This window comes from Streptomyces sp. NPDC058620, assembly GCF_042717135.1.
Classification (GTDB): domain Bacteria; phylum Actinomycetota; class Actinomycetes; order Streptomycetales; family Streptomycetaceae; genus Streptomyces.
Genome location: NZ_JBHXQO010000037.1, coordinates 1 through 54,765, shown reverse-complemented (window position 1 = coordinate 54,765; position 54,765 = coordinate 1). Strand labels below are relative to the sequence as shown.

Sequence of the window (54,765 nt, the reverse complement as noted above, 5' to 3'; positions counted from 1 at the left end):
CGGCTTCTCCACCTTCGCGGTGTCGGCCATCAGGAGCGTGAATTCCTTGACCGCGTCGCCGAGCTTGTCGATCTGGAACGTAGGGTCCTGGGCGGCCTGGGCGAGCACGCCCATCATGTCCGGTCCGGTGAAGCCCAGTTGGTCGAAGAACTCTCCGTACTCGCTGATCATCGCCGGGATCTCCTCGCGGAGCTTCGGGGGGAGCTTCTGCGCGGCGGCGGTCAGCAGATCGAACGCCTCCAGGCCGTCCTTGGCCATGCCGGTCTTGATGAGCGTTCCCACGGCCTGGGTGGACTCGCCGACGTCGAACTCGAATGTGTCGGCCAGGGCCAGGGCGGACCGGGTCATCTGGTCGAGCTCGGCATCGGTGGCCTTGCCCAGACCGCCGATGTTCTGGGTGACAGCGCCCAGGGCGTCGCTGACGGTGCCGATGGAGTCGCCGAAACCGGCGCTGAACACCTCGCCCGCGACACCGCCGGCCCGCTCGGCCTCGGCCTCGGTGAGCCCGAGCTGATTGGCCAGTTTCGTGTTGGCCGCGCTGGCGTCCATGGCGTTGGCCAGGCCCATCGCGAACAGGCCGCCGATCGCGGCACCGGCCGCCGCGGCCTGGATACCGCCGAGGGAGGATTCGACCTCGTCGGCGGCGCCCTGCGCTCCGCCGGTGAGATCATCTGTGTTGATGCCGATCTCGACCATGAGCTCTTCGAGCGTCACCCGTTGCCCCCTTCTGTGAGGTCAGTGCCGCGCAGCCGCCGGTTCATGGCCTTGACCGTGGTGAGCATCTGCGTCCAGTCCGATGCCTCGGCCGCGCCCTGGTCCCACTTCGGGATGAAGTCCTTGGGCTCTTTCGCCGACTGGCCCTTGCCGCGGGCAGTGTTCGCCACGGTCGCGGTGAGAATCGCGAACTGGACGTCCTGACGCTCGGGGCCCAGGGGGCCGTTGATCTGCTCGTAAGCCATCCACTCCGTGAGCTCGGCCGAGTCCATGTCGGCGAGCATGTGACGGACCGAGCGAGCCCCGAGATGGGTCGCTAGTCGGAAGTAGAAGCGCCGCTCGGGGCGGCGTCGGAGTTTCCCGCCGCGTCCTCCACGGCCGTTTCCCCGAGCCCGGACAGGCGCTTGGCAATGTCGCCGAGCTTGTCGAGTACGGCCCCGTTCTTCGCGCCGAGCTCGGCGACTTCCTTGTCCGTGTAGAGCCGCTGGAACTCCTCGTCCACCAGGCACTTCGCGACGAGCTTGGCCAGCTGGTCGTTGAGGTTGACCCGCTGCGGCTTGCCGTTCGTGCCAAGGACGACCAGGGAGGACTGGTAGGCGTTGCGGTCGGTGCCGGACATGCCGAGGATACGGACGGTTCCGTGCCATTCCGGCACGGGCACGTCCTCATACGCCCGGTCGTCGGCGGCGTTGATCTGGTCCTTGCTGAGCAGTGCCATGGTGTCTCCGTTCAGGAAATGGTCGGCTTGCCGGAGACCTTGAAGGTCAGGCTGGCGGTGAGCTTGTCGTCATAGGGCGCCGACTTGGAGAAGCCGGTCATGACCGCGGCGAACGCGAACGTGGTCGTGTCGGCGTCGGGGAACACCAGCTGGTAGTTCCGCGGGTCCTTGTCCGCGAAGTCCGCTTCGAGGGTGTCGTGGGCGGCCGGGTCGTAGTTCACATCGATCGTGACCTCGCCCGGGTCGACCAGACCGCCGACGAACTCCATGTACTGATCGGGGGAGTCGTGCGCAGTGGTGTCGATCGTGTTGCGGGTGCGGCCCGCGTCCTCGACGTTCGTGACGTTGGCGACGGCGGTGAACACCTCGCCGGGGGTGGTGCCGTCTCCGCGCTTGAGCTGGGTACCGAACGCGTCGATACCGGCCATGGCTGCCTCCTGGGCATGGACAAGGCCCCGGCCGGCAGGCACGGGGCGAAGGGTCAGGGCTGTTCGGTGATCACCCGGTACCGCAGCACGAGGTGGCGGATGTTGCCGGGCGGCTCGGGGTCGGTCAGGGTCTGCCCGAACTCGTACCGGGTCGCGATGTGCTCCAGGCCAGGGACCGCGAGGGGCTGATGGTCGAGCAGCGCGGAGATGCGGGCGCCGATACGCAGCACCCGGGCGTAGCCGCGGTACTGGTCCCACACGTGCAGCGTGATCACGGTCTGCCGGCCGAAGCCGCCGTGCCGGTTGTCCGGGGTCTCGATCGCCTCGCCGAGGACGACGAACGGGTAGGGGACGCGTTCCGGGGTGTAGTCGTAGAGGCCCTCGATCAGCGCGTCCAGCGCACTGTCACCGGTCAGGACCGCGTGGAGGGCGCCCTGCACGGGGAGCATCGGGGACGAGGCGGTGGTCACGACAGTGCCCTCCTCACCTCGGCCCGGATTCGGTCGCCGATCTTCGTTCGCTCTGCCTCGATCGCGGGCCCGAGCGCGGGGCGGGCGGGAATCCGGCGGGTACCGAACTCGTGCAGGATCGCGTACAGGTCATCGCGGTCCCACCACCCGATCTCGGCCCGCAGCTCGTTGTTGCGGAACCTCGCCTTGACGCTGCGCTGGAGATTGGTGGTGTCCACGCGCACTGCCTGGGCGGTGTCGGAACGCACCGCCTCGGCCGACTCCTTCAGCGCCCGGAACGCGGCGCCCCGAATCTCGGGGGTGAGCTCGTCGAGGCGGTCGCGTAGCGCTTCCAGGCCCCGGATGTTGACTGTCACCCCGCTGTTGCGGGTCCTCGCCGGACGGCCGCCGCTGCGGCGGCGTCGGGCGGCCATGTCAGCGGCTCTTCCGGAGATCGCGGCGGATGGCGGCGAGCTCGGCAGCCACCGCCAGCAGCGCCCACGCAGACGCGGCGGCCGGGTCGTTGCCGCCGTTCTGGGCAAGCAGCTGCTCGGCGTTCTGTCTGCACTCCAACGAGTCGGCAGGCAGCGCTGCCCGCGCGCTGCCGTCGGACGTCACTGGCCGAGCTCCAGTACCGCGACCGTGACGGCGGTGACGGAGTTGTACGTGATTGCCGCCCGGCCGGACGTGCCACGGAATACCGGGGCGAGTGGCAGCACTGCTGACTTGCCCGCGGCCACGACGATCGCGACCTCGGGGATCGGCAGCCCGGACACGGTGCCGGGCGTCGCGACGGTGACCGTGTGGGAGGCGGCGTCTGCGTTCCTCACGAACAGGAACCGCCCCGGGCCGCACGGGGCGGTGTCGCCGAGCGCCGTAGCGGGGACCGCGAGCGCGGCCATGTCGGGCAGACCGCCGTTGACAGGGACAGGGATCACTGCGAGCAGGGCCATGTCAGCCACCTTCTTTCTGGATCAGCTCGCACGGAGCCTTGGAGTACACGGGGGTGGACGGCTGCACCACGGCCAGGACCCGAAAGGTCTGCGCCTGTCCGAGCGCGTCCATGCCGCGCAGCTCGTCGCCGCGGCGCACATCGGCGCGCGGCAGGAGGAACACGGTGTGGTCGTGCTTGGACTGGGCCTGCTGGGCGAGCAGCCGGTCGGCGTTGGACGGCTGGTCGACCTTGGCCCGGACGGTGCCGGGCAGCTGGACGTAGGTGGTCTCCTGCCCGCCGTATCCGTCGTCGGTGGTGCTGGGCCGCCAGACCACCAGGCGCCGGTTCAGGAACCGGCCCGGGCCCCTCACCGCGACCTCAGCAGCGATGCCCCGCCACCGAAGCGAGCGGCCAGGCGCTCGCGCAGATAGTCGGGCAGCTCCATCTCGGTGATCAGCCCGTTGCCGCCGTAGGTCACGGCGTAGTCGCCAATCCGCTCCGAGGTGATGTTCCCGGCCGCCAGCCCGGTGCCGTCGTCCTGCGCCCGGTAGGACACGAGGGCGGCGGTCACCATCCGGCACACGAGGTCGACGATGTCGGCCGGCACTTCGGGCAGGCCGTGCGTGTACGTCACTTCGATGTCGGACGGGCCGCCGTCCGAGGTCCAGCCGCCGAACCTCCACAGCCGGTCCGAGCGCAGCCGCCAGTCGGCGACCTCGACCCCGTCGCGGGTGACCGAGGCGACGGCGGTGACGGGCGGACCGGGCAGCCGCAGCCGTTGGTCCGCCTCGCCCTCCACCGTCACCGTCGATGTCGTCTCGGAGATCGGGGCGCCGGCCGCCTCGCGGACCGCGGCCGAGGCCACGGCGAGGTAGCGCTGGGCGATGGGTGTCTCGTCGGTTTCGAGGGTCAGGCCGAGGGCGACCAGGTCGGCCACCGTCGCCAGGGGTTCCAGTGCCACGGTGGCCTCCCGTCAGCCGGCCATCTCGATGAGATCGGCCTTCGTGTACGAGGACGCGTCCTCGATGGTCATGTGCTTGAGCCCGGCGACGTAGGCCACCCACTCGGGCTTCGGCGCGCTCTCCGCCGGTCGGCGGGGATCGCTGCTGGGCGCCGTGGCCTCGGGCTGCTCGTCCGGGTCAGACCTGAGCTCGGTCCGCGGCTGCGGTCCGTCCGCGTCCGGGTCGCTGTCCGGCTTCGACACCTTCTCCGTGCGCGGCTTCGGCCCCGGGGCGGACGCGTCGGCGGGCTTGGAGACCTTCTCCTTCCGAGGCCGGGGGCCCGCCGTGGACGCGGGTGCCTCGTCGTCCTCGCGCCGCCACTCGCGGGAGTTCAGCCTGGCCTCGATGTCCCGGGCGGAGAACGGGCGGCCCACCGTCAGCAGGACCGGGGCGCCGCCGGAACCAATCAGGCGAACTTCGTCGCCGTTCTTCATCTCCCCGGACATCAGATGATCACGTCCGCCGCGGCGAGGCCCTTGGCCCGAACGACCTTCGCCCCGTACAGGTGAAGGCCCTTCACGATGTCCGCGAAGCCCTTCTCCTTGCGAGCCGCCTCGGTCTTGTTGATCTGCTCGGCGTAGCTGACCGCACCGTTGTACCCGGCGATGACCAGCTTGCCCGCACCGGCGCCTGGGCCGTTGGGAGCATTGTTCGACTTGCGCAGGGAGAACCCGGCGGCCGAGCCGATGATGCCGTTCGCGCGGGTCGCCGCAGCGGCGGGGTCGCCAGCGGACACGAACCGCGGGTCCTTCTGGAGCAGGCCGTGGAACTTCGGGGTGACGACCGCCCAGCGGCTGCCGTCGGGGACGTCGTCCTCGTCGAGGACGACACCCAGGTCGACCAGGAGGTCGTAGGCGTCGCCCGGGTCGGCCAGGGTCTGCTCGGCGATGAGGTTCCCCGCGTCGACACCGGCGGCCATGAGCCCGGCAATGTAGGTGTCGGACACGTCGCGGAGCTTGTATCCGGCCTTGCGGGCCTGCTCGGACAGAACCTTGCCGCCGTTCTTGGCCTGCCGCTTCTCCACATCGTCGACCTCGAACGCGAAGTACTTCGACTGGTTGATGACCAGGGTGGAGTCGACGTCGTCGACGTCCTCGATGGTGATGTCGGTGTGCGGGGTGTAGGTGCCGATGGTCGGCTCCGCCAGGGACACGATGTGGACGGTGTCTCCGGCCGCGCCGATGTCGCCCTCGTAGTCGCGGTTCACGACGCCGGGGGCGCCGTAGACGTGCGACTTCTCCAGCGTGACCAGCAGTTCCGAGGACCACACCTCGGGGATGAATGCCGCAATGGCCATGGTGTTCTCCTTGTGGGGCCGGGGTCAGCCGGCGTTGCTGAGCATGTCGTCGAGCTGGCCGTCTTCCTTGGCCTTGACGATCTGCGCAGGGGTCATGGACTTCAGGTCTGCTCGCGTGAGCTGCTTCGGCCGGCCCGCCTTGCGCGCTGCTCCGCCGTCGCCCGTGCCCTGGAACCGCTTGGCCGTTGCGGCCGCCAGATAGGGCCGTTCCTTCAGGAGGTTCTCGATCGCGTCCGCGACCTCGTCCTCGTCGACCTGGCCGTCCTCGTCGACCTCGAACTGATCGAGGTCGATGTGGACCAGGGCGTCCTTGGGGTTGATGAGCTTGCCCGTCGCGGCGGCCTTGAGCTCCGAGCGCAGAATCCGAGAGTTGGCCTTGGAGAGCGCCTCTGATTCCGCCTGCCGGCGGACCTTCTCGCTCTCGTCGGTGCCGTCCTTCTCGGCGAGCTGCTGCTCCAGAGTGCGGCGCTTGTCGCGCTCGGCCTTGAGCTTGCCCTTCATGGCGTCCAGGGCCCGCTTGCCCTTGTCGCCGAGGTCGGCGGCACCGTCCGGGTCCTGCTCGTCATCCGGCTCGTCGTCGTCGGGCTCGTCGTCCGGCTTCTCCTCGCCCGCGTCGCCAGGCGGGGTCTCGTCCTCGCCGCCGTCGGCGTACAGGAAAGGCGAGAACGGGTCCGCCGGGTAGGGATGGGTCCAGCCGGGCGCGTGCGAGCGGGCATGCCGGGGCAGGGTGCTGCGGTTCATGGGGACTCCCGTTGCGGGTGTGAGCCCGGGCGTTGCGCGCGGGCGGGTCAGAAGATGTACGCGTGCTGCCGCAGCAGCCGGACCGCATGCGCGCGGTTGTCGGCGAGGCGGAAGATTTCCTCGGGCATCAGGCGCGGCGTCCTGCTCACCCGGTAGCGCTGCCCGTCAGCCTTGCCGAGGTTCTGCAGGCGCTTCCCGGCGATGCCCCGGGCGGTAGTGCCCTCGGTCGTGGCAAGCACCTTGCGGCCGAACACGGTGGCCGTCTCCATGCCCCGCCTCGCGTTGACGAGCAGCCCCAGATCGGCGCCCTCGGCGAGCGCCTTCGCCCCGGCTTCGCCGAACGTCTTCCTGCGCTGCGCATCCGACATGGAGTCGACCAGCTTGCGCGGGTCCTGCGCGGTGGGCCGGTGGTCGCGGGTGACGGGCTCCATCCCGCACTGGCAGCGCGGGTGACGCAGGAACCCCGTGGACGTGCCGTACTCCTTACCGGCCAGGACCAGGCAGCGAGAGCAGGCCCCGGACTCGGTCACCCGGATGTACGCGGTGACCGACGGGCGGGTGACCATGCCGACCTGGTCGGCGGCCCGGCCGGCGTCGGCGACGGCGGTGCGGGCCACGATGTCGAGCAGGGCGCTGCCGCGGGCCATGGCCTGGGCGACCGGGGCCCCGGCGGTGACCATCCGGAACGCGGCCCACATCGGGCCGGCCAGCACGTCGGCCAGGGGCAGGCCCTCGCCGGACACCCCGGCCAGCATCGCCGGGTTCAGCTGGTCGGCGTCCGGCCGGTCCGGGTCCTCGTCGCCGAGCAGCCGCGTCAGCCACGACTCGGTCGATTCGGCAGCCGCGAGCTGGGCGCCGGACACGATGACCAGGAGGCGGGCCAAGAGAGGCAGCCAGGAACCACGGATGTCCTGCGGGTCCGTCTGCCGCCACAGCCGTACAGCAGCCCGCCCAGCAGCCTGGGAGAGCCGCTCCCTGGCCGCCTGGTGGGCCAGCGCGAGAGGTGACGGGCTCATGCCGCAGGCTCCTCTACCGGCCCGTCAGGTGTGTCCTCCTGCCCGGGCGGGGCCGGTGCGGGGGTACGCCCGTCGACCATCATGCGGGTGATCTCCGAGACCGGGTCTGCCTCCATCTCCCGAGCCCGCATCGCGAGCATGTCCGACACCTCGGTCGGGGTGAGCCCGTACTTCGAGGCCAGCCACTCCAGCGGGAATCCGATGCCCTTCAGCTTCACCAGCGCGTCCGCCAGCTGCGCGTGGCTGCGTGATTCGGCGTCCGCCCACAGGACCCGGCCCGAGCGCAGAGCATCGGCCTTGCGGTCGTCGCCCTGGGCCAGGGCGATGAGGCGAGCGGCCTCACGGATACCCTGCCCGTACCAGAGCTGTTTCTCCTCGACCCGCTTCACCAGCCCGGTCTCGGCGGCGAGCAGCGCATCCGCGCTGAGGTTCGCCATCTTCCCGATCAGGTAGTGCTGCGGGGTGCGGGTCTGGGCAGCGAGGTGGCCCACTGCCACCTCAATCAGGCCGGTGTACATCCCGAGGTTGGCGGCCTGCCACTCAGCGATCTTCGCGTCCTTGCCGCTGAACATCATCACGCGGTCCACGGCGAACTTCTCGATATCGACGGGCTTCTCGCCGACGACGACACCCTCGCTGTTCAGCACAGGCAGCTTCGGCGCGTCGGCGCCGAGAATGACCCGCTGCGGGAAGGACGCGTAGTCCGAGGCGGTGAACAGCTGCGCCCACAGCAGGTTGATGGCGTCCTGCATGGAGATCACGCCCGCCACGTCCGACATCGGCTCACCGACCAGGGACGGCTTGTTCGGCAACTCCACCATCGGCACCACACCCATGGGGTTGGGTTGCGGGTTCGGCTCCTCGTCGAGCTCCCGCGGCCGCCACCGCTTCAGCTCCTCGTCGACCTCCGTCATGGCCGGCGACTTGGCGTCCTCGCCGTACATCACCGGGCGGGAGAACTTCCACACCTCATCGGGCAGGTACAGCGTCGCGAAGTCCTCGCCGCCGTCCTGCCACCGCTTCAGCGCGGCCCGGCGGTGCCGCCTCGATCCAGGCTCATAGGCGAGGATGCACTGGGAGGCGTCCTCGAACGTGACGACCGGCATGTCCGGGTCGTCGGGGTCCCCCCACACCAGCACGAAGCACCGGGCGCCGTTCACCGCGCCGAGGAACCCCAACTGCGAGTCGGCGTCGAGGCCGTTGACCTGCCACACCTTCCACAGATCCTTGTCCGCCTCCGTCTCCCCGGCGGCCTGGATGCCGTTCACGGTCAGCCGCTCCACCGGAGAGTCAGCCACCACCTGGACCCAGTTGTCACAGAAGTCCCGGTAGCGGTCCCCGTGGTACTTCGAGAACGCGTCCGAGGCGTACTTCAGCCGCCCGCGCCCCCGGTAGTAGGCGTTGTGCCGGTCGATGTCCGTGCGCCGGTTGATGAGCTCCTGTTCCAGCACGGTCACCAGCTGGAGAGCACGCTCCATCGTTGCCATCGCTCTCCTCTCACGCGCCGTAGTAGTAGGACTGCTGCCGCACGGCCAGCCCGGCCTTGATGACGTCGCCGAGCGCCTCATGGGCGAGGATGCTCGGGATCGTGGCGTCGATCTTCTGCGTGGGACTGGCCTTCTTCAGCACATAGCGCTCCATCGGCCGTGCTGCCGCGCGGGTGTTCTCGATGTGGGACTGCGTGATCTCGCACCCGTCATGCCGGAAGGTGCCGTCCCTCTTGATGACGTCGGTCTTCAGCCGCTCGCACGCTGAGTGCATCTGCACGATCCGCCGGGTGTGCCAGCGGATCACCCGCTCCTCCCCGAACTCGTCGACCCAGTCGTCGATCTCTGTCTCCCAGTACGGCGGGTCCGCGTACAGCCGCACCACGTCGTACCGGCGGAACAACTGGCCCATGGCCGCGCGCACCTCGGCGCGCGGGACCTGGCCGCCGGTGTCGGCCGGGTTCCAGATCGTCGGAGCGTCGTCCGGCCCGTACAGCGGGGTGAACTGGTAACCGTCCATCGTCTCGGCGCGGATCGCTGTCCAGTCGTCCGAGTCGGAGCCGTCGAAACCGAGCACGATCCGGGTCATCGGACGCACCCGCTGCGGGCTGGCTTTACGCGCCCACTTCGCGCCGTCCAGCCAGGAAGCCGACCCCGCCACGCACCGGTTGCCGAAGAAGCGTTCCGCCTGCGCGGGGTCCTTCTCCATGATCTCGGCGGCCTCGGCCTCGATCGCGTCCAGGTCCACGTGCGACGACCCGGCGTAGACCACGGTGTGAATCTTCCGGCGGTCCCGCTTGTTCGCATAGGACAGCGTCTTCGGCGCCTGCGGGTGGTAGCGGAAGATGTCCCGGGCCTTCGCCTCCGACGTCGACTGCGCGACGCTGTTCTCCGAGGGGTCCCACCCGTTTGTCGTCTCCATCGACCGGCCGCCCATGCCGGCCGCACCGCGGCGCTGGGTCTCGGCGACCCGGCGCAACTTGTTCGCCGTGTTGTACAGGCCGGTCTCGTCCTGCATCGCGAAGATGATCGGGTTGCCGAGCCTGCTGAGCGCCGACGAGGTGACCACGTCGATGCGCCCGTCGTCCCCGACCCGGGTGAACTCCTCGCCCGACTGCATCACTTCGGCGAGCGGGCCGCGCTTCACCATCTGCCGCAGCGGCCGGTACACGTTCGCGACCTGGTCCTCGGACGTGGCGGTCAACTGGATCAGAGGTGTCGGCCACGGAACGCCCATCGGGTCACCGGGCACGTAGTCCTTCCACCACCCGCACCCGCACCCGTGATCAGAACACCGGTATCGCTCCCCGCCCTTGGCCCAGCCGTTGAAGACGGCCGGGCCAGCCGCCTCGGCCAGGACGATCGCCGCCGACCACGGCCCCTTGCCCGTCTTCTGCGGGGCCACAACCTGCGACCGCCGGTACTGGAACGCGGGCGCCAGCTGCCCGACGGTGGCCGTCGGCTTCACTCGGTAGTGGTTGACCGTGCACCACAGCTGCCACGGGTACAGCTCCATGTCCTCACCGGCGCGGAATCCATCCGGGACTGGGCAGTGAGCTTCGATCCAGTCCGGCACGATCCACATCGTGGGGAAGTCGACGACGAACTCGGCCCCGGCATCAGGCGCCTTCGCCACTGGGCACGACCCTCAACCGGTCTCGCGCCGACGGGCGCCGGGCAGGTGCCGCGGCAGTCGGCGCGGCGGCAGTCGGCTCCTCGATCGCCGGGGCGATCTTCCACCGATTCCGGTTCATGCCCGCCACGCTCAGCCCCAGCGAATCCAGGTAGCTGCGGACCATCTTCTTCACGTCCACGCGCGCGTCCGCCCGCTCGGCCTCGGCCAGCGTCCGCACGAACAGCGCGACTTCAAGGGCCTGGTCCATGTCCTCCCACACCGTGGCCTGCGGCTTCTTCCACAGGTCGTCCCACAGGTCCAGCTCACGTTCAGCCGGTGTCGTCAGCGGCCACTCCGGCGGGTCACCGGCCCGGCCCTCGGCCGGCAGCGTCCGCCACCCGCCCTTGTCCATGGACGCCGCGCTCTTCAGCGACCGCGGGTCCGGCGGCGGCCCGGACACGGCGCGTGCTCCACCACGGGGCATGTTGATCACTCCTCCACCGCTGCGTTGCGCAGCAACGAGAGCCGTCACCTTGCGTGACAGCGGGGACCCTATGAACCCGACGGACCTCCGAGCGCCCTCCCCCGCGTCTGGTCCCCCCTGAGCCGCCGGGGGTACCCCCCTGGGTCGGGTCGCTCAGCGTGACGAGGGCAGGTCAGTGTCCGAAGGTCTCGCGTGCCGTCTTCCGGCTGTGATGCCGCTTCGACATGGCCTGCCAGTTCGTGGGGTCGAAGCCGCGGGGTCCGAGCGGGCCGAGTCCGTCGATGTGGTCGACCTCGGTTGCCAGGTCGCGTTGCAGGGGCAGCAGGGGCGAGCACTCGTCGCACTCGCAGTACGGATGGTCTTGCAGGTAGCGCGCGCTGGCGTTGCGCCAGTCACGTCCTCGTCCTGCGTTGCGGTAGGCGGGGCGGGCCTGGGTGGCCTTGGCCTGGCAGGGGGGACATCGGCCCTGGGGGGTAAGGGTCGGGCAACCTGGCGTCGGACAGACCTGCAGGGCTCGCCTGGGCATGGCTCCCTCCTGCGCTTCAGTCGATGGGGATGCGGACCACGGTGGTGGCCGGACCGTCGCCGTACCGGATCTTGTGGCCGTCGTGGGTGCTCAGGTAGAGGGTGGCGGTGAGTTCGTTCACGCTGAGCGTGATCTCCCTGACGTCGCCAGGGTCGAGGCCGAGCGTGCGGCAGATGTCCCGCAGCGTGCCGCGCGGGAGCTTTGACGGGACCGGCGGGAGTTGGACGGCGATGGGCTGGCTGTCGGCCACGGTGTCCTCCGGGCATGACGAAGGCCCCGTCCATGGGGCGGGGCCTGGTGTCGGCGGTAGGGGCGCCCGTTGCGGGGATTACCGGCCACGGGCGCCACTTCAGCTACTGGGCGGGGACGGTCCACTCCAGCGGCTCGTCCATCGACTCGGGGGCGTAGACGATGCGGGCGGGCCGCTGGTCACTTGGAACGGGAAAGGGGATCTTCCCGCGCACGCACCGGTCAACCTTCACCATCACGTCGTTCGGGAACTCGGGCTTGGGCAGGTCGCCGCCGCCCAGGCCGGTGGCCTTGATGCGGGTCCCGTCTTCGTAGTCGAGGGACCAGGGGAACTGGCTGACGCTGATCGTCTCGCCCTTGACATTGCAGACCTTGACCTCGGCGGTGGCCCAGACGTCGCCGCCTAGCTCGTCGCTGGGAGGTTGCGGCCCTTTTACGGGCTGTGCGTAGGCGATGACGGTGGCGCTGAAGGTGACGTTGTTGGGAGCGTCGTTGATGTCGGCGGTGTCGCCCACGTCGAAGGTGGTCTGCTGCTTGGGTTCGGGGGTCGGGCTGACCGTGGTGGGCGTCGGGTCGGGCTTGGCGTCGCTCTTGGTGACGCTGGCCGGCTCGGGCTCGCTGCTGCACCCGGTGAGGGCGAGCAGCCCGGCCGTGACGAGTGCGGCAGTGATGGTGCGGGTGCGCATGGTCCCCCCTGGGACGTGGTGGTGAGGGGGACATCATCCCGGCATATGCCCTGCCTTGTATGGGCGTTCCGTGATCTGATCACACAATGGAGAAGCGATGGGGTGACGAGTGGCGGCCTGGCACGCGTGTGCGGATGCACGACAGCCAGAGCCCGACTAGGGAGATACGGGATGGCGTGATCAAGGACCGTTCGTGGGGGCGTGATCGGGGAAAGCCGATCTGGTACTTCGAGGTGCTGTTCGATGGGGACACCGAGACGCGCGTGTACACGCCTGGGGTTATGCACAGCGCTGTAGAGGCGGCCCAGAAGGCAGACGGCTAGTTGTTCAGCAGACGACGAAGGCCCCGACCGGGTGGCTGTGGTCGGGGCCTTCGGCACGCTTGTACGTATGTCTGGACATGCGTGTGGTGCTCAAATCGTGGCGCACGAATTGCCGCACGTCAAGCGGCGGTTGTGGCGCGTTGTCCGGGGCGGGTGGGCTTGGCCGCGGTTCGGGCTGCTTCGACGTCGGCGAGGCGGTAGACGGGGCGCTTGGGGGTGCCGCCGCAGGGGGCGAGGATTCCGCGCCGTCGCCAGTCGCGGATGGTGGCCGGCTGGACGCCGCAGTTGAGTGCGGCGAGCTTGGTGGTGAGCAGGCCGCGGGGCGGCAGCAGGTACTCCATGAGCCCATTGTGGCGCGCGGGGGCGCTGGAAACTTTGCGGAGACGCGCAAGGTTTCCAGGGTGGACCTGGTCCGCACAATCTGCGTACCAGCCTCGCGCGCGTGGAGGCCCCAGGAAGGCTCTCCGTACCGGCGAACGAAGAGCCCCCTGCCCCTCGCGCGCGTGGAGGCCCCGGTCGTCGTGGTGACGGCCGGGGCCAGCGGGTGTAGCTACACCGTCAGGCCCAGCTCTCGGGCCAGCCGTCGCGGGTGAGGAACTTGTCGGCGGGGAGCTCCAGCCCGGCGAGCACCTCGGGCGAGGCTCCGGCGATGGCCCGGACGTACTCGACGTCGCCGGTGCAGAGCGTCACCTGGTTGCCGTTCTCGTCGGTCGCCAGGATGAGGCCGTAGCCGTCGGGGACGGCGTTCAGGTTGAGCTTGCGGCAGAGGCGCCGGTAGTTACCGGAGCCGCCGAGATCGGCCGGGGTGGCGAACGCGGTTTCGCGGGGAGTCAGCATCTCGTCATCCTCTCGTCAGTGGCTGTGCGCGGGGAAGTGTCCGCCGCACTGGGGGCAGTACGGGAGCTCCGGCTGCTCGAAGCGGAGCGCTTTGAGGAGTGCTCGGATCATCAGAGGGCCTTCTCTCGGACGGGCTCTTCGGCGGAAGAGGGGCCGCTCTCCGGCCGCTCTTCGGGGGTAGAGCGTGTGGTCTCACCTGCGTCTTCACCGGTAGAGAGGGGGCTCTTCTCCTGAGAGGGGAGGGGAGTGGTCAGGTCGGCGAGGCGGACCCCTGAGAGGCCCTTGGCCTTACCGATGGTGAAGGTGCGGGTGACGGTGATGCCGAGGGTGTTCAGGGCCCCTCGCAGGGCGGCGTCGTCGTACTTCTCCATGCCGGGCAGTTCCCTCATGCGGGGGTACAGCTCGGCAAAGTGGACGCCGGGGCGGTCGCCGATGACCTCGATGAGCCACTGGACGATCGCATCGCGGGGGGTCTTCGGGGCAGCCGCGGGGACGTCCTGCGCTGCTTCGCTGGGGGGCTTGTCGGGGGCGCCGACCATGTAGGCGGCCAGAACCCAGCCGAGGGCGGCTGCGGCGGTGGCGTAGGTCGTGTAGTCGGAGACGAAGAGGACGTAGGCGCCGCCGAGGAGGAGCCCGACCCGCTTGAGAGGGGCCCGCTTGTCGAGTTCGGGTTCCGGTACGGCCGCGGGCTTCTTCTGGTCGATCTTGGAGTCGGCGGCCTGGTCGGCCTTGGCCTTCTGCTGGCCCTTGGCGGGCTGGGGCTTCTCGGCTAGCGGTTCGGGCGGGGCGGGGGTGCGGTACTTCGGGGAGGTGACCCAGCCGGTGATCCGGTCGTAGAGGATGACCGTGCCGTCGCCGAGGGGCTGGATGAGGGGCTTGACGTTCATCGGCCGACACCGGTCTGGGTGACGGATTCGCCGACGCTGTTGCCGACGTTCTGCACGGTGCTGAACATGTCGGCGACGATCCCGCCGGCGCTTCCGGCGAGGAGGGCGACGGCGAGGGCGGTGATGATGATGGCGGACTTCTCGGCGTCCTTGTAGACGTTGTTCCGCCACTTCACGACGATGATCGTGCACATGATGATGCCGATCACGAGGGCACCGAGTGCGCCGCCGTTGACGTCGAGGGCGGGGGCCTGCTCGGGGGCGGCGGCCATGGTGTGGCGGGTAGCGGTGTCGATCGCGGCGGTCAGGCTGGTACGCATCAGGGTGCCTTTCAGAGGCCGAGAAGCTTGGCGATGGTGGTGGCGGACGCGGCGTAGATCGCCCAGACGGCCAGCCGGTCACTTCGGAAGAGGGCGGCGGGGACGCGCACGAGGATGTAGGCGGTCAGCCCCCAGCCGAAGGCGTAGGCGATCACGACCGGTTCCCGTCGACGATGTGGCGGCGGAGGTCGGTGGCGTCGCGGCGGGAGAGCCCGTACTCCTCGCGGAGGCGCTCGATGGTCACCGGCCGGTTGGTCTCGGTGACCACCTGCCGGTTGAGCTGACGGGCTTGTTTCCGCAGCTCGGACGGGCTGATGGTGACCGGGACGGTGACCACCTGCCGGGGCTCTGCGGCGGCCAGGCTGCCGGTCAGGGCGGAGGACTGGCGGTGGTCAGCGATGGGGCCGAGGGCAGACCGGTCGAGGGCCTTCCAACTGGTCTCGATCGCGGGCCGGGTGACCACCTGCTCGGGCTCCTCGGCGACCCGTTCGATGGTCACCTCGGTGGTCACCTCGGCGGCGGTGGTGAGTGCCGTGCGGCACATGACGGGCAGCATCCGGGCGTCGGCGGGTACCACCTCGGGGCGGCGTCGGGTGACCACCGGATCGCCGTACACCTTGGCGACCTTCGCTGCGGCCAGCTCGGCGTGAAGGTTCCGCTCAGTGGCCGGCTCCGGCTCGGCAACCACGGTCGTCTTGACCGTGGTCGGTGCTTCGCTGAGCCGGTGGACGCGCCACAGGACGAGCGGCGCGATCGCGGACACGGCGACTACCAGCGGCCATTTCACGGGCAGGGTGCCGGAGCTCACGAGGTGCGAGGCGGCGTTCACGAGGATCAGGGCGAGCACGGCCGCGGTGACGTCCCGCTTCGCCCGCAGCGCCTTCACCGCGTAGATGTCGAGGGCGGCCGGCACCCCAGCAGCGACGTACTTGCCGAAGCCGCAGGCGCGGGCCAGGTCGTACTCCGCCGAGGCAAGCACGACGAGGACGGCGATCAGCGCGCCCCAGAGCAGCGGGTCCTTCTTCATTTGGCACCTGCCCGCATGGTCGACAGCTGGCGGGCGTAGACGCGGATGGTGCGGGCGTGCTCGACAAGGGCGGCGGCGACCTTGTCCAGGTCGGTCGGGCTGAACTCGTGCCACTCGTCCAGCTCGATCCCGACGTTCATCTGACTGTCGGTCTCGCTGAACGGGCGCCACACGAAGAACACGGGCAGGGCCGAGATCAGGCCGTGGCACGGGGTGGGAACGATGAGCGGGGTCTTGGCGCTGTGGTGCTCGATGTCCTCGCGGTAGCCCTCGAAGTCGTGGGGGGCGATGCACCAGGCGGGTTCGGGGATGGTGACGTGGCCGTGGTCGGCGGTCTCGACGGTGACGGTGCGCGGTGCGGTCATCGGCCGGCCTCCTTGTCGAGGGCGGCGACGAGCTCGCGGAGGCGGGTCTCCAGCTGGACGGCGGCGCGCAGCATCGCCTTGTCGTCGTGGATGTTCGCGATGGCCTGCTCGGCGAGGGAGGCGCGGGCGAGATCGAGCGCCATGTCGAGGGGCGAGGCCCAGGCGTCGCTGTCGTCGGCGGGGTCGTGGAGCGGCGCGTATGCGGTGGTGTCGGCGCTCATCAGACCGTCACCCCCTGCGCGATGAGGCGGAGGGCGGTGGCGTACTCGCCTCGGGTCTGGTCGCGGCGAACGGGCGGCGTCGCGGCGAGCAGGTCCTGCTCGGCTGCGAACGCGGCCTCGGTGGGGCCGTGCAGCTGCTCGGCAACGACGAGGGCCTGGGCGAGCCGGATGGCGTCCAGCATCACGGCGTCGGGTCGGAGGCTGGCGAGCTTGTCGGCGAGGTGGCCGAGGAGGGTGCGGGTGTCGTCGCTGAGGACGAGGGGCGTCGTCACTGGGCGCCGCCGGTGGGGCGGATGCTGCCGGTGACGCCTGCCTCGGTGGCCCGCACGGTGGTGGTGCGGCCGTCGTGGCGGCGGATGGTGCCGACGGCGATCAGACGCCTGTCGGGCTGGGTGATGCTCTGAGCTGCGGGCATGGCAAACTCGGCCATAGCCGTCCTCCTGGTCTGTTCAGGGGTGGCGGTTAGGCCCTTGGCCGGGATTGCCGTCCCGGCCTTGGGCCGTCTTCAGTTGTGGGGGGTAGCTACATCTGCTTCTGCTTCAGGGCGTTGATGGCCCTGCTGATGCCGGCCCGGGTGACCCCGAGTTCTCGTGCCACGGCTGCTTGGCTGCCGAGTTCGGTCTCGCCGTCGATCAGGGCTTGGGCCCGTTCGTCGGTGGCTTCTCGGTATGCCTGCTGTGCGGCGTCTTGCTTGCGGACGGCTTCGTCATGGCGCTCTCTCCACGTAGTCACGTCCCTCCTAGTACCGGATGCGGTGCCTGTTCCACAACTGTAGCCAGGGGTGGCGACAGTTGTCAAGGGGGGTGGCGACAGCGTGTCAGGCGGCATCGCGCGCCGCCGCGCCCTCATCGATCCACGTCTTCAGCTGAGCCCACGTGGCAGGCGGCCAATTCATCCCGCACCACCCGCAGTGAACGACCTGCTCGCCCGGAGCCAGCCGCAGCACCGCCCCACAGATCGCACCGCTCACGTCTACCGACTGGCAGTTGCCGACCCGGGTCCCGCGGTCGGGCGAGGGCGGCCGGATCATCGTCGACACCGACCGGGCCAGCTCCCGGATCTCGCGGGCGAAGTCGCCGGCCTCCGGCCACGACACAGCGATCCATGGCATGTGCCCCAGCAGTTCCCCGCACGCCCGCTCGACTCGGCCCTCGGGGCTTCCGGTGTGCTCAGGCTCGGGGCGGCCCCGGTCGTGGCGGACCGCGTCGACCCAGGACTCCAGCAGCCCCGCCATTCCCCCAGGCCCGCGGACGTCGAGGACGTCGAGGGAGACAGGGATCGGAGCCGGGCCGCCCTTCCCGGAGCGACCCTGGCCGACACCGCCCGCCGGGGCGAGCAGCGCACCGAGCCCGCGATACAGGACGGGCAGGGCCTCCAGTCGGACCCTGGTCGCCTTCGTGCAGCCCGGACAGATCATGCTTCCGGTGTCGTCCGGCTGGTCGCACAGCAGGCAGCTGGTCACTGCTCCTCCATGTGGTCCCACTCGGCGCTGCCGCACATCGAGCCGTAGCCGACGGCGGTGCACGGGTGCAGGGAGCCGTACCCCTCGTAGGCGTGGGTGGTGAGCGGATACTTCCTCGGCGGCGCGATGGCCTTGACCAGGTCGTCGAGCACCTCGTCGGCGGGCACCCAGACGAACCCCTCAAAGTCGAGGGCGGGCATGGTGTCGTCGTCCGGGTCGATGTGCCGGCGCAGCGCCACACGCAGGCGGTCCCGCAGGGCAACCGTTGCCTGCTGAGCAACGGTTGTCTCCGTCGCGCTGACGGAGACAACCGTGGGCTGCTGCTTCACAGTTGTGGGCTGCTGCCCCACGACTAGGTGATGGGTCGATTCCCTGCCGGAGTAGGTCGTGACCGTCTCGGCCACGACTGAGTGACCGGACGTCACTCTGTCGGACGCAACCGTGTCGATATCGACACGGTTGCCGTTTGTGACCGACAGGCTGTCGGTCGCAACCGTGGGGATATCCCTACGGTTGGCCGGACCTGCGTGGTCTGCTGAGCAACGCAGGTGGGTGTCGATGGCGTCGCGCAGCTGCACGAGCGCCTCGGGCATGAGGCCGACGTCGACGGCCCACTGCTGCGTGTCCAGGTACGTGATCTCCGGCAGGTGCACCATCACGTCACCGTCAGGGGTACACGTCAGCGTGTACCCCTCACTTGCTTCCTTCGGGGAAGCAAGTCCGGACCCTTCTTCCTGCTGCCGGGGAAAAGCCTGGTCAGGTGGGTTTTCCTGGGATCCCGGGGCTACCCCGCCGCCAAGGGTTACGGTCTGGGCGTAACCCTTTTCGTTGCTGTTCACGCGTCCCCCCAAGTCCGGCTGCCGATGTACGAGGGCTGCTCGAACCGCAGCGGGAGACCGGCCCGGTGGCCCAGCCGGTACGCCAGGAAGCTCGTGTAGAACCCGTCCGCGGCGGCTCGGCGGACTGCTGCCCGGGCGTCACGGCCGCCGGCCTGGTCGCCGAGTTTCCAGCCGATGACGGTCGCCGCGCAGAACGCGAGGGCGCCGATCTCCGTGCCCAAGATGAGGGCGGTCACCACGTTCATGCGGCAAGTCCTTCCATGTCGGGCCACTGGCACCCGGCCAGGCCGGTGGCGTTCTTCTCCGGCACCGCGGCGAGCGGGGTACCGAGGTGGTCCAAGCCCATGGCGAGCAGGGCGTAGGCGTCGGCCATGTCGTAGCGGCCGACACCGTCCAGCTCGATGCCGTATCGGCCGGCGATCTCGTCCCGGACCAGGCCCTTGGGTGCGGATCCCTTGCCTGCGGCGTACAGGGCGCGGCAGGACGGCGGGACGAGGGCGTAGGGAATGCTCCGGCGCCAGCAGGCGTGACGGACCATGACGCGCAGCCCGGCCAGGTCCTCGTGCCGGTGGGCAACCCCGCCGCCGAACGACGGGCCCTCTATGACGACCAGGTCGGCCTTCTTGATGAAGGAGGTGACCTCGTCGACGATCAGGTGCAGGCGCGGGTGACCGCGGAGGGTCTTCGGGCGGATGTAGTCGGCCCACCCTGCACCAGCGACACCGGTGCAAGTGAGACTGAGATCCAGGCCGATGACCAGCGGGCGGGCAGTCTCTCCGGACATCAGGCGTACTCCTTCATGCGGTTGTGGCGGGCGAGCGCCCGCTTGTACGTGGTGTGCGCGGCGATGAACTCGGCGTCCGTGCCGCCGCGGTCGGGGTGCGCGGCAGCCATGGCGGCCTTGAGCTGTTTGATGTCGGGCCCTGCGTACCGAGTCTTCGGCTGCGGGAAAACGACTGTCGGATCAAGCTTCGGAGGCTCGGCGAAGATCTCTCGGTACCGGCTGGAGCTGACCGAACCGTGGCCTTCGAGTGCCTGCCGGTCGACGTAGCCGAGTTCAAAGTCGAACGGCCCATCGGGGCGCGAGTAGTAGATGCGCTTCGGGGTCTTCTTCACGATGGGCAGGCGGATCACCTTGGAGTGGATCCACTCGCGGTCGTTGGCGTCGTAGTGGCCGGGCTCGATGGCGTATAGGTAGCCGTTCGCTGCTGTGTCCTCGTTGCCGGTGGGCGGCTTCGCGTTGCGCTTGGCCGTGTTAAGGGCCTTGAGCTTGTCGTCGGCGACGCCGTGCAGGATGCGGATGTTGGCGTACCGGCCAGCGGCCAGCTTGACGGCGGCTGCGTTGGCCCGGCGGGCCGCTTTGTCGCGGCTCGGGGCCCAGCCGTGCGTGTCCGTACCGTCGACTTCCCGGGCCGTCCAGAACCAGCGCTTACCGCTGCGGCACCGGCCCCAGATGATGAGAGGGGCGTCGTCCATAGGAGTTCCTTCCCGGGGTTGTCTTTGCTGGCTGGTCACGCTGCGACCAGGGTGTAGCTACGGAGCGCCCGGCTGGCTTCATAGATGTCCATCAGGTCCGAAACCTCCCCGGCCGTACTGCCAGCCGGGACGATGACTCGCTTGTAGCGGCACCACGCGCGCTGCTTCGCGCTCGGCACCCCGTCGCGATGGCGGGCCGCCCTCTCGAAGAACACGGCTGGCACCAGTTGGCGGGCACGGGTCTCTTGCCAGGCCATGGCCTCGGCGAGCGGGTACTCGCGGTCCACATCCGGTGCGAGCACGCCTCGGGTCTGGTCCCAGCAGCGCAGCCGGTGGGCGCCCGGTTCGCTGCCGCGGACGAGGAAGAGAAAGCTGCCAGCCTTCATCGGGATGAACCACAGTCCGTCGTCCGTCTGCAGCCAGCGGACCGGGGATTCGTGGAAGAGATTGACGTCTTCCCACTCGACCTCGCCGATGGATGCTGCAAGGTCGTCCTCGTCGGAGGCTTCGCCGAGCGACTGCCCTTCCTTCGGGGCGCTGACTTCCTTGCCGGTGAGATCGACGATGGACGCGAGCTTGTGCCTGGTGGAGGCGCCCATCACGTCAAGGATGAGGGCCTTGTCCTTGCCCGGGTGGGGGCGCAGGCTGCGGCCCGCCATCTGGCAGTACAGGCCGGCGGACTTTGTGGGCCTGGCGATGACCACGCATGATGTCCAAGGGGCGTCGAAGCCTTCTGTGAGGACCATGCAGTTTGTAAGGACCTGGACTTTGCCTTCGCGGTACCAGTTGAGGGCGGTCGTCCGTGCGTCCCGGGGCATGTCGCCCCAGATGGTGGCGGCGGTGATGCCTGCTTCGTTGAGGGCGTCGGCCATGGTCTGGGCGGTGGCGACAGTCGGGGTGAAGACGACGCCCGGCCGGTCGGAGGCGAACTCCTTGTAGGCGTCCGCGACTACGTCTGCGGCTCCAGAGTCGTCGAGGGCCTGGCCCAGCTGCCCGTCCTGCAGGTCACCGGCACGGGACTTGACCTTGTCCAGGTCGAGGCCGTCAACGACGACGCGCTTGCCGGTGACGTCGCAGAGGTACCCGCCCTTGATCATGTTGAGGATGTCGAGCGTGTAGACGACTTCCTGCCAGACGTCGGCGAGGCCGCCGCCTTGGCGGGTCATGGTGGCGGTGAAGCCTGCGACGGGGGTGCCGCGCCAGGCGCCGAAGTGCTCGAGGACGGTCATGTAGGACTTGGCGGCGGCGTGGTGGCATTCGTCGACGATGATCATGCCGACGTCGCGGATAGCTCTGCGTCGTCGTTCGACGGCCAGGGTCTGGATGCTGGCGACGATGACGTCGACATCGCGGTGATCGTCCTTCTCGGCCTTAACGATGCCTACGCGCAGGTCCGGGCAGACGGCCTTGATCTTGTCGGCAGCCTGTACGAGGAGTTCCTCGCGGTGGGCGATGACGAGGGCAGGGTGACCGTTGAGGGTGGCGAGGCGGTCGAGGATCAGGTTGGAAAAGACGACGGTCTTACCGGCCCCGGTAGGGAGGACGACGCCGAGGCGGTTGGTGGTGCCCTGCCAGCCAGTGGTGAGCGCCTGGATCGCCTCGGTCTGGTAGGGGCGCGGGGTGAAGCTCTGGGTGTCAGGCATGGGTCACCTCGGTCCGGTCCGGCTGGAAAGGGAGGGTGTTACGCGCTGCGTAGCGGCTGCGTAACGGTCTGCGTAACGGTGAAGAGGGTGTTTGACCTGGTCTTTCTTCTTCTCTTCTACTTCTGTTACGTAGTTACTTAGATGAGGCACACCCTTGTGTGTGCGCAGGTGCGCGCCCGCACGCGCGCACCTGCGCGCGGCGGAGGGAAGGTGTACGTTCTGCCAGGTTGCGTAACGCGTAACGCCTCGCCTGCGCAGGCCGCTTGACCTGCGGAAAGATGGCCTCTCGGGCGTTACGGTGTCGGGCGTAACGCGGTCCGCTTTGCGATGGTTCATACCATCGCCTGCTGATCGCTCGTCTCTCCCAGTGCCAGTGGTGTGAACTGGAAGCAGCGGGCGGTGCGTCCGTCGAATCGCGTGACGATGCGGTACGTGATCTTCTTCTTGTCGACGGCGGAGGCCAGGTATCCGGCGTCGGCCCAGGTGTCGACGACCGCGTCGAGCTTGTATCCGGCGTCGTCGAGGATGCCGCGGAGGCGTTCCGGCAGGACGGCGATGCGGGTCTCGGTGTCCGTCGTCTTCACGGCACCCAGCCAGCCGCGCAGGGGCGGCCGCTGGTCCATGCCACCGGGCCACAGTTCGAAGTCGTGAGCGGCCAGGTACTCGCGGACGACGTCCATCGCCATCTCGGCCTGGTTGTCGGTGGCGTTGGCGGAGGTGAACACCCGCTGCCAAGTGGCGACCGGTAGCGGATCGTAGGGCAGGACCCCGGTCTCGCAGGCCATGGCCTCGGCCAGGGCGAGGGCGGCGACCATGGGGGCGCGGCGGCCCGTCATGTCGTTGTCACCGCGGAACTGCTCCGTGAGTTCCTTGTGCCTCAGCCTCAGCCGCTCCCGCCCTCCTTCACGTGCCAGTCCTTTGCGGACCAGTTCGACGAAGGCGGGGCCGGCGTGCCCGTAGTTCTGCAGGACGGCGTCGCGGGTGCTGACTGCTGTCGGTCCGCCGTTGTTCCCGAACGGCGCCTCGGTGGTGCACAGCGCGCGGCCCGCGGCTCCCTGGTTCCGGGTGTAGGAAAGGATCGTCCGCTCCCCGGTGGACATCAGGATCGTCTCCCAGGGGAGAGCTCCGGCGTACCCACCGCTGCGGTCCTTGCCCTGATTCATCGGCAGCTGGTACAGCACGTAGTCGATGATCGTCTCGTCGGATACGGACATGGTCTCGTCGAGGAAGGTGGGCAGGCCGCGCACGAGATTGAGCCGCTTCTCGATGGCGAAGGCAGTGCCGCGCCAGTTGGAGATGGCGGGCGCATCCTCGCTCGGGTTGGCCCAGACGCTGCACCCGCACTGGAGGGCGGTGGTCTTGCCCTTGGTGGAGCGCGAGGAGATGTCGACGGTGAAGGACCGGACATCCAGGGGCTTCAGGAGAGGGGCGGCAAGGGACGCGGCGATGATGATCCTGGGGACGGTGTAGTTCTCCAGGCGGCCCATCGCCGTGCGCCAGTCCTCGAAAGTTCCGACTGCGCCGTAGGCGGTGGAGGGTACGCGCTGCTCGTCGTACTTCACTTCGAGCTTGACGCCCTTGTCGGGTGCAGCAACGAACTGGCCGTCGCGCTGCCAACCCAGGTTGCGGGCCATCGCCTCGTGCGGGATGACGCCGAGGTTCTCGACCTCGAACTCGGCGAGCCACCGTTCGAGGGGGCGGGCGTCGGCCTCGATGGCGGGCAGTCCGGCGGACCCGAGGTACTTGATGAGTTCGCGTCCCCGCTTGGCGACGTCGCGGGGTACGGGCTTGGCAACGACCTTGCCGCGGTCGGTCCAGGCCAGCTCGACCAGCTGCTCGCCGTCGCTGTCGACGTAGGAACAGGTAACGACGATGGGTGCGAACGTGATGCGGATCCAGGTGTCAGGCTCCTCGCCCTTGCCGGGGCGCCGCATGAACACGCCTCTGCTGTCGACCTTGTAGTTCTTGTGGGCCTTGACACCCGGCAGGTTGAAGACCTCCGCCAGGTCGAAGCCAACCTCGGGTGCGGGCGGGACATCGTCGACCGGTTGCGCCTGCTCTTCGGGTTCCGCGTATTGCAGGGCATTGGCCCCGTCGATGGGCGGTGCCGGGCGGGGGGCGGGTACGGGACGCAAGTGCTGACCCCTTCCGGTCCGTGACGTGGCCCGGACTTCTTCCAGCACTTCAGCTGGTAGGGCGCGGGCTGCTGACGTCGCCTGGGATGTGTCGTTGGCGGCATGCCTAATGTCGGCGGCCGCAGCGGACAGGTCCCCGCCGTGGTGGAGGGCAGCGAACAGCATGGGCGGGGAGAGGACTTGGTTCAGCGACCCGGGGTCGAAGCCGGGGAAGTTGTCGGTCCGCACGGTGACGGCGGCGCCGCCCTTGTGAACGGACACGCCGGTTGTGGATGCGCCGGTGGACCAGCCGGGCCGCAGCCACTGCTGGCAGTCGCCGCCGCAGTAAGAGCAGCTGCCGGGTTCCTGCTGGTGGTAGGTGCAACCGACGTAGGAGAGGATCTCGCCGCAACACGGGTGGTTGCCGAGGATCTCGATGGGCCCGGGGCCGTCATTGCGCGACTTGTGTCCGGCAGCGGGGCGCGGCGTCGGCGCGACCCGGACTGGCGCCGGCTTCGGTTTCGGCTTGAGGGCGTCGGCGATCTCAAGGAGTTCCTCGAGGGTGTAGCTCGGGCCGCTGGCTTCCAGCACCCGGCACATGACTTGGGTCCGCCCGGCCTTGCGGTTGATGGTGCCCGGCAGGCGCAGTACCCGTGCCAGGTCCTTGACCCCGGCCCCGTAGTCGACGCCCATCTTCTTTGCGCCGAGGAGCAGGATGTTCTGCCAGTCGGCGGCGAGCTGGGCGGCGGCGGCGAGGTCGATGTCTTCGCCGATGACGGCGGGGACGGTGAGGTTCCACCGCTTGTACAGGCCGCCGCCACTGTGGTGGGTCTGTGTAGCGGCGGGGAGGCCGGCTACGGCCGGGATGTCGGCAGCCTCGTCCGCATCCTTGGGTAGCCCGGTGGTCGCGTGGCCGTCGCTGCCGAAGTCGAGGTCGGACCACATGTCGAGGAGTGCATGGGAGTCCGCCGCTTTGCCGCGCCCGCTCGTGACGGAGCCGGGCGCGATCGTGGTGACGCGGACGTAGATGCCCTCGGCGCCAGCGCGGTCCTCGGCCATGGCCCACTCGACGAGGTTGCCGATGTCAGCGGTGCGGATGCCGGCGAAGTTCCGTGTGGAGCAGACGGCGAGGAGTCCGGGCGGTGTCGCGCCGAAGTGCTTGGTGACCCAGTCCCGCATGATCTGCGGGTCGGCTGTCAGCGGCTCGGTGTTGCGTTTCACGAACCGGTGCTCTCTTCTCCAGGGGCCTGGGCGGCGAGGTGGTTGGCGGCGGTGTCGAGGCTGGTGGCGAGGTCGCGCAGTTGTTGGGCGAAGTCGCGGACCTGCTCGGGGCTGGTCATCTGGCGGCGCAGGTTCACGCTGTGGTGCTCGTAGCCGAAGGCGACGATGTACGGCTGGTGTCCGGTGATCGCGACGTACTCGACGGGCACGGCGCCGCCGTCGTCGAAGGTGATTTCGCCGAGTTCGTTGGAGCAGGTGTCGTCGTAGTGCCACTGGCCGTCGCAGCCGGGGATGAGACAGCCCGGGGCCGGGCGACCCAGGGTGGTGTCCTGGGCCGCCGCGGTGATGGTCGTCTCGGTCACGGGCGGGCCTGGTAGTCGGCGCGCAGCTTGACGAGCTGGGCGTGGGAGTCGCGGAGGACGTTCACGCGGTCGGCGAGCGTGTCGATGACCAGGGCGAGGGCGTCGGGGTCGAGTCCTTCGATCCAGCAGTCGTCGATGACTTCGACCGAGGCGTGCGGCAGGCGCTGGGCCATCGCCTCGTCCCAGGGCCGGACGTTCAGGGTGATGCCGAGGATCCGGAACTCTTCGGGGGTTCCGTTCTCGTTGATCGGCAGGGTGACGTCGGTGCGTTCGGTCTGGCACCAGATGTCGGAGGGGTCGATGTGCTTGCGGGCTTCGCCGGCGTGGTCGAAGGCGCAGCCGGTCATGCAGGTGAAGCTCACCGGCTGGCCGGTGTCGCGGTTGGTGAAGGTCCAGCTTCGAGATTCTTTGGCCGGGCTCGCGGTGATCGCCTGCGGGATGTCGGTGCCGTCTGAGATACTCATGGGGAATCGGCCCTCTCTGCTCTTCACGGGGTCTGGTTGGTCGGTTCGCTCGAAGCCGTCGCAGTTCGCGCTGCGGCGGCTTCGCTGATTTCGGGCTCCACTCCGAGACTCCGGAGCAGTGCGGCCCGGGACACTCGGTACGTCCGCCCCACTCGCATCACCGGCACGGGATAGTCGCCGGTCTTGGCGAGCTGGAATCCCTTGGTGCGCCCAATGAGCAGGGCTCGGTTGGCGGTGTCCAGGTCGATTGCCACGGGCAGCCCGAGCAATTCGGCGAGCTGCATACCGCGGCCCTGGGGCTGGTGGGTGGTCTCTTCGCTCATCGTTCTCACTTGGGTCGAAGGAGTCGCCTGCTGTGCATCAGCTCGGATCGCTTCACATCACTTCAGATCCGTTCAGATCAGTCTCAGGCCGCCGAAGTTCTCGTGCGCTGTGGGACTTGACTCGAAGATACGCCCGTAAACGCCCGTGTCAAGTCGCTTACGGATAGAGATCGCTAGTCCGTGTCGGACTGTGTCGCGACGATGCCCCCTCGGCCCGCCCTCGTGCCAAGTAGCTAGGGGGCTGCTAAGTTCAGTCCATGACGAACTATGACGCTGGGTCCGAAGAGGTGGAGGCGCGTCATCAGGCGGCTGCGGAGCGCACGTCATCCGCGGTGCGACGCTCGGCCGCGGTCGAGAACGCCGTTGACGAGGTCCTTGATCCAAAAGACCCATACGAGAACGCCGTGACTGGCCAGCTTGGCGACGATGTCGATAGCGAGACACTTGCCAGTTGGAACCTGCGCCGCATTCGGCAGGTACTGAAGCTGTCTCAGCAGCAGGTATGCGACAAGCTTGCTGAATTGCCTGGTCGAAGTCGGCTCAGCCAATCGCAGCTCGCCAAGATCGAACGCGGGGAACGGCCGTGGCGCGTGAACGAGATGTTCGACCTGGCGGAAGCCCTAGGGGTCGAGTATTTCGATTTCTTCTCAGATCAGATGGGAACTGACGAGCGCAGCATGAAGGTGCTCGCAGCCAGGCTTCGCTACCAGCGCGCCATTCATGCGGCAGATGAAGCTGAGCGCTTGTTCCAAGAAGCCCTTAAGGAGCAGTTCGACGCGGGCCTGAAGCTGGTGCACACCTCTGCCTATCTGGGCGTGAAGGATGGAACAGCGCTTAGCGTTCTCGCTGGTCAGGCCGAGATCGCGGATGAAGTAGCGGAGACGTTGCAGGAGATTGGTATGCCGGCGGCCGAGGCCCTCGCACTACCTCATGTGCAGGCGAAACGGGCGAACGTGCCGTACTACGACAGGCGGCAAAAGATGGCCGCGGAGTGGGCAGAGGAGGAGTGGGAGCGCTTGGCCGCAGAGGTCCGGAAAACAGAAGAGAGGCTGGTAGCACATAGGGACGCAGAAGCCGAGAATGAGCGGGCAGAATAGAGAGGGAAAGAAGCAGGGGAGGGCTCATGGCTGCATCGCGTCGTGCGGGTGGAATCAGCAAACGCTGCGAGTGCCGTGGCCCGGATGGGAAGCGGCTGGGTGCAGCCTGTCCACAGCTGTCAAAGCGTGCACACGGCCGGCACCGGGTTTCTCAGGAGATCCCGCCCACTGCCGAGGGCACGCGCCGTCAGTTCCAGCGCACTGGGTACGACACGGCTAAGGACGCGCAGAACGACCTCTCCCGCATCCAGGCCCTGCTCGACCTGGCCCCGGACGACGAAGACGCGCAGCGCCGTATCGGTGACCTGCTCGCCCAGCTGATGACGACCCGCGGCCCGATTCCCGAACCGACCGAGGTGTCCCGCAGGATCGGCGCCGGCGTACCGCTCAACGGATCCACGACCGTCGGCGAGTGGCTCGACACCTGGGTCGCGAAGAAGAAGACACGGAAGAAGACCACCGGCGGATACGAGTCCCACATCCGCGTTCACCTGAAGCCGCGCATCGGACACCACCGGCTCGACCGGTTCAACGTCGGCCACGCACAAGATCTGTTCGACTCGATCGACGACGACAACGACGTGATCCTCGCCGAGAACCACGCCCGCCGAGAGCAGATCGCACGGTGCTCGCGCGGCAAGCCCGGTGCCCCGAAGGCGGCCGAGCGCGAGCAACTGGCAGCCGAGCGGGCAAAGCTCGCCGAGATGCCCCCGTTCCGTAAGCTCACGGGACCGGCCACGAAGCAGAGGATCCGCTCGACGCTGCGGGCCGCGCTGAACGGTGCGATCTCCGCACAGCTCATCACCTTCAACGCCGCCTCCCACGTAGAGCTGGCCTCGGGGAAGCGCCCGAAGGCGGTGCTCTGGGCGGACCGGCACGTGGCGCACTGGCAGAAGACAGGCGAGAAGCCGTCCGGGGTGATGGTGTGGACGCCCGCCCAGATCGGCCAGTTCCTCGACGCCGCCGAGGGGCACCGGCTGTACGCCTACTTCCACCTCATCGCGTTCCGTGGGCTACGCCGCGGTGAGGGTGTGGGGCAGGACTGGGTGAACGTCGACTTCGAGGGGCAGGAACTCACCGTCGCGAAGGAGATCATCGTCGACGGGTGGACGCCGGTGGAGTCGGACCCGAAGACGGACGGCAGCGCGGGCACCATCGGACTGGACAGGGCGACGGTGCAGGCACTGCGCGAGCACCAGGCCCGCCAGGCGGCCGAGAGGGAAGTGGCAGGGGAGAAGTGGGTGGAGACCGGCAAGGTCTTCACGACGGAGCTGGGGCAGTGGCTGCACCCCGACGTCGTCTCCAAGGAGTTCCGGCGTCTGTACGAGATGGTCGGCCTGCCGCCTATCAACCTGCGGGACCTGCGGCACTGCGCGGCCACCCTCATCCACGCGGGCGGCGGTGACCTGCACGCCATCAAGGAGACGCTGCGGCAGTCGTCCATCAAGCTGGCCGGCGACACGTACACCTCGCTGTTGAAGGAGGTCGACTTGGAGATCGCGGAGAACGCGGCGGCTGTGGTGCCGCGCGCCAGGAAGTCGGACGAGTCAGCCGTCAGCCCGGCGTGATGTTGGCCTGGCGCGGTATGATGAGAGTCGAACGTGCGAGGCCCCGTCACCCCAGGTGGCGGGGCCTTTCTGCTCCACCGATGCTCCACCGGACGCCCCGTAATTAGCCGACACGATCCGGCACGAAGCGGCATGACGAGCGAATCGCCCCACCGCCAACATGGGGGCTGAGCAGGTAACTTAGTCAGGACGCGGCACGGGCTGACACGAGCCGGAACGGACCGGTCTAGTACCTCATCTGACTTTTAATCCGTTGGTTGTGGGTTCGAGTCCCACACGGCCTACGCGATGCAGGGAAGGGGTTTCGGCTCCTGGCCCGTGGTGAAGCGCCCCGCCCGGTTCCGACCGGGCGGGGCGCTTCTGTGTGAGACGTGGGTCCGATCCGGGCTACATCCGGGCTACAGGTCCACCCGCGACGGCAGTGCCGTGGGGCGGCCGTAGGCGAGGAGGCGGGTGCAGACCTCGCGACTCATCCTGGCGATGTCCTCGGCCGGTGCGCGGAGTACGGCCTCGACCACGGGCTCGTTCAGTTCGGGCGTGACGACGCAGTGCGTGTCGAGGCCGAGGCCCGTCATGGGCCGCCTAGTCGAGGCCCTCCGCCTTCAGGTCGTAGACCAGCAGCAGGGTGCGGTAGGACTCGTCGGGCACGTCCTGGCATGCCTTGGGCCGGTTGCTGAGCGTCGAGTGGTTGTCCAGTGCTCTCTCGCACGTGGCCCGCACCTCCGCTTCGGACTGCGTGCAGGCGGTGAGAGCCGCGAGCAGGAGCGTCGCTCCCAGTGCTGCGATGGCGGTGGCGGTCGTACGGGTACGCATGGTCTCCCCGGGGCTGCACGTGACGGCGTGACAAGGGAGACATTCTCGGGCAACAGGGGTGATCTGGTAGGTTACTTGGCTCTCCATGCACCCGGACGGGTCACGCAGGGAGGGGTGGGCTGACGGTCATGCCGTCGGTGCGATGTTCTGGTTGGCGTGGAACAGGTTGTCGGGGTCGTACGTCTTCTTGACGTCGGCGAGCCTGTCGAAGTGGCCGCGGTAGGTGGTCCGGACGCGCTCCCGGCCCTCGCCCGCGCCGATGAAGTTCACGTACGCGCCGCCCATGGAGTGCGGGTGGAGCTCCTCCCAGTAGTCGGTGCTCCACTGGGTGACCGCCAACGCGTTGGACGGGTCCGGGTCGATGCCGGCGATGACGCCCGACCAGACGGCGTCCCGGTAGGCCCACGCGGTGTCGTCCGGGCCGACCCTGGCCGCCGCCGCGTCGACCGGGTAGAGGTGCATCGTCGACAGGCCGGTGGGCAGGCTCTCCGCGTACCGGGCGTGCACATCGATGGCCTCGTCCGTGATCCGGTCGAAGAAGTCTCCCCGCCAGTACCACTGCAGGCCCTTGGGGATGAGCTCGTCGAACAGGGTCTGGAGCGCCGGGTAGGGCATCGGCGAGGTGAAGTGGAAGGCGGGCGGGCCGGGGTCGTTGACCACCGACAGGGCTTCCTCCACTCCGGCCGGGTCCCCCGTGAAGCACCACACGACCCCGCACATCTTCTGGCCCTGGATCTCCTCCGGGAACGGCGGTGCCGGAGGAACGGTCAGCGACGCGAAGAAGCCGTACACGTCGTCGGAAGCCTGCGGCATGAACTCGCGGTACCAGCGCAGCACTTCACCGATCATGTCCAACGGCCACACGGTGATCCCCATGCCCACGGTGCCCACCGGATGCAGCCGAAATTCGAACGAGGTGACGACGCCGAAGTTCCCGCCGCCGCCGCGCAGCGCCCAGAACAGGTCCGGGTTCTCGTTCTCGCTCGCCGTGACGAAGCTGCCGTCCGCGAGGACCACGTCGGCGGACACCAGACTGTCCACGGTCAGGCCGTACTTGCGGGTGAGGTAGCCGTGTCCGCCGCCGAGGGTGAGCCCCCCGACGCCCGTCGTCGACATGATCCCCGCCGGGGTCGCCAGGCCGAAGCCGTGCGCGGCGTGATCGAGGTCGCCGAGCTGCGCGCCTCCGTCGACCCTGGCCGTTCTCGTGGCAGGGTCGACCCGCACCCCGCGCATCGGCGAGAGGTCGATCGTGACACCGTCCTCGACGAGGCACAGGCCCGGGCCGCTGTGCCCGCCGCCCCGGACGGCGAGTTCGAGCCCGTTGTCGCGGACGAAGTCGACCGCGGCCATGACGTCGGCCGTGTCCCTGCACCGCACGATCGCCGCCGGCCGCTTGTCGGTCATGGCGTTGTAGAGGGTGCGGGCCTGCCCGTACTCCGGGTCCAGGGGGCCGATGACCGGGCCGCGCAGCGCGGTCGCCATCGCTTCGAATGTGGTGCCGTCCATAGCCGTCTCCTCGCAGGGACGCGGACCGCGACGCACCGGTCCGTCTCCTTCTGCCTCGGGTCGGTGGCCGGTTCACACCGACGCTTCGGGGCCCCGCGCGTCACAGGCGGACCGGCGTCGCGGGGCAGTGCTTCAAGCGTCCCGCCGGTCGGACTGCCGCGCAATCCGGCCTCTGAAGGGGGTGCGGGCCGTCGGTCCACGGGTGCCGGAAGGCCGGACTCCGGACTCGGGAGGACCATGAAGTCATGGACGGGGACGGACACCTCGACGGCATCAGCCCGCCCGGGCGGCTCGCCGGGCCGGCCGAGGGCATCACCCCGGAGGAGCTGGCGCTCGCGGCCCGTAACCACGGCCTCCCGCTGGAGGCCCTGCGGTACGAGGTCACGCCGCCCGGTCTCCACTACGTACTCGTCCACTACGACATCCCCGCCGCCCGGGCCGAGGACTGGCGGCTCTCCGTCGACGGCGGGGTCCGGACCCCGCTCACGCTGGACCCGGCGGCCCTGCGGTCGTTCCCGGCCGTCACGCACCGGGTGACGATGGAGTGCGCGGGCAACGGCCGTGCCGGGCTCTCGCCCAGGCCCGTGAGCCAGCCGTGGCTGGTCGAGGCGGTCGGCACGGCCGAGTGGACCGGTGTGCCCCTGCGGCTGCTGCTCGCCGATGCGGGCGTCGAGGCGGACGCCGTCGAGGCCGTCTTCGGCGGCGCCGACCACGGAGTGGAGCGCGGCGTCGAGCAGGACTACCGGCGGAGCCTGCCGCTGGACGTGGCCGAGGGACGCGACCCGGAGGTGCTGGTGGCGTACGCCATGAACGGCGCGCCGCTGCCGCCCCAGCACGGCTTTCCGGTGCGGCTGGTGGTGCCCGGCTGGTACGGCATGGCATCCGTGAAGTGGCTGCGCCGGATCACCCTCACGGCCACCCCGTTCACCGGATTCCAGCAGGCGGTGGCCTACCGCTACCGGCAGGAGGCCGAGGAGCCCGGCGAACCCGTCACCCGGATCGCTCCCCGGGCGCTGATGATCCCGCCGGGCTTCCCGGACTTCATGTCGCGGACCCGTGTCGTACGGCCCGGAGCGGTGCTCCTGGAAGGCCGCGCCTGGTCCGGGCGCGCCCCCGTCGTACGGGTCGAGGTGAGCACGGACGGCTGCCGGGCGTGGAGCGACGCCGTACTCCGCACGCCGGAGGAGAGCGACGCGCACACCTGGGCATGGCGGGGCTGGCAGGCGCACTGGACGGCGACCCCCGGCAGCCATGTGCTCGGCGTGCGCGCGACCGATGCATCGGGCAGCACCCAGCCCGTCGTGCAGCGCTGGAACCGCGGCGGTTTCGGCAGCAACCACGTCCAGCGGATCTCCGTCCTCTGCGCTCCTGAAGAGGGCTGACCGGCCTCCGGTGCGAGGAGTGGTCATGAGTACGTCTGGGATGCCGTAGAGTTGTGTTCACGACGCGGGGTGGAGCAGCTCGGTAGCTCGCTGGGCTCATAACCCAGAGGTCGCAGGTTCAAATCCTGTCCCCGCTACTGAAGGACCGGGCCCGGTACGCACACAGCGTGCCGGGCCCGAGTCGATTTCCGGGTCCGACGGACCCACAACGGCCCACTCGGCCGATGACATGGCGTGATGATCCCGCCCGCACTTGTGGACAGTGCGTGACCGGGGTGCGGAAAGCGCCTCCGCACGCTCCCTCCTTTGGCCGATGAGCAGTCGCCACGCGGCGCGGCTCCGGTCAGCCTGGGTGGGGCGCGGTACCGTCCGCAACCGTAGGCGGACCCGGGCAGGAGAACACAGGTGGGGAAGCGGGACACAGGGCGGGGCGTGACTCCAGGGGGAGTCCGTGCCCGTCGGTTCGTCCGTGTGCTGCCCGCGCTGATGATCGTGGGCGGGGCGCTCTTCGACGTCACGACACCGCCGACGTTCACGCCCGTCCCCCTCTTCGTGGCGGCTCCCCTGATCGCCGCGCCGTTCTTCTCGCGGGCCAGCACGATCCGGACGGGCGTCGCCGCGGTCCTCGTCATGGCGCTGCTGGGCCTGTTCAGCCGCACGCTCAGCCAGGTCGAGCCCATCATCGAACTGGTCACCGTGGCCACCGCCGGGCTGCTCGCCCTGTTCATCAACGGCGTCGTCCGGCGGGGCAACAAGCAGCTGGCGTCGGCCCGGGTCATCGCGGAGACCGCCATGCGGGCGGTACTGCCGAGGCCGGCCGACCGGATCGGCGGGCTCCATGTGGCCGCACGGTACGAGGCGGCCCAGGCGGACGAGTTCGTCGGCGGCGACCTGTTCGCCGTCGCGGACACCCCGTACGGGGTGCGGTTGGTGGTCGGGGACGTACGGGGCAAGGGACTTGACGCGGTCGGGGCGGTGGCGGTGGTCATCGGGGCGTTCCGGGAGGCCGCCGAGCAGGAACGCTCGCTGGAGGGTGTGGCGCAGCGCCTGGAGCGGGCGCTGGCGCGGGACGGGACGCGCCGCGGCGGGCTCGACGCGATGGAAGGGTTCATCACGGCCGCGCTGGCCGAGATCCCGCCCGGGGCCGGTCTGGTGCGGCTCGTCAACAGGGGGCACCCCGAGCCGATCCTGCTGCACGCCGACGGAAAGCTTGACGTGCTCGCGTCCGCCTCGCCCGCGCTGCCGCTCGGGATGGATCTGGGTGTGTGGCCGGACCGGTCGGACGAGTGGGCGCTGCCCGCGGGGACGACGCTCCTGATGTTCACGGACGGCCTCTCCGAGGCGCGGGACGCGGCGGGGGCCTTCTACGATCCGGCGGCCCGGTTGCGGGGGCGGATCTTCCCCGGGCCCGAGGAGCTGTTGTCCGCGCTCACCGATGACGTGCGCCTGCACACGGGCGGCCGGTCCACGGACGACATGGCGCTGCTCGCGGTCGGCCGGCCGGCGGAGGGGCAGCCGGAGCGGCGGAGGACCGTGAAGATCGTGGGCCGGGGGCCCGGGGGACCGGAATGAGCCAGTGGCTGACGGGCCGTCGGCGGTCCGACGCGACCGGCGCTGTGGAGCGGGGCCACCGTACGTAACCGAAGCGTGGCCCTCCGCATAACATTTGACGCAACGTCAGAAATGAAATGACGGGTGAGGGGTGTTCAACTCGCCCGATTGCACCCGGTTGTATCCCGTTAAGTCCAGGCCAAAGTCACGAACGATCACTCGGAACAGCTTGGAATAGAACCCGTCTGTCTATTAACGTTCGATAACGCAGCGCGGTTGTCCCAGTCGTCGTAAGAGGCGGCACCGTGCGCGTGCGCTGAATTCCGCAAGGAAACCGGGGACCCACCTACATGGGGTGAATCGAGCCACCTGTGTCTCGCGAGAGGCAGAGCGGCCCGTAGGAGACCTTCCTGCTCCGAACCCGTCAGCTAACCCGGTAGGCGAGAAGGAAGGAAAGGAGTGCGCCCACGTGGCGTCCAACAAGCCTGCCCCCGAGGCCCCGTCACCCTTCGGTACCGACACGCTCGGTGCCCAGGACAGGACCTGGGAGGAATGGAACCCCACTGCGGAGTCCATCCGTCCCGTTCGCGGCAGGCATCGCGTAGCCAAGCAGCGCGGTCTCGCTCGTAGTTCCACCGTCCTCGGGGTCGGCGTCATCGCGGCAGTCGGTGCGGGCGGCATGGCCACCGCTCAGGGCAAGCCGCCGGTCTCCATATCTCTTCCCGATTCCATCGCGGACAATCTGCCCGACGCCAAGTCCCTTCCCGGCGTCGGCTCTTTGATGTCCGACGGCCCCGACGCGAAGGACACCGCCACGGTGGCCGCGTCGTCCCCGCTCACCACCGCCGGCATCACCACCGCCGAGGCCGAGCAGGGTACGACGGACGCCGGAGAGGCGCTGCGCACCCGCATCCTCCAGCAGGCCGAGCAGCAGCAGGCCAGCGCGGACGCCGAGGCCAGGGCCGCCCAGGAGAGGGCGGCCGCCGAGAAGGCCGCCGCCGAGGCCGTGGCCCAGCAGGGCGAGGCCGAGGCCAAGGCCGCCGCCGAGAAGAAGGCGGCCGAAGAGGCCGCCGCGCGCAAGGCGGAGGCCGAGAGGCTCGCCAAGCTGGCCGCCAGCTTCACCCTGCCGGTCTCCTCGTACACGATCACCGCGACGTTCGGCCAGGCCGGCAGCATGTGGTCCTCCGGCCAGCACACCGGCCTCGACTTCGCGACGCAGGCGGGCGCACCGATCAAGGCCGTACACGGCGGGACCGTCAGATCAGCCGGCTGGCACACGTCGTACGGCTACCACACCGTCATCGAGCTCGACGACGGTACCGAGGTCACGTACAGCCACCAGTCCTCGTTGAACGTCTCCGCGGGTCAGAGGGTCAACACCGGCGACATCATCGGCCGCGCCGGCTCCACCGGCAACTCGAGCGGGGTGCACCTCCACCTGGAGGTCCACACCGCGGGCGGCTCGGGCATCGACCCGATGAGCTGGCTCCGCAGCAAGGGCCTCACGCTCTGAGGTCCGGCAGTTGAGACACCGCGTCCCGTAACCGGACGCACCTGAACCCCGGCAGCCCTGACGCACACCCCCCGACGTCAGGGCTGCCGGTTTGCCGTTTCTCGGGGCGCGGTCGTGCCGGGAAACGGAATAGCGCGGTTCGGTGACGGGGTTGAACCACCCATGACCTCACTCCGTACGCTCGGCTCCTCCGGCCTCCAGGTCTTCCCCCTCGCCCTCGGCGGCAACGTCTTCGGCTGGACGGCCGACGAGGCGCAGTCCTTCGCCGTACTGGACGCCTACGCCGCGGCAGGCGGCAACTTCATCGACACCGCCGACTCCTACTCGGCCTGGGCACCGGGCAACGAGGGCGGTGAATCGGAGACCGTCGTCGGCAAGTGGCTCGCCTCGCGCGGCAACCGCTCCGAGACCGTCGTCGCCACGAAGGTCGGCGCCCACCCCTCGTACAAGGGTCTCTCCGGCGCGACCATCAAGGGCGCGGCCGAGGAATCGCTGCGCCGGCTCGGCACCGACCACATCGACCTCTACTACACGCACTTCGACGACGAGACCGTCCCCGTCGAGGAGATCATCACCGCCCTCGACCAGCTGGTGAAGGACGGCAAGGTGCGCGAGATCGCCGCGTCCAACATCAGCCCCGAGCGGCTGCGGGCCTCGCTGGAGTTCTCCGAGCGCGAGGGCCTGGCCCGTTACGTCGCCCTGCAGCCGCACTACAACCTCGTCTCACGTGACACCTACGAGGGCGGGCTCCAGGACACGGCCGCCGCCGCCGGTCTCGCCGCCGTCCCGTACTTCGCCCTGGCCTCGGGCTTCCTCACCGGCAAGTACCGCGCGGGTGCGACGGTCGACAGTCCGCGGGCCGACAGGGCCGGCCAGCACCTGGAGTCGGAACGCGGGCAGAAGGTTCTCGCCGCGCTCGACAGGATCGCGACGGAGCGCGGCGCCGAGATCGCCACCGTCGCCCTGGCGTGGCTGGCGTCCCGTCCCACGGTCGTGGCTCCGATCGCTTCGGCCCGTACGGTCGAGCAGGTGCCGGCACTGGTCGCGGTCGCCGGGCTGCGGCTGACCGAGCAGGAGCAGGCGGCGCTGACGGACGCCTCGGCCTGACGCGTGCGGCGCGGACGACGCGCCGCACGCGCTCAATGAGCCCGACGGTGACGTGCGTCGTACGGGTGCGGGCGGTACGGCGGCGGCTGGAAAGGGGGCTGCTGGTACGGCGGTTGTTGGTACGGGGGTCCGGCGGGCGGAGTCGCCCGGTTGAGGTACGGGTTGTAGCCGCCGTACCACCGGTGCGGGGCCGGCAGCGGCGCAGGCCGCCGGGGCCCGAGCCGGCCGGCCGCGTACGTGAGCGCCGGGCCCGCGACCTCCCTGCGCTCCCACAGGTGGTGCAGCAGCTCCTGCTCCCGTACGGCGAAGTCCGGGCCCACCGCACCGCGGCGGGCCCTTCGCCGCAGCACGGCCAGCGAGGTCGCGAACGACTCGTACTCGGCCACCGACCGGGCCGCGGCCCTGCCGGCGGCCCGGCCCCGTCCGCTGCTCCAGTGCCGGGCCGCATCACGGGCCATCCCGCGGGCCCGCATCGAGGAGAGTGCCGACGGTTCGGCGGGAGAGAGCCAGCCGGCGGCCGCGTACGCGGGCAGTTCGGCGGCGAGGGTACGCAGTTCGCGCTGGCGCGACCAGATCGCCAGCCAGGTCACCAGGGCGAACGCCGGGACCATGAACGCCCCGTAGACCGCGAAGAATCCGTACCGGCCGAAGGTCGACGAGCCGTTCCACAGGGCGTGCATGCCCATGGCGAGGACGAGCCCCAGGAGCGGAACCGCGATCCGGCGGGCCCGGTGGTGCCGCGCACTGAGCGCGGCGATGCCGAAGCCGATGCCGGTGAGCACGGTGAACAGGGGATGGGCGAACGGCGACATCACCACCCGGACGAAGAACGTCCCCGCCGTCACCGACCCGAGTCCGGCGCTGCCCAACTGCTGGTCCTCGTCGAAGGCGTTGCCCAGATAGAGGATGTTCTCCGTGAACGCGAAACCGGTCGCGGTGAACCCGGCGACCACGATCCCGTCGACGATGCCGCTGAACTCCCGTCTCCGGAAGAGGAAGATCAGCAGGACCGCCGCGGCCTTCGCGCTCTCCTCGACGACCGGGGCTATCACCGTGGCACCCAGGGTGTCGGCGCTCGACGGGTCCGCGGTCGCCGTCGCGATCCAGCGGGCCGCGAACGTGTTCGCGGTGATCGCGACCAGCGCGGCGGCGCACGCACCCCAGGCGAAGGAGAACAGCAGACTCCGCCAGGGACCCGGCTCCACCCGGTCCAGCCAGCGGAAGGCCGCCATCAGCAGCGGCACGGGCAGGACAGCGAGCCCGAGCCCGACGAGGAAGCCCTCCGTGCCGGTCTGTTCGCGGACCAGGGACAGGATGAGCAGCCCGCAGAGCGCCAGTACGGAGATCACCGCACCGGCACGGAACGCCTTGCTGCGCCAGACCATGCCGACACGGCGCGGCCGGTACCGCCACTGGCCGCGCTCCGGCACGGCGCCCAGGATCTCGCCGAGCCGGTGCTCCTCGAGAACCGGGACGGCCGGCTGCGGTTGCGGGTGCTGCGCGGACCACTCGGACACTCGACGACCCTAACGAGGGGGACCGGCGCCTGACCATGGCGCGGGGGGCGCATGGCCGAGAAGCGCGGACGCGGGCACCCGCCAAAGGCCCGGACGCGGCAGGCCGGCGGGCTCAGTCGCGGGCGAACAGCAGGTCGTGCACGACGTGCCCCTTGTCCAGACCCTGGCCCTCGAACCGGGTCAGGGGCCGGAACGCGGGCCGCGGGGCGTACCCGCCGTCCGCCTGGGTGTTCGCGAAGCGGGGGTGCGCGGTGAGCACCTCCAGCATCTGCTCCGCGTACGGCTCCCAGTCGGTCGCGCAGTGGATCACGGCGCCCGGCTTCATCCGCTGTGCGACGAGGTCGAGGAATTCCGGCTGGATCAGTCGCCGCTTGTGGTGGCGTGGCTTGGGCCAGGGGTCGGGGAAGTACACCCGGAGGCCGTCGAGCGCCTCCGGTGCGAGCATCTCGCGCAGCAGGATGATCGCGTCACCGTTGGCGACGCGGACGTTGGTCAGACCCGCCCGGTCCGCGAGGCCGAGCAGATTGCCCTGGCCGGGGGTGTGCACGTCGACGGCCAGAATCCCGGTGCCCGGGTCGTCGGCGGCCATCTGCGCGGTGGCCTCGCCCATCCCGAAGCCGATCTCCAGGATCACCGGCAGCCCGTCGAACAGCTCGGGCAGATCGAGGACGCGCTGTCCGTCGATGTCCAGGCCCCACTTGGGCCACAACCGCTGGAGGGCGTCCTCCTGGCCGGCGGTGACCCGGCTGCGGCGCGGCTGGAAGCTGCGAATCCGGCGCTCGTGATGCGAGCCGGCGGGGTCGGCGGCGGGCCCGCCGGGGAAGCGGGGCTCCTGACGCAGCCGGCGCATCCGCTCGAAGGAGGCGGCACGCAGCGCAGCCGCGTCGTCCGTGGCGCCGGGCGTCTCGGGGGTGGGGTTCAGGGGCTCAGACACAATGCCCCGATTCTACGGCGGGTGGCTTCCACCCCGTGGCACGAGCCCGCAGCAGGGCCCGCCGCGCCACCTCCCTCCCGATGGGCAGGGAGGCGGTGGCGGCGGGCGAGGGCGCGTTCAGCACGTGCACGGTGTGCGGTGCCTCACGGATCAGGAAGTCGTCGACCAGCGTGCCGTCCCGCAGGACCGCCTGGGCCCTGACCCCTGCGGTGGAGGGCCGCAGATCGTCCTCCGTCACCTCGGGCAGCAGCCGGCGGACGGCCTGCGTGAACGCACGCTTCGACACCGACCGGTGCAGCTCGCCCGCCCCGTACCGCCAGTGCCGCCGGGCGATGTGCCAGGACCCCGGCCAGGTCAGGGTGTCCGCGAGTTCGCGCGGGCGCACGACGGGCCAGCTGTATCCCTCGCGGGCCAGGGCGGGCACGGCGTTCGGCCCGATGTGCACGGAGCCGTCGAAGCCCCGGGTCAGGTGCACGCCGAGGAAGGGGAAGGCGGGGTCCGGCACCGGGTAGACCAGGCCGCGCACCAGCTGTTCCCTGGCGAGCTCGTAGTACTCCCCGCGGAAGGGGACGATCCGCACCCCCGGGTCGTCGCCCGCGAGCCGGGCGATCCGGTCGCTGTGGAGACCCGCGCAGTTGACGAGGACCCTGGCCCGGACGACCTGGCCGTCCGCCGTCCGCACCGCCGTGCCCCAGGGGCGGCGGTCGATCGCGGTGACCTCGGCCCCGTAACGGATCTGCCCGCCCGCCGCGGTCACCTCCGTTGCGAAGCGGGCCGCGACGGAGCCGAAGTCGCACACGCCCGTCGTGCCGACGCGGATCGCCGCGAGACCGCGCACATGGGGTTCGTACTCCGCGATCTGTGCCGGTCCCAGCTCCCGGACCGGCAGGCCGTGCTCACGGCCGCGCTGCACCAGGCCGTGCAGCCGGGGGAGCTCGGACCGTTCGGTCGCGACGATCAGCTTGCCGGTCACCGCGTGGGCGATGCCGTGCTCCGCGCAGAAGTCGACCAGCTCGGAGGCGCCCCGCACCGCGAAGCGGGCCTTCAGGGAACCGGGGCGGTAGTAGATACCGCTGTGGATCACTCCGCTGTTGCGCCCCGTCTGATGGCGGGCCGGGCCCCACTCCTTCTCCAGAACGGTGACCCGGGTGCCCGGAGCGGTACGCGTGATCGCATACGCCGTCGACAGACCGACGATCCCGCCGCCGATCACCAGCACCTCGCAGTCGTACGCCGCGTGCGTCATCATCACGCCACCTCCCACCCCGATAGTGCACTGACCCACTGACAACGGGCTCAAACCAGGGGCGGACAGGGCGTGGCGCACATCTGCCACCGTCCCGGTGCGGACCGGGCGGGCGTACCGGGACGTACCCCACGCCTTGCGGACAGAGCGCGCGGCGAACGCGGCGCCCGGATGGTGAAGGCGGCGCGAAGGGCGGTACGCCCACGGGGGCCGGTATCCGGTACGTCGGCAGCCGGGGCCGCGCCGGGCGCCTCCCAGGGGACCGCCCGGCGGCCTACGCCGGCGCCACCAGCAGCGGCCGGGCCCGCTCCCGCAGCTCGGCGACCCGCGGCTCGTCCCCGTACGGTTCGAGCCGGTGCAGCAGATCCCGTACGTACTCCGTGGTGCGCGCCGAGGAGATCCGCCCCGCCACCTCCACCGCACGCGTCCCCGCCGCGCACGCCGCGTCGAGGTTGCCGGACTCCAGTTCGGCCACCGCCGACACGACGAGGCGCAGACCGTGCGAGCGGACGAACTCCTCCGTCGGTTGGGAGAGCGCCTGCTCGGTGAAGCGCCGCACCTGCCGGGGCGCCTTCAGATCGCGGTAGCACTCGGCGGCGTCGGCCGCGAACCTGTCGTACGAGTAGAAGCCCAGCCACGACGGGTCGGCGTCGCCGGCCCGTGAGCGTTCGAGCCAGCTCTCGGCGGCCTTGAGCGCGGCCCCCGCGGCCGGTGCGTCGCCCGCCTTCGCATGGGCGCGCGCTTCCACCAGCCGGAAGAAACTCATGGTGCGGGCGGTGGCGAGCCCGCGGTTGCGCTCGACGGCCGCCTGCGCCAGGTCCACGCCCTCGTCGGCGAAGCCGCGATACGTGGCCTGGAGGGACATCGACGCCAGCACATAGCCGCCGAGCGGAACGTCGGCGGCGGCCCGTGCCAGACGCAGGGCCTGGATGTAGTAGCGCTGCGCGGCCTCCTGCTGGCCGGTGTCGAACGCCATCCATCCGGCGAGCCTGGTCAGTTCGGCCGACGCGCCGAACAGCGCGCGGCCCACCTCGTCGCTGTACGAGCCGAGGAGCAGGGGTGCCGCGTCGACCCGTAAGCACTCCGGGACCATCGAGGAACGCCAGTCGCCGCCGCCGTACTTGGAGTCCCAGCGGCGCGCGTCCTGGGCCGCCTCCCGGAGCTTGGACACATCGCTGTGGCCGACCCGCAGCGGTGAGGCGTCGGACACCGAGTCCGGTCCGGGCTGCACCGGCACACCGGCGTGCGACCCGCGCACTCCGAGTGCGCCGAGCGCGCCGTGCGGTCCGGTCGCCCCGAGGATCGCGGCCTCCGCGGCCGTGGAGTCCCGTGCCACCGACGAGTCGGCGGGCGTTATCAGCCAGCGGGACGCGGGTGTCGCGTACGCGCTGACGGAGAAGGAACCGGCCAGGGACTGCCAGATCCCGCCGCCGCCCCGCCGTCCGGCGAGATCCAGCCGGTACAGCTCGGTCGCCGACCGCACCGCCTCGGCCACGTCCCTGGGGAACGCCAGGCCGACCTCGGGCGCCGGGTCGGCGTCCGCGAGCCCGATCTCGTGGAGCGGGACCGGCCGGCCGAGTTTGGCGCCGATCGCCGCAGCGATGAGATGGGGCGCGGCGCCCTGGGGCACCATGCCCTTGGCGACCCACCGGGCCACCGAGGTCTTGTCGTACCGAAGTGTCAGCCCGCGCTGTGCTCCGAGGTCATTGACCCGCCGGGCGAGCCCGGCGTTACTGATTCCCGCGAGGGCGAGAACCGTGCCGAGCTTCTCGTTCGGCCCGCGTTGCTCCCTGGACATGCGCCACCCCTCGACACACAGACGGCCGCCGCGTCACCCGGGAGGTGCGCGGCATTCGTACCGTGTCCTCCCCAGGGACGAACCCCGGCACTCCGGCCGCACACGCATTTGGCCGAGCCCCGAGGAATATGCCTCCCTGCCGAGAACGTCAGTAAACACAGCGTAGTTCGCCGCATCCCTACCGTTAAGGGGCAGACGTCCGTATGGCGGGAATGTTGTCCGCCGGCGGCGGCGGGCCATGGGCCCCGGGATCGCGCCCCGGGCGGGGTCCGGGGGGCGCACGAACGTGCCGCAACGGGCGTCCCGGCCGGTTCGCCGTGGCGGACCGGCCTGTGGCGGACGTGCTCCTCGTGTGTGGCCGTGCGCCTGTCCGTGCGCTCTCGTACGGCCAGGGTGCAAGCGCTTCGATGGGTGCTGCGTGGGTCGGCCCGCTGCACTGGACTCAGTGGGCTGGGGGATACCGCCGCCCCATTCCCCGCGGGCGGTGGACCGGTCCGGGAGGTGAAGCACACCTCCCGGACTGTGCGTTCTCGCGGGACGGGACCGACGGCGAGCCGGAGTGCCCGCCGTCGGTCCCGCGCGCGCCGGCCGGACAGCGCGATGCGTCGCGAAACGGGCACATGCAGTGGCGCGGCCCACCAAAAATGGCTGAATGTCGCCTATCCAGCGGGGGCTGTGCGGCCGGTCGGACTGTGGCCGGTTTCCGACTGCCCGCCAAAGGGGTGAACCGGGGTCCCTTCCCGCGCCCGCGCGCCGCAACGCCCGGAAGGCAGCCCTCCGTTGGTGGAGTCCCCGAGGAGGCGCCGCCGGGCCTTTGCCAGGGGCGCATGCAGTTCCGGCGTGCGCTGCCCGTACCCCCTCCGGTGGGCCGTTGTCGTGGCAGCATGTCCCGCAGCAGGCGTTCCTCTGTCCAGGTGCGCCGGTTTGTCCACAGCCTGTGGAGGCGGCGATGCGTTGGTTGGTGGGGTGGAGCAGTATCGCCGCGAGCTTCGGCACCGTCGGCGCGGTGGACGCGGGCGACGAGGGGCGCACGGTTCACCCCGTGGGCTCCCAACTCCTGTGGGGAGACCCCGATCCGCTGTGGGCCGTCGGGGACTGGCGGCCCGACGAGATCCGTGTCGTCACCGTCGCGACGCCCCCGGGCGCCCCCACCGCACGCATCGCCGTCCTCGGCTGCTGCGGGGCCTCCGACGAGCAACTGCGCGTCGGTCTGCTGGCCGCGCGCGGCGGAGCGCTGCGCCACCTCACCGCCTGGCCCGGCAGCTACACGGCCGTCGTCCAGATCGGCCGCCGGATCACCGTCGCCGGGGATCTGGCAGGGGCCCGCCCGGTGTTCCACACACCCTGGGCCAACGGCACTGCGTACGCCACCGCCGCCCTCCCGCTCGCCGACCTCATCGAGGCCCAGCTCGACATCGGTCATCTGGCCGCGCTCCTCGCCTGCCCCGACACCCCGGAGGCGCTGGGCAACGGCACCCCGTACGTGGGCGTGAAACGCGTCCCGCCCGGCCACGCGCTCATCCTGCGCGAGGGCTCCCGCGAGATCACCGGGTACGAGGCGGTGGCCTCACTCGCCGTGGCGGCCCCCCAGACCGATCCGGTACGAGCCGTGGAGGGCGTCCGGGACGCGCTGGTCGAAGCCGTACGCGCCCGGCTCCTGGCGCCGCGCCACGCCCCGGAAGCACTGCCGGTCGACCCCGGGCCCGTACCCGGCATGGGGCCCGCCGAGCGCCGCGCGGCCCGCGGGGCTCCCGTGCCCGGCATCGGCGCCGACCTTTCCGGAGGCAGCGCGTCCGGCACCCTCGCGCTGCTGGCCGCCGGCCTGCCCGGCCTGCCCGGCACCCTCCTCGGCCACGGCACGGGAGCGGGGGAGCGGCTGCTCGCCGTCACCTTCAACGACCTCACCACACGCGACCACGAGGACGAGCTGGAACGGGCCCGCGTCATCGCCGCCAACCCGCGGCTGCACCACGTGGTCGTCGCCGCGGGCGAGGAAGCCCTGCCCTACGCCGAGTTGGACGGCCCCCTCACCGACGAGCCCGGCCCGTCCCTCGTCGTGGCCGCGCGCCACCGCCGCCGCCTCGCCGCGGGCAGCGCCGACCACTTCGTCGGTCACGGTGCCCGGCAGGTCCTCGACGCCCATCCGGCCCGCCTGGCCGACCTCCTGATGGACCGGCGCCGGCGCCACCTGCTGCGGCCCGTCGCCGCACTCGCCAAGGCCGAAGGCCCCTCTGCGCACTCCCTGTTCGTGCCGCTTGCCGTCTACCGGGCGGCACGCAAGCTCGCCCGTACGTCGTATCGCACCGGGCTCGAAGCGGCGGCCGACCGGCTGCCGGACGCCAACAGATACGCCCCCGACCTCGACACCCCCGCCGACGCGTCGCTCTCCGCCCTCGCCTGGTCGCGGCCCGGCCCCGCGGCGCGCTGGCTCACGGGGGAGGCGCTCGCCGAAGTATCGGTTCGCCTCCAGGAGGCGGCGGTCCGGCCGACCTCCGTACAGCGCCCGGGCGAGGCCCGCGCCCGCGCCGCACTCGCCCGGCACGCCAACGACCACCGCATCCTGGAGCAGGCGGCCGAGATCCGCAGCCAGCGCCTGCACGCCCCGTTCCTGGACAACCAGGTCGTACGAGCCGCCCGGGCCCTTCCCGAGTCGCTCCGGGTCCAACCGGGCGCGCGCGCCGCGATCCTGCGCAGGGTCCTGGCAGGCGCCGGCATCCACGATCTGCCGCCGGGCTGGGGCGCCCCGTCCCACGCCACCTCGACGGCGGCCACCCGTGTCGGACTGCGCACCGCGCTCCCCGACCTGCTCGCCCTGTTCGACGCCCCGCTCCTGGCCGACGCGGGCCTGGTCGAGGCTCGGGTCGTACGCAAGGCCCTCCGGGCGGCGTCCGAGGGCGAGCCGCTCCCGCTGGACGGGCTGGCCGAACTGGCCTCCACGGAGCTCTGGCTCCGGCGGCTCCTCGCCCGCCGGGGCACCTGCTGGACGGGCACGGCCGCTCCGCGCCAGCGCGCGGTGGCGGGCGGCGTGGTCCCGGCCAGGCGAACGCTTCAGTCGTAGCGGCCGCCCGGCATCAGGTCCTACACGCAGCTGATGCGTGACTCCGCCCAGTCGGCCAGGGCCACGGCGTGGAACGGCTCCGCCGCCTCCGCCGCCTCGACGACGAGGCGAATCCGCTCCTGCCCGGCGAGTGGGACGCTCACGGGAACGGCCGCATCGCCGCCGCGCATCACCGGGGACTGCCACAGCCGCGCCCCGTCACCGTTGAACACGGAGAAGCGCACCGCCCCGAGGCCCATCGTCAGGTCGTCGACGCCGACCATCGCCTCGTAACGGGTGCACCGGCGGTTCAGCTGGATGAGTACCGAGGAGTTCGCGTGGACGGTCACCCCGTGCGGGTACTGCGTGGAACCGATCGAGAGACCCGACCGCTGCCAGACCCAGCTGCTCCGGCCGATCACCACCTCCGGCTCGGTGTGGTCACCGAACGCGGAGTACTTCATCTCGCTGACCTGGTACACCTCCGGAGCCGGCGCGGGAGGCGGGGCGGGCGCGGGCGGCTTCGGGGTGGGCTTGGGGGACGGCGGCGGTGGCGTGGGCTTCGGCGGCGGCTCCGGGCTCGGACTCGGGCTCGGACTCAGGCTCGGACTCGGGCTCGGAGGCGGAGTCGGGCTGGGAGTCGGCTTCGGGGTGGGCTTCGGCTCCGGTACGGGAGCAGGGGCCGGCGGGGCCGGAGGCCGCCGCTTCGGCGGCGGTCCGGGCGTGGGGACGACGGGAGCCACCACCGGGGGCCTGGCCACCGGCTTGGGCTCCGGCTTCGGCTGGTCGTCCCCGACCAGGGCCCACACCAGACCGGCAGCCGCGGCCACGGCCACCGCCGCGGCGATGCCGGCCTTCGCCGGCGCACCGAGGCCCTCGGAAGCCAGCGCGCCACCGGCCGACGCCCCGGACGAGCCGCCGCCCGTGGCCGCCGCGGCGGCGCCCGCACCGGTCGCACCGGCCACGCCACCCGCGACGATCCCCGCGGCCTTGAGCGAGTAACCGGCGGCGAACCAACCGATGACCGCGATGGGCAGCAGGGCCGGAATTCCGGCATTGACATGCGTCAGCTCGCCCGCGGCGATCCGGCACTTGGCGCACTCGTCAAGGTGCTTGCGGAGCCCGCGCTCCGCCCGCACACGCAGCCCGCCCCGGGCGTACGCGCCGAGCCGGTCCGCGTACTGCGCGCAGTCGCCGCCCGTCGTCAGCGCCTGGCTCACGTGTGCCTGCAGATACGCCTGCTTGAGCCCTTCGCGGGCCCGACTGGCCAGGACCGCCGTGGCGTTGGCGGTCAGTCCGAACAGCGGGGCGATCTCGCTCGGCGCCTCCTCCTCCACCGTGGTGTGCCAGAGGACCGCCTGCCAGCGCTCGGGCAGGCTGCGGAACGCCTGCATAGCTATCGACTGCTCGGCCTCGTGCATCGCCCGGACGTCGGCGCCCAGTTCCAGGGTGTCGTCGTCCGAGAGTTCCAAGGTGCGCGTCGACTGCGCGGCGAAGACCGCGAAGTCGTCGACCAGCCGCTCCCGCTTCGCGCTCTTCGTCCAGGCGGCACCGACGTGCCGTACGGCGGTCATGAGGTAGGCCCGGACGGCGTGCTCGGGCCCCTTGCCGCCGCGTACCGCCTGGAGCGTGCGCGCGAACACCTCGGCCGTCAGGTCGTCGGCGGTGTGGGCGTCGCGGCAGCAGCTGCGCGCGTAGCGGCGGACCGCACCCGAGTGCCGCCGGAACAGTTCGTCGTACGCCTGGTCGTCGCCGGCCCGCATGGCCTGGATCAGCTGGGCGTCTGACACCACGTCGTCCGCGGGGGCACTGCCGCCCTCGCGCTGCGGCGGAACGGCGTACCCGGCGGCGTCCGCGGCCTCGACCGCCCCGCCCGCCGGGGAGCTGGTGTCCGGGAAGTCGTCGACGGGTGCGGGCCAGGGACCGGGCAGGACGGTGCCACCCTCGGCGTCCCCGGTCGAGCGCCCCGGCCCGGCCTGACTCGGCACCTGGCCGCCGGTCTCCGTGCTCGCACCCGCGGCGGCGATGCCGCCGAGCGGTACTTCCTGCTGCCCGTCACCGCTCATCGCGGAAGCCCCCGTATGCGCCTTCGGACCCGAACCGGGCAAGAGTGCCACAGAGCACAATCGCCACGGACTGTAGGCCCCGGCAACCACTCATCCGAGGTGCATTTCCCGCGTGCGGGCATGAGAGATCACTCGTCCGGGGACGAACCAGCCCTCCCCGATAGGCACACGGTTGACGGCCGGGGCCGTACCGGTGCCCGCCCCCCGAGGGAGACGGACACCGGGCACATCACACGGTCCGGGACCGCAGCCCCTCCAGCAGGATGTCGAGCAGCCGTGCCGACGCCGCGGCCTGCTGGGCCGCGTCGGGCAGTGCGGGCGCCGCCGTGGCGATGACCAGCAGCACATCGGCCACTGTCACATCACCGCGGAGCTGGCCCGATTCCCGCGCCCGGTCGACGAGCCTGCCCACGACCTCCAGGAGCTCGCCCGCGCCCGTGTCCTTGTCGTCGATGGCCTCGGCGGCGGCCCGCTGGGACACCACCCGGAGGTCGGGCTGACCCACTCCCTGGCGCTGCTGCGGCACCCGCGTCGCGTCAGGGCTCTCGCCCGGCGCCGGGCCGGCAACGGAATCCGTTCCCGGCTCCCGTACCGAGGCGGTCGTCTCGTCCGCCTCGACGCCCACGCGCAGCACCTGCGGCGGCAGCAGCCGGCCCGCACCCGATGCCACGGACGTCCGCAGGAAACGGGAGAGCGCCGACCACGGCTCCTCCTCCTGCCCGAGCGCGGCCCGAGCCTGCTCGGTCAGCCGGGAGGTCTCCTCCTCGGCTATCCGCCGTACCAGCACGTCCTTGCTCGGGAACCGCCGGTAGACCGTGCCGACTCCGACCCTGGCGCGACGCGCCACGTCTTCCATCGGAGCCCCGTAACCCAGCTCGCCGAACACCTCACGCGCGGCCCGCAGTACATGTTCCAGATTGCGCTGTGCGTCCACGCGGAGCGGCGCCTGACGGGCGCCGGCCACAGCCGTCCCCGCGGTACCGACCGCTCCCACCGCTCCCACCGCGCTCAGCCGCCCATGGCCCTCGGAAGAGGACGAGACAGCAGCCTGCCAATGCGAATCCTGAATGTGCATGACTTCCCCCGGTTATGGCGTCTCCCCCCGGAGACTTCCCCGCCGTATCCGCCGAGGCGCGGAGCACAGTCCGCACCCGACACCCCGACGGGATACGAACATAGTTGAGCCCGGGTCAATTCAGAAGGGGGTAGTTCCGTACGGAGCGCCCCCCGATCGGAGCAAGGACCGGTTGGTCACTGATTCCACCCCCGCCCACCACCCCTCCCGCAACGTCTGACCTGCACAGGTGCCGCATCCGGTGGCACACGCGCGCCACCGGCCCTCCCCTGACCTCCAGTCACACAATTTGCCGGGCCTGTGGACAAATACCTGACTCCGTTGCGTCATGGGATGGTGATGGCTCCAGATTCCCGGGGGACGACCCCCGGCACCCGGCCAGGTGTGCGCATTCTCGTAGTCGGCGGCGGCTACGTCGGCATGTACACAGCGCTGCGTCTCCAGCGGAAGTTGAAGCAGAGACTGAAGAGCGGCGATGCCGAGATTGTGGTGATCACTCCCGAGCCCTACATGACGTACCAGCCGTTCCTCCCGGAAGCGGCCGCGGGCTCGATCTCACCCCGCCATGTGGTCGTGCCGCTCCGGCGGGTCCTGAACCACTGCACGATCGTCATCGGCGAGGCCGAGCGCATCGACCACGCCAAGCGCACCGCCACCGTCACCACCCTCGCCTCGGGCGAGGACGGCACCGGCGCACTCGAGATCGCGTACGACGAGATCGTCATGGCGCCCGGCTCCGTGTCGCGGACCCTGCCGATCCCCGGCCTCGCCGACTTCGGTATCGGCTTCAAGACCGTCGAGGAAGCCATCGGCCTGCGCAACCACGTCATCGAGCAGATGGACATCGCCTCCGCGACCCGCGATCCCGCCATCCGCGACGCCGCCCTCACCTTCGTCTTCGTCGGCGGCGGCTACGCGGGCGTCGAGGCGCTCGCCGAGCTGGAGGACATGGCCCGGTACACCTCGCGGTACTACCACAACATCAAGGCCACGGACCTGAAATGGATCCTCGTCGAGGCGTCCGGCCGCATCCTCCCCGAGGTCGGCGACGCGATGGGGAAGTACGCCATCCGCGAGCTGCGCGGCCGCAACATCGACGTACGCCTCGACACCCGACTGGACTCGTGCGAGGACCGGGTCGCCGTACTCAGCGACGGCTCCCGCTTCCCGACCCGCACCCTCGTGTGGACGGCGGGCGTCAAACCCGCGCCGCTCCTCGCCGCGACCGACCTGCCCCTCACCGGACGCGGACGGCTCCGCTGCGCGGCCACGCTCGCCGTCGACGGCGCCCCGCACGCGTGGGCGGCGGGTGACGCCGCGGCCGTTCCCGACCTGACCGCCGCCGCACCGGGCAGCGAAACCGCACCCAACGCCCAGCACGCGGTGCGCCAGGCCGCGGTCCTCGCGGAGAACATCCTCGCCACGCTCGAAGGCCGGCCGCTCAAGGAGTACCGCCACGCCTACGTGGGCTCCGTCGCCTCGCTCGGTCTCCACAAAGGCGTCGCGCACGTCTACGGTCGCAAGCTCAAGGGCTACCCGGCCTGGCTGATGCACCGTATGTACCACCTCAGCCGGGTTCCCACGTTCAACCGGAAGGCGCGCGTCCTTGCCGAATGGACCCTGGCCGGACTCTTCAAGCGAGAGATCGTCTCCCTCGGATCGCTGGAACACCCGCGCGCCGAGTTCGCCCTCGCCGCCGGCGGCCCCGGCAGCAACGGAAGCCGCCCCGGAAGTCCCGGGAGTCCCGAAAGCCCCAGGAGACCGGCGGCGCCCCCGAAGGACGGCGACCCGCCGAAGGCGGCCGACTGAGCCTGCGGCGCCGGGACCACGGCGCCATTCCGACGGCTTTCGTTAAGCCCCCGGCCCCACGGCCGACCCACGGCCGACCGACGGCTGAACGACCACTGTCAGTACGGACCGTCACACTGGGCGTGTGACCATAGGTGGGCCCACACGTGCACAGAGTGACCCCGTCGGCAGTGACCAACAGTGACCAGCAGCGGCGCCCCGCCCGCACGACGAGGCCCGGCCGCGCCTTGCCGGGCCTCGCCCCCGGCGCCCCTGCCCTGGCAGCAGAAGCGGGCGTGGAACCAGGCGTGGACCCGGAAGAAGAACCGGCAGAAGAACCGGCAGAAGAAGCAGCCCGCCCGAGCGGACCAGACCGACACACGAGGCCAGAAATTCCGTGAACTTCACGCGTTGGAGCGCCCGCCTTCCCGGCACGCAGCGACGAGCCGCCGCGCGGGACGACCGCAGTTCCGTCCCCGCCGCCCGCGCCGAGTGCGCCCGGCCGGAGACCGTGACCGTCCTGCCGGACGGCGAGGCGGAAGCGCCCACGGTCACGCCCGGACCGGGACCCGGTCTGGAGGCACTCTCGGCCCGCGAGATCCTCGGTCAGCTCCCGGCCCCGGTCGCCCTGCTCCACGGCGCCGACCACCGCGTCACCTACGTGAACGAGGCGTACGAGACCGCGTTCGGCCCCCGCCCCACCGGAGCCCCGGCGGCCGACGCCATGCCCGAGCTCGTCGAGCTGAGCCTGCTGCCGCTCCTGGACCAGGTGCTGCGCAGCGGCACACCCCGCACGGTGAAGTCCCGCAAGGTCCTCGGCGGCGGCTCGTACACCGTGACCTGCACACCCGTGGCCGCCTCCGGCACGGAGAGCGAGGGAGGCGTCCTCGTGTACGCCACCGACGTCACCGACCACGCCGACGCGGCCGAGCGGCTCCGCACCAGCGAGCGCCGCCACCGCGAAACGGCCGTCACCCTCCAGCGCTCCCTGCTGCCGCAGGAGCTGGAACAGCCGGACGACCTGCGGATCGCCGCCACCTACCAGCCGGGCGGCACGGACGCCGCGGTCGGCGGCGACTGGTACGACGTCATCACCCTCGGCGCCGGCCGCACGGCCCTCGTCATCGGCGACGTGATGGGACGTGGTGTGCGCGCCGCTGCGGTCATGGGCCAGCTGCGCACCGCGGTGCGCGCGTACGCCCGTCTCGATCTGCCGCCCCACGAGGTTCTTCAGCTCCTCGACGGTCTCGCCTCCGAGATCGACGCCAGCCAGATCGCGACCTGCGTCTACGCGGTCCACGATCCGAACGAGGGCCGGCTGGTCTACGCCTCCGCCGGCCACCTCCCGATCCTCGTGTGCGACGAGGACGGGGTCATCCACCGCGCCGAGGACCCGACCGGGCCCCCGCTCGGCACCGGCGGCTGGATTCACACCTCCGGCACGATCGGCCTGCCGCCGGGCTCCACCGCCGTCCTCTATACGGACGGTCTGGTCGAGCGGCGCAGCGAGGACATCGACGAAGGAGTGGCGGCGCTGGAGCGCGCCCTCTCGGGCGCCAAGGGGTCGCCCCAGGTGGTGTGCGACCGGCTCATCCGTTCGCTCGGTGTGACCGCGGATCACGACGACGACGTGGCCGTGCTGGTCGTCCAGCACCCCGCGCGTACGGGGTCCGACGCGGAGCTCTTCCACAACGCCTCGCTCGAACTGCTCGGTGGCATCGAGGCCGCTCCGCGTGCCCGCGCCTTCGCCACCGGAGTGCTCACGTCCTGGCGCTTCCCGGTCGAGCTGTGCGACCTGGGCGTTCTCGCGGCGAGCGAGCTCGTCGCGAACTCCCTCCAGCACGGCACCCCGCCGATGCGCCTCGGTCTGCGCCGCACCGACCGCCGCCTGATCATCGAGGTGACGGACGGCGACGACCACCTGCCGCGCCGCCGCCGCGCCGAACCGGCGGACGAGGCGGGACGCGGCATCTCCATCGTCGCGACGATCGCCTCGTCCTGGGGCAGCCGCCGCACTCCGGGCGGCGGCAAGGCGGTGTGGTGCGAGTTCGCGCTGCCTCAGTGAGCGGCAGCGGGCGTCGCGAGCGGTTCGGTGTCCGGCAGTGACACGGCCACGACCCGCGAGGGCACGGGCGCGAGCGAGGGCTGGTCCTGTACGGGGGTGAGCCGGCGGCCCAGCCGCAGTGCCAGCACGGTGATGCCGAGCGAGAACAGTACGAACGTCACGATGTACGGCCCGTGCAGCGTGGCCCCCATGGGCCCGCCCACGGCCGGGCCGACCGCCAGCGCCAGCTGCTTGCACAGCGCGAAGGCCGAGTTGTACTGCCCGACCATCGACTCCGGCGCCAGATCGGCGACCAGCGGAGCCACGGTCGGCGACAGCATGGACTCACCGAGTCCGAACAGCGCGTACGTCGAGATCATCGCGGCCGTCGCCATGGTCTGGCTGCCGTGCCCGAGACCCGCGTATCCCGCCACGATCCAGGCGAACGCCCAGATCACACCGACCCAGGCGATGACCCGGGTGCGCCGCCGGCGCTCCACCAGCCGCAGCACGACGAACTGCGCGACGACGATGACGGCGGTGTTGGCGGCCAGCGCGATACCGAGGGTCGAGGGCTCGATCCCGGCAGCCTCGGTGCCGTACGCCGCGAGCCCGGACTCGAACTGTCCGTAGCAGGCGAAGAACAGCACGAAACCCAGCACACACAACTGCACCATCGCCCGGTGCGAGAGCAGCACCCGGAGCCCGGCCTGGGGCGCCGTGCCGTCCGTGGGCCTGGCGTCGGAGATGGAGGGGGTACGCGGCATGCGCACGGTCCCCGCCACGACGCCGAGCACGACGAACATGACGGCCTCGATCAGGAACAGCAGGGTGAAGCTCGCCGGATCGTTCGTGTCGACGATCAGCCCGCCGAAGAGACCGCCGATCCCGAGACCCAGGTTCTGCAGGAAGAACTGCATGGCGAAGGCGCGGGTACGGGTGGAGGTGCTGGAGCACCACACCAGCATCGTGGCGAGCGCCGGCTGCATGACGGCGGTGCCCGCACCGAGCACTGCGGCTGACAGCACGGTGGTCGTGACATTGCTGGACACCCCGAGCGCGGCGGCGCCCACGGCGGCCACGGCGGCGGCGAGGATCAGCACGGGCATCGGACCGCGCCGGTCGATGGCCCGCCCGGTGAACGGCAGGACGGCCAGAGCTGCCATGGCGAAGACAGCCAGCACGACACCCGCCGTACCGGCACCAAGATCCCGTACCTGCGCCACGTAGACGTACAGATATGGAACGGTGAACCCGAGTCCGAACGCGCTCAGCGCGCTCCCCACCTGGATCCGCCGCAGCGCTGCACCCATGTCCCTGGTCACGCTCACCTACCTCAAGATCTCGAAGACATCAGACAACATCGAACTACCAAGACTCGAAGACTTTAGCACTAAAGTTAGAGAGTTAACAATTGACCTTGAAGGACTTCGATGGTGAGAGAGGGCGTGCCATACTGCCCGCCATGTCTGACACCACCGAGCCCGGCCCGCAGGAGCCGAGCCTCGACGAGCAGATCGCCGCCTATCAGCGCGAATTCCGCGACCTCGACCCCCAGGTCGAACAGGTCGTCTCGGCCCTCGGCCGCCTCAACCGCCGCATGAACGTCGCGTACGGGAGGCAGCTCGGCGCCCTCGGCATCAGCAACGCCGAATGGGAGGTCCTCAAGACCCTGGTCCTGGCCGGCACCCCGTACCGACTGGGCCCCGGCGAACTCGCCAAGCGCCTCGGCCTCACCCCGGCCGCGATGACCCACCGCATCGACCGCATGGCGGGCGAGGGCCTGGTCACCCGCGACCGGGACGAGAACAACCGGGTACGCGTCATCGTCGAACTGACCGACGAGGGTCGTACCAAGTGGCTGGAGGCGATGCGCATGGCAACCGCCTTCGAGGAAGACCTGCTCCAGGACCTTTCCGACGAGGAACGCGGCGGCCTGGGCGACATGCTGATCCGTCTGCTGCGCCGCGTGGAGCACGCCCAGCCGGACGCCGGCGGCCGCCTCACCGACCTGGACTGAGGCGCTCCGGGGAGTCCCCCGGAGCGCCAGGGGAGGGGTTGACACGCCCCTCACCGGTCCGTAAGGTTCTTCGAGTTGTCACGGGGCCGGAACGGTTCTTCGACAACCGATCCGCCGCGAACGCGGCAACCCAACTCAGCACGATCTCCCACCGGGGAGAATTTCGGCATGCCGAAATTCATTTCGAATGACTCGATTATGAGTCACCGGGAGAATCCGCTAGAGTTTGGGACGTCGGAACGGCCCAACAGCCGGGAAGACAAGCCCGCTGACTGGGAATCAGGCCCGAAAGGATCTGATAGAGTCGGACTCGCCGGAAAGGGAAACGCGAAAGCGAAGAACTGGAAAGGCGAAACCCGCTTCGACCGGGAATCGGACGCGAAAGAGTCTGATAGAGTCGGAAACGCAAGAACGAAGGGAAGCGCCCGGAGGGCCCCGGTGAAACGGGACCGAAGGAAGCGTCCGTTCCTTGAG

General features: G+C 70.4%; 62 protein-coding genes, 1 tRNA gene and 1 riboswitch (1 of these 64 only partly in view). Of the genes, 12 read left to right on the top strand and 51 right to left on the bottom strand.

Going from position 1 to position 54,765, the window contains the following annotated elements; all coding sequences use genetic code 11:
• From ACFWSK_RS27340 to ACFWSK_RS27140, 41 genes are all read right to left on the bottom strand, one after another.
• Positions 1–714, bottom strand: the 5' end (the start) of a protein-coding gene (locus ACFWSK_RS27340; RefSeq protein WP_383791434.1) for a phage tail tape measure protein. The gene continues 1,236 nt to the left of window position 1, outside the view; the window shows 714 of its 1,950 coding nt (coding positions 1–714); it begins with the start codon at positions 712–714; its stop codon lies beyond the left edge, outside the window.
• Complete coding sequence (locus tag ACFWSK_RS27335; protein ID WP_383791431.1) at positions 711–986, bottom strand: hypothetical protein; 276 nt, start codon at positions 984–986, stop codon at positions 711–713. Before ACFWSK_RS27335 ends, ACFWSK_RS27340 begins: the two co-directional genes overlap by 4 nt.
• A 44-nt stretch (positions 987–1,030) precedes the next feature.
• The gene (locus ACFWSK_RS27330; protein WP_383791429.1) at positions 1,031–1,432 is read right to left on the bottom strand and encodes a hypothetical protein; all 402 of its coding nucleotides are present in this window, start codon (positions 1,430–1,432) and stop codon (positions 1,031–1,033) included.
• Between the two features lie 11 nt (positions 1,433–1,443).
• On the bottom strand, positions 1,444–1,860 hold the full coding sequence (locus tag ACFWSK_RS27325; RefSeq protein WP_383791424.1) for a phage tail tube protein: 417 nt from the start codon (positions 1,858–1,860) through the stop codon (positions 1,444–1,446).
• Positions 1,861–1,913: 53 nt separating this feature from the next.
• The gene (locus ACFWSK_RS27320; RefSeq protein ID WP_383791421.1) at positions 1,914–2,330 is read right to left on the bottom strand and encodes a DUF3168 domain-containing protein; all 417 of its coding nucleotides are present in this window, start codon (positions 2,328–2,330) and stop codon (positions 1,914–1,916) included.
• Positions 2,327–2,743, bottom strand: a complete 417-nt coding sequence (locus tag ACFWSK_RS27315; RefSeq protein ID WP_383791418.1) for an HK97-gp10 family putative phage morphogenesis protein — start codon at positions 2,741–2,743, stop codon at positions 2,327–2,329. The genes ACFWSK_RS27320 and ACFWSK_RS27315 overlap by 4 nt, the downstream gene beginning before the upstream one ends.
• Position 2,744: 1 nt before the next feature.
• Positions 2,745–2,927: a hypothetical protein gene (locus tag ACFWSK_RS27310; RefSeq protein ID WP_383791416.1), complete on the bottom strand. Its 183-nt coding sequence runs from the start codon at positions 2,925–2,927 to the stop codon at positions 2,745–2,747.
• Positions 2,924–3,262: a hypothetical protein gene (locus ACFWSK_RS27305; protein WP_383791413.1), complete on the bottom strand. Its 339-nt coding sequence runs from the start codon at positions 3,260–3,262 to the stop codon at positions 2,924–2,926. Before ACFWSK_RS27305 ends, ACFWSK_RS27310 begins: the two co-directional genes overlap by 4 nt.
• 1 nt (position 3,263) lies before the next feature.
• Entirely contained in the window at positions 3,264–3,614 is a 351-nt protein-coding gene (locus tag ACFWSK_RS27300; RefSeq protein ID WP_383791410.1) for a head-tail adaptor protein, read from the bottom strand.
• Positions 3,611–4,204, bottom strand: coding sequence for a hypothetical protein (locus ACFWSK_RS27295; protein WP_383791408.1), 594 nt, complete (start codon positions 4,202–4,204; stop codon positions 3,611–3,613). The genes ACFWSK_RS27300 and ACFWSK_RS27295 overlap by 4 nt, the downstream gene beginning before the upstream one ends.
• 12 nt (positions 4,205–4,216) lie before the next feature.
• A complete protein-coding gene (locus ACFWSK_RS27290) occupies positions 4,217–4,690 on the bottom strand; it encodes a hypothetical protein (protein WP_383791406.1) in 474 nt (157 codons plus the stop codon).
• A complete protein-coding gene (locus ACFWSK_RS27285) occupies positions 4,690–5,541 on the bottom strand; it encodes a N4-gp56 family major capsid protein (RefSeq protein ID WP_383791403.1) in 852 nt (283 codons plus the stop codon). Before ACFWSK_RS27285 ends, ACFWSK_RS27290 begins: the two co-directional genes overlap by 1 nt.
• 24 nt (positions 5,542–5,565) lie before the next feature.
• Positions 5,566–6,282 (bottom strand): hypothetical protein, encoded by a 717-nt coding sequence (locus ACFWSK_RS27280; RefSeq protein ID WP_383791400.1) that lies wholly within the window; start codon positions 6,280–6,282, stop codon positions 5,566–5,568.
• Positions 6,283–6,329: 47 nt separating this feature from the next.
• A complete protein-coding gene (locus ACFWSK_RS27275; RefSeq protein ID WP_383791397.1) occupies positions 6,330–7,298 on the bottom strand; it encodes a hypothetical protein in 969 nt (322 codons plus the stop codon).
• Positions 7,295–8,785, bottom strand: coding sequence for a phage portal protein (locus tag ACFWSK_RS27270; protein ID WP_383791394.1), 1,491 nt, complete (start codon positions 8,783–8,785; stop codon positions 7,295–7,297). The genes ACFWSK_RS27275 and ACFWSK_RS27270 overlap by 4 nt, the downstream gene beginning before the upstream one ends.
• A gap of 10 nt (positions 8,786–8,795) precedes the next feature.
• Positions 8,796–10,421, bottom strand: a complete 1,626-nt coding sequence (locus tag ACFWSK_RS27265) for a hypothetical protein (protein WP_383791392.1) — start codon at positions 10,419–10,421, stop codon at positions 8,796–8,798.
• Positions 10,405–10,884 carry a hypothetical protein gene (locus tag ACFWSK_RS27260; RefSeq protein ID WP_383791390.1) on the bottom strand — a complete coding sequence of 160 codons (480 nt, stop codon included), beginning with the start codon at positions 10,882–10,884 and terminating at the stop codon, positions 10,405–10,407. The genes ACFWSK_RS27265 and ACFWSK_RS27260 overlap by 17 nt, the downstream gene beginning before the upstream one ends.
• Positions 10,885–11,056: 172 nt before the next feature.
• Entirely contained in the window at positions 11,057–11,410 is a 354-nt protein-coding gene (locus ACFWSK_RS27255) for an HNH endonuclease signature motif containing protein (RefSeq protein WP_383791388.1), read from the bottom strand.
• A 16-nt stretch (positions 11,411–11,426) separates the two neighbouring features.
• A complete protein-coding gene (locus tag ACFWSK_RS27250) occupies positions 11,427–11,660 on the bottom strand; it encodes a hypothetical protein (RefSeq protein WP_383791386.1) in 234 nt (77 codons plus the stop codon).
• 103 nt (positions 11,661–11,763) lie between these two features.
• Positions 11,764–12,345, bottom strand: a complete 582-nt coding sequence (locus tag ACFWSK_RS27245; protein WP_383791383.1) for a DUF4352 domain-containing protein — start codon at positions 12,343–12,345, stop codon at positions 11,764–11,766.
• A 442-nt stretch (positions 12,346–12,787) separates the two neighbouring features.
• On the bottom strand, positions 12,788–13,009 hold the full coding sequence (locus tag ACFWSK_RS27240; RefSeq protein ID WP_383791381.1) for a MerR family transcriptional regulator: 222 nt from the start codon (positions 13,007–13,009) through the stop codon (positions 12,788–12,790).
• 217 nt (positions 13,010–13,226) lie between these two features.
• Positions 13,227–13,505, bottom strand: coding sequence for a hypothetical protein (locus ACFWSK_RS27235; protein ID WP_383791378.1), 279 nt, complete (start codon positions 13,503–13,505; stop codon positions 13,227–13,229).
• Between the two features lie 110 nt (positions 13,506–13,615).
• Entirely contained in the window at positions 13,616–14,392 is a 777-nt protein-coding gene (locus ACFWSK_RS27230) for a hypothetical protein (protein ID WP_383791376.1), read from the bottom strand.
• Positions 14,389–14,712: a hypothetical protein gene (locus ACFWSK_RS27225; RefSeq protein WP_383791373.1), complete on the bottom strand. Its 324-nt coding sequence runs from the start codon at positions 14,710–14,712 to the stop codon at positions 14,389–14,391. The genes ACFWSK_RS27230 and ACFWSK_RS27225 overlap by 4 nt, the downstream gene beginning before the upstream one ends.
• A gap of 11 nt (positions 14,713–14,723) precedes the next feature.
• Positions 14,724–14,867, bottom strand: a complete 144-nt coding sequence (locus ACFWSK_RS27220; RefSeq protein WP_383791370.1) for a hypothetical protein — start codon at positions 14,865–14,867, stop codon at positions 14,724–14,726.
• Positions 14,864–15,739 carry a hypothetical protein gene (locus ACFWSK_RS27215; protein ID WP_383791367.1) on the bottom strand — a complete coding sequence of 292 codons (876 nt, stop codon included), beginning with the start codon at positions 15,737–15,739 and terminating at the stop codon, positions 14,864–14,866. Before ACFWSK_RS27215 ends, ACFWSK_RS27220 begins: the two co-directional genes overlap by 4 nt.
• Complete coding sequence (locus tag ACFWSK_RS27210) at positions 15,736–16,104, bottom strand: DUF6907 domain-containing protein (RefSeq protein ID WP_383791364.1); 369 nt, start codon at positions 16,102–16,104, stop codon at positions 15,736–15,738. Before ACFWSK_RS27210 ends, ACFWSK_RS27215 begins: the two co-directional genes overlap by 4 nt.
• The gene (locus tag ACFWSK_RS27205) at positions 16,101–16,325 is read right to left on the bottom strand and encodes a hypothetical protein (protein ID WP_383791361.1); all 225 of its coding nucleotides are present in this window, start codon (positions 16,323–16,325) and stop codon (positions 16,101–16,103) included. Before ACFWSK_RS27205 ends, ACFWSK_RS27210 begins: the two co-directional genes overlap by 4 nt.
• Complete coding sequence (locus ACFWSK_RS27200) at positions 16,325–16,597, bottom strand: hypothetical protein (protein WP_383791359.1); 273 nt, start codon at positions 16,595–16,597, stop codon at positions 16,325–16,327. Before ACFWSK_RS27200 ends, ACFWSK_RS27205 begins: the two co-directional genes overlap by 1 nt.
• Positions 16,594–16,755 (bottom strand): hypothetical protein, encoded by a 162-nt coding sequence (locus tag ACFWSK_RS27195; protein WP_383791356.1) that lies wholly within the window; start codon positions 16,753–16,755, stop codon positions 16,594–16,596. The genes ACFWSK_RS27200 and ACFWSK_RS27195 overlap by 4 nt, the downstream gene beginning before the upstream one ends.
• A gap of 92 nt (positions 16,756–16,847) precedes the next feature.
• Positions 16,848–17,057: a hypothetical protein gene (locus ACFWSK_RS27190; protein WP_383791353.1), complete on the bottom strand. Its 210-nt coding sequence runs from the start codon at positions 17,055–17,057 to the stop codon at positions 16,848–16,850.
• An 85-nt stretch (positions 17,058–17,142) separates the two neighbouring features.
• Positions 17,143–17,787: a hypothetical protein gene (locus ACFWSK_RS27185; protein ID WP_383791349.1), complete on the bottom strand. Its 645-nt coding sequence runs from the start codon at positions 17,785–17,787 to the stop codon at positions 17,143–17,145.
• The gene (locus tag ACFWSK_RS27180; protein WP_383791346.1) at positions 17,784–18,626 is read right to left on the bottom strand and encodes a hypothetical protein; all 843 of its coding nucleotides are present in this window, start codon (positions 18,624–18,626) and stop codon (positions 17,784–17,786) included. Before ACFWSK_RS27180 ends, ACFWSK_RS27185 begins: the two co-directional genes overlap by 4 nt.
• Positions 18,623–18,871 carry a hypothetical protein gene (locus ACFWSK_RS27175; RefSeq protein ID WP_383791344.1) on the bottom strand — a complete coding sequence of 83 codons (249 nt, stop codon included), beginning with the start codon at positions 18,869–18,871 and terminating at the stop codon, positions 18,623–18,625. Before ACFWSK_RS27175 ends, ACFWSK_RS27180 begins: the two co-directional genes overlap by 4 nt.
• Positions 18,868–19,410 (bottom strand): hypothetical protein, encoded by a 543-nt coding sequence (locus ACFWSK_RS27170; RefSeq protein WP_383791342.1) that lies wholly within the window; start codon positions 19,408–19,410, stop codon positions 18,868–18,870. The genes ACFWSK_RS27175 and ACFWSK_RS27170 overlap by 4 nt, the downstream gene beginning before the upstream one ends.
• Positions 19,410–20,102 (bottom strand): hypothetical protein, encoded by a 693-nt coding sequence (locus ACFWSK_RS27165; RefSeq protein ID WP_383791339.1) that lies wholly within the window; start codon positions 20,100–20,102, stop codon positions 19,410–19,412. The genes ACFWSK_RS27170 and ACFWSK_RS27165 overlap by 1 nt, the downstream gene beginning before the upstream one ends.
• Before the next feature lie 35 nt (positions 20,103–20,137).
• Positions 20,138–21,745 (bottom strand): DEAD/DEAH box helicase, encoded by a 1,608-nt coding sequence (locus tag ACFWSK_RS27160; protein ID WP_383791336.1) that lies wholly within the window; start codon positions 21,743–21,745, stop codon positions 20,138–20,140.
• A gap of 332 nt (positions 21,746–22,077) precedes the next feature.
• Positions 22,078–25,080, bottom strand: a complete 3,003-nt coding sequence (locus tag ACFWSK_RS27155) for a DUF927 domain-containing protein (RefSeq protein WP_383791333.1) — start codon at positions 25,078–25,080, stop codon at positions 22,078–22,080.
• The gene (locus ACFWSK_RS27150) at positions 25,077–25,442 is read right to left on the bottom strand and encodes a hypothetical protein (RefSeq protein WP_383791331.1); all 366 of its coding nucleotides are present in this window, start codon (positions 25,440–25,442) and stop codon (positions 25,077–25,079) included. Before ACFWSK_RS27150 ends, ACFWSK_RS27155 begins: the two co-directional genes overlap by 4 nt.
• A complete protein-coding gene (locus tag ACFWSK_RS27145; protein ID WP_383791329.1) occupies positions 25,439–25,906 on the bottom strand; it encodes a DUF6907 domain-containing protein in 468 nt (155 codons plus the stop codon). The genes ACFWSK_RS27150 and ACFWSK_RS27145 overlap by 4 nt, the downstream gene beginning before the upstream one ends.
• A 23-nt stretch (positions 25,907–25,929) precedes the next feature.
• Entirely contained in the window at positions 25,930–26,229 is a 300-nt protein-coding gene (locus tag ACFWSK_RS27140; protein WP_383791326.1) for an integrase, read from the bottom strand.
• A gap of 257 nt (positions 26,230–26,486) precedes the next feature.
• On the opposite strand from ACFWSK_RS27140, the gene ACFWSK_RS27135 reads away from it, so the two are divergent.
• Both ACFWSK_RS27135 and xerC read left to right on the top strand, forming a co-directional pair.
• Positions 26,487–27,326: a helix-turn-helix domain-containing protein gene (locus tag ACFWSK_RS27135; RefSeq protein WP_383791325.1), complete on the top strand. Its 840-nt coding sequence runs from the start codon at positions 26,487–26,489 to the stop codon at positions 27,324–27,326.
• Positions 27,327–27,352: 26 nt separating this feature from the next.
• The gene (gene xerC, locus ACFWSK_RS27130; RefSeq protein ID WP_383791322.1) at positions 27,353–28,894 is read left to right on the top strand and encodes a tyrosine recombinase XerC; all 1,542 of its coding nucleotides are present in this window, start codon (positions 27,353–27,355) and stop codon (positions 28,892–28,894) included.
• Positions 28,895–29,292: 398 nt separating this feature from the next.
• Here the strand turns inward: xerC and ACFWSK_RS27125 are convergent, their stop codons facing one another.
• The 3 genes from ACFWSK_RS27125 to ACFWSK_RS27115 form a co-directional block, all read right to left on the bottom strand.
• On the bottom strand, positions 29,293–29,469 hold the full coding sequence (locus tag ACFWSK_RS27125) for a hypothetical protein (protein ID WP_383791320.1): 177 nt from the start codon (positions 29,467–29,469) through the stop codon (positions 29,293–29,295).
• Positions 29,470–29,476: 7 nt separating this feature from the next.
• The gene (locus ACFWSK_RS27120) at positions 29,477–29,707 is read right to left on the bottom strand and encodes a hypothetical protein (protein ID WP_383791317.1); all 231 of its coding nucleotides are present in this window, start codon (positions 29,705–29,707) and stop codon (positions 29,477–29,479) included.
• A gap of 126 nt (positions 29,708–29,833) precedes the next feature.
• Entirely contained in the window at positions 29,834–31,213 is a 1,380-nt protein-coding gene (locus tag ACFWSK_RS27115) for an FAD-binding oxidoreductase (protein WP_383791314.1), read from the bottom strand.
• Between the two features lie 245 nt (positions 31,214–31,458).
• Between ACFWSK_RS27115 and ACFWSK_RS27110 the strand changes: the two genes are divergently transcribed.
• The 5 genes from ACFWSK_RS27110 to ACFWSK_RS27090 all read left to right on the top strand — a co-directional run bounded on the left by ACFWSK_RS27110 (position 31,459) and on the right by ACFWSK_RS27090 (position 36,766).
• Positions 31,459–32,595, top strand: a complete 1,137-nt coding sequence (locus ACFWSK_RS27110) for a sulfite oxidase (RefSeq protein WP_383791312.1) — start codon at positions 31,459–31,461, stop codon at positions 32,593–32,595.
• Positions 32,596–32,658: 63 nt separating this feature from the next.
• A tRNA-Met gene (locus ACFWSK_RS27105) sits at positions 32,659–32,732 on the top strand.
• A gap of 349 nt (positions 32,733–33,081) precedes the next feature.
• Positions 33,082–34,167, top strand: coding sequence for a PP2C family protein-serine/threonine phosphatase (locus ACFWSK_RS27100; RefSeq protein ID WP_383791467.1), 1,086 nt, complete (start codon positions 33,082–33,084; stop codon positions 34,165–34,167).
• 283 nt (positions 34,168–34,450) lie between these two features.
• Positions 34,451–34,604, top strand: a riboswitch (cyclic di-AMP (ydaO/yuaA leader).
• 11 nt (positions 34,605–34,615) lie between these two features.
• Complete coding sequence (locus ACFWSK_RS27095) at positions 34,616–35,659, top strand: M23 family metallopeptidase (protein WP_383791309.1); 1,044 nt, start codon at positions 34,616–34,618, stop codon at positions 35,657–35,659.
• A gap of 162 nt (positions 35,660–35,821) precedes the next feature.
• The gene (locus tag ACFWSK_RS27090; protein WP_383791307.1) at positions 35,822–36,766 is read left to right on the top strand and encodes an aldo/keto reductase; all 945 of its coding nucleotides are present in this window, start codon (positions 35,822–35,824) and stop codon (positions 36,764–36,766) included.
• 32 nt (positions 36,767–36,798) lie between these two features.
• Here the strand turns inward: ACFWSK_RS27090 and ACFWSK_RS27085 are convergent, their stop codons facing one another.
• The 4 genes from ACFWSK_RS27085 to ACFWSK_RS27070 all read right to left on the bottom strand — a co-directional run bounded on the left by ACFWSK_RS27085 (position 36,799) and on the right by ACFWSK_RS27070 (position 42,261).
• A complete protein-coding gene (locus ACFWSK_RS27085; RefSeq protein ID WP_383791304.1) occupies positions 36,799–38,283 on the bottom strand; it encodes a PrsW family intramembrane metalloprotease in 1,485 nt (494 codons plus the stop codon).
• A 112-nt stretch (positions 38,284–38,395) separates the two neighbouring features.
• The gene (trmB, locus tag ACFWSK_RS27080; protein ID WP_383791301.1) at positions 38,396–39,217 is read right to left on the bottom strand and encodes a tRNA (guanosine(46)-N7)-methyltransferase TrmB; all 822 of its coding nucleotides are present in this window, start codon (positions 39,215–39,217) and stop codon (positions 38,396–38,398) included.
• Positions 39,210–40,466: an L-2-hydroxyglutarate oxidase gene (gene lhgO / locus ACFWSK_RS27075; RefSeq protein ID WP_383791298.1), complete on the bottom strand. Its 1,257-nt coding sequence runs from the start codon at positions 40,464–40,466 to the stop codon at positions 39,210–39,212. The genes trmB and lhgO overlap by 8 nt, the downstream gene beginning before the upstream one ends.
• Before the next feature lie 271 nt (positions 40,467–40,737).
• The gene (locus ACFWSK_RS27070; RefSeq protein ID WP_383791296.1) at positions 40,738–42,261 is read right to left on the bottom strand and encodes a sporulation protein; all 1,524 of its coding nucleotides are present in this window, start codon (positions 42,259–42,261) and stop codon (positions 40,738–40,740) included.
• 949 nt (positions 42,262–43,210) lie between these two features.
• On the opposite strand from ACFWSK_RS27070, the gene ACFWSK_RS27065 reads away from it, so the two are divergent.
• Positions 43,211–45,319, top strand: a complete 2,109-nt coding sequence (locus ACFWSK_RS27065) for an asparagine synthase-related protein (RefSeq protein WP_383791293.1) — start codon at positions 43,211–43,213, stop codon at positions 45,317–45,319.
• Between the two features lie 20 nt (positions 45,320–45,339).
• Here the strand turns inward: ACFWSK_RS27065 and ACFWSK_RS27060 are convergent, their stop codons facing one another.
• Positions 45,340–47,364 (bottom strand): sigma-70 family RNA polymerase sigma factor, encoded by a 2,025-nt coding sequence (locus ACFWSK_RS27060; RefSeq protein WP_383791291.1) that lies wholly within the window; start codon positions 47,362–47,364, stop codon positions 45,340–45,342.
• Positions 47,365–47,593: 229 nt separating this feature from the next.
• The gene (locus ACFWSK_RS27055; RefSeq protein ID WP_383791288.1) at positions 47,594–48,439 is read right to left on the bottom strand and encodes a TetR/AcrR family transcriptional regulator; all 846 of its coding nucleotides are present in this window, start codon (positions 48,437–48,439) and stop codon (positions 47,594–47,596) included.
• A gap of 384 nt (positions 48,440–48,823) precedes the next feature.
• On the opposite strand from ACFWSK_RS27055, the gene ACFWSK_RS27050 reads away from it, so the two are divergent.
• On the top strand, positions 48,824–50,248 hold the full coding sequence (locus ACFWSK_RS27050; RefSeq protein WP_383791285.1) for an NAD(P)/FAD-dependent oxidoreductase: 1,425 nt from the start codon (positions 48,824–48,826) through the stop codon (positions 50,246–50,248).
• Positions 50,249–50,624: 376 nt separating this feature from the next.
• On the top strand, positions 50,625–52,292 hold the full coding sequence (locus ACFWSK_RS27045; RefSeq protein WP_383791283.1) for a SpoIIE family protein phosphatase: 1,668 nt from the start codon (positions 50,625–50,627) through the stop codon (positions 52,290–52,292).
• Here ACFWSK_RS27045 and ACFWSK_RS27040 read toward each other — a convergent pair.
• Positions 52,286–53,584, bottom strand: a complete 1,299-nt coding sequence (locus ACFWSK_RS27040; RefSeq protein ID WP_383791464.1) for an MFS transporter — start codon at positions 53,582–53,584, stop codon at positions 52,286–52,288. The genes ACFWSK_RS27045 and ACFWSK_RS27040 overlap by 7 nt on opposite strands.
• Positions 53,585–53,736: 152 nt before the next feature.
• On the opposite strand from ACFWSK_RS27040, the gene ACFWSK_RS27035 reads away from it, so the two are divergent.
• Both ACFWSK_RS27035 and ACFWSK_RS27030 read left to right on the top strand, forming a co-directional pair.
• Complete coding sequence (locus tag ACFWSK_RS27035) at positions 53,737–54,291, top strand: MarR family winged helix-turn-helix transcriptional regulator (protein WP_383791281.1); 555 nt, start codon at positions 53,737–53,739, stop codon at positions 54,289–54,291.
• Between the two features lie 168 nt (positions 54,292–54,459).
• The coding region (locus tag ACFWSK_RS27030) for a hypothetical protein (RefSeq protein WP_383791278.1) at positions 54,460–54,765 on the top strand (306 nt) is incomplete at its 3' end.

Coding starts and splice junctions, on each gene's coding strand:
- ACFWSK_RS27230 (WP_383791376.1), bottom strand. CDS start 14,392: ATGAACGTCAAGCCCCTCATCCAGCCCCTCGGCGACGGCACGGTCATC.
- ACFWSK_RS27335 (WP_383791431.1), bottom strand. CDS start 986: ATGGACTCGGCCGAGCTCACGGAGTGGATGGCTTACGAGCAGATCAAC.
- ACFWSK_RS27070 (WP_383791296.1), bottom strand. CDS start 42,261: ATGTCCAGGGAGCAACGCGGGCCGAACGAGAAGCTCGGCACGGTTCTC.
- ACFWSK_RS27090 (WP_383791307.1), top strand. CDS start 35,822: ATGACCTCACTCCGTACGCTCGGCTCCTCCGGCCTCCAGGTCTTCCCC.
- ACFWSK_RS27240 (WP_383791381.1), bottom strand. CDS start 13,009: ATGGAGTACCTGCTGCCGCCCCGCGGCCTGCTCACCACCAAGCTCGCC.
- ACFWSK_RS27235 (WP_383791378.1), bottom strand. CDS start 13,505: ATGCTGACTCCCCGCGAAACCGCGTTCGCCACCCCGGCCGATCTCGGC.
- ACFWSK_RS27290 (WP_383791406.1), bottom strand. CDS start 4,690: ATGTCCGGGGAGATGAAGAACGGCGACGAAGTTCGCCTGATTGGTTCC.
- ACFWSK_RS27065 (WP_383791293.1), top strand. CDS start 43,211: ATGCGTTGGTTGGTGGGGTGGAGCAGTATCGCCGCGAGCTTCGGCACC.
- ACFWSK_RS27035 (WP_383791281.1), top strand. CDS start 53,737: ATGTCTGACACCACCGAGCCCGGCCCGCAGGAGCCGAGCCTCGACGAG.
- xerC (WP_383791322.1), top strand. CDS start 27,353: ATGGCTGCATCGCGTCGTGCGGGTGGAATCAGCAAACGCTGCGAGTGC.
- ACFWSK_RS27215 (WP_383791367.1), bottom strand. CDS start 15,739: ATGAAGAAGGACCCGCTGCTCTGGGGCGCGCTGATCGCCGTCCTCGTC.
- ACFWSK_RS27170 (WP_383791342.1), bottom strand. CDS start 19,410: ATGTCCGGAGAGACTGCCCGCCCGCTGGTCATCGGCCTGGATCTCAGT.
- ACFWSK_RS27260 (WP_383791390.1), bottom strand. CDS start 10,884: ATGCCCCGTGGTGGAGCACGCGCCGTGTCCGGGCCGCCGCCGGACCCG.
- ACFWSK_RS27205 (WP_383791361.1), bottom strand. CDS start 16,325: ATGAGCGCCGACACCACCGCATACGCGCCGCTCCACGACCCCGCCGAC.
- ACFWSK_RS27245 (WP_383791383.1), bottom strand. CDS start 12,345: ATGCGCACCCGCACCATCACTGCCGCACTCGTCACGGCCGGGCTGCTC.
- ACFWSK_RS27125 (WP_383791320.1), bottom strand. CDS start 29,469: ATGACGGGCCTCGGCCTCGACACGCACTGCGTCGTCACGCCCGAACTG.
- ACFWSK_RS27165 (WP_383791339.1), bottom strand. CDS start 20,102: ATGGACGACGCCCCTCTCATCATCTGGGGCCGGTGCCGCAGCGGTAAG.
- ACFWSK_RS27280 (WP_383791400.1), bottom strand. CDS start 6,282: ATGAACCGCAGCACCCTGCCCCGGCATGCCCGCTCGCACGCGCCCGGC.
- ACFWSK_RS27210 (WP_383791364.1), bottom strand. CDS start 16,104: ATGACCGCACCGCGCACCGTCACCGTCGAGACCGCCGACCACGGCCAC.
- ACFWSK_RS27060 (WP_383791291.1), bottom strand. CDS start 47,364: ATGAGCGGTGACGGGCAGCAGGAAGTACCGCTCGGCGGCATCGCCGCC.
- lhgO (WP_383791298.1), bottom strand. CDS start 40,466: ATGATGACGCACGCGGCGTACGACTGCGAGGTGCTGGTGATCGGCGGC.
- ACFWSK_RS27225 (WP_383791373.1), bottom strand. CDS start 14,712: ATGCGTACCAGCCTGACCGCCGCGATCGACACCGCTACCCGCCACACC.
- ACFWSK_RS27275 (WP_383791397.1), bottom strand. CDS start 7,298: ATGAGCCCGTCACCTCTCGCGCTGGCCCACCAGGCGGCCAGGGAGCGG.
- ACFWSK_RS27330 (WP_383791429.1), bottom strand. CDS start 1,432: ATGGCACTGCTCAGCAAGGACCAGATCAACGCCGCCGACGACCGGGCG.
- ACFWSK_RS27110 (WP_383791312.1), top strand. CDS start 31,459: ATGGACGGGGACGGACACCTCGACGGCATCAGCCCGCCCGGGCGGCTC.
- ACFWSK_RS27145 (WP_383791329.1), bottom strand. CDS start 25,906: ATGAGTATCTCAGACGGCACCGACATCCCGCAGGCGATCACCGCGAGC.
- ACFWSK_RS27055 (WP_383791288.1), bottom strand. CDS start 48,439: ATGCACATTCAGGATTCGCATTGGCAGGCTGCTGTCTCGTCCTCTTCC.
- ACFWSK_RS27255 (WP_383791388.1), bottom strand. CDS start 11,410: ATGCCCAGGCGAGCCCTGCAGGTCTGTCCGACGCCAGGTTGCCCGACC.
- ACFWSK_RS27175 (WP_383791344.1), bottom strand. CDS start 18,871: ATGAACGTGGTGACCGCCCTCATCTTGGGCACGGAGATCGGCGCCCTC.
- ACFWSK_RS27040 (WP_383791464.1), bottom strand. CDS start 53,584: ATGGGTGCAGCGCTGCGGCGGATCCAGGTGGGGAGCGCGCTGAGCGCG.
- ACFWSK_RS27195 (WP_383791356.1), bottom strand. CDS start 16,755: ATGGCCGAGTTTGCCATGCCCGCAGCTCAGAGCATCACCCAGCCCGAC.
- ACFWSK_RS27315 (WP_383791418.1), bottom strand. CDS start 2,743: ATGGCCGCCCGACGCCGCCGCAGCGGCGGCCGTCCGGCGAGGACCCGC.
- ACFWSK_RS27285 (WP_383791403.1), bottom strand. CDS start 5,541: ATGGCCATTGCGGCATTCATCCCCGAGGTGTGGTCCTCGGAACTGCTG.
- ACFWSK_RS27115 (WP_383791314.1), bottom strand. CDS start 31,213: ATGGACGGCACCACATTCGAAGCGATGGCGACCGCGCTGCGCGGCCCG.
- ACFWSK_RS27160 (WP_383791336.1), bottom strand. CDS start 21,745: ATGCCTGACACCCAGAGCTTCACCCCGCGCCCCTACCAGACCGAGGCG.
- ACFWSK_RS27135 (WP_383791325.1), top strand. CDS start 26,487: ATGACGAACTATGACGCTGGGTCCGAAGAGGTGGAGGCGCGTCATCAG.
- ACFWSK_RS27325 (WP_383791424.1), bottom strand. CDS start 1,860: ATGGCCGGTATCGACGCGTTCGGTACCCAGCTCAAGCGCGGAGACGGC.
- ACFWSK_RS27140 (WP_383791326.1), bottom strand. CDS start 26,229: ATGAGCGAAGAGACCACCCACCAGCCCCAGGGCCGCGGTATGCAGCTC.
- ACFWSK_RS27100 (WP_383791467.1), top strand. CDS start 33,082: ATGATCGTGGGCGGGGCGCTCTTCGACGTCACGACACCGCCGACGTTC.
- ACFWSK_RS27305 (WP_383791413.1), bottom strand. CDS start 3,262: ATGGCCCTGCTCGCAGTGATCCCTGTCCCTGTCAACGGCGGTCTGCCC.
- ACFWSK_RS27270 (WP_383791394.1), bottom strand. CDS start 8,785: ATGGCAACGATGGAGCGTGCTCTCCAGCTGGTGACCGTGCTGGAACAG.
- ACFWSK_RS27120 (WP_383791317.1), bottom strand. CDS start 29,707: ATGCGTACCCGTACGACCGCCACCGCCATCGCAGCACTGGGAGCGACG.